The 57,671-nt window shown below is 51.1% G+C and carries 41 protein-coding genes (2 of these 41 cut by a window edge); 20 read left to right on the top strand and 21 right to left on the bottom strand.

Annotated features, from left to right (window positions below):
* Positions 1 to 1,892: the 5' portion of a molecular chaperone DnaK gene (gene dnaK, locus JT719_RS07900; protein ID WP_207432269.1), read on the bottom strand. 40 nt of this gene lie to the left of the window's left edge; the window shows 1,892 of its 1,932 coding nt (coding positions 1-1,892); the start codon lies at positions 1,890 to 1,892; the stop codon falls past the left edge of the window.
* A 347-nt stretch (positions 1,893 to 2,239) separates the two neighbouring features.
* Positions 2,240 to 2,845 (bottom strand): pseudouridine synthase, encoded by a 606-nt coding sequence (locus JT719_RS07895; protein WP_207432268.1) that lies wholly within the window; start codon positions 2,843 to 2,845, stop codon positions 2,240 to 2,242.
* Between the two features lie 667 nt (positions 2,846 to 3,512).
* Between JT719_RS07895 and JT719_RS07890 the strand changes: the two genes are divergently transcribed.
* From JT719_RS07890 to JT719_RS07870, 5 genes are all read left to right on the top strand, one after another.
* Complete coding sequence (locus tag JT719_RS07890) at positions 3,513 to 6,608, top strand: SusC/RagA family TonB-linked outer membrane protein (RefSeq protein WP_207432267.1); 3,096 nt, start codon at positions 3,513 to 3,515, stop codon at positions 6,606 to 6,608.
* Positions 6,609 to 6,638: 30 nt separating this feature from the next.
* Positions 6,639 to 8,195 carry a RagB/SusD family nutrient uptake outer membrane protein gene (locus JT719_RS07885; RefSeq protein WP_207432266.1) on the top strand — a complete coding sequence of 519 codons (1,557 nt, stop codon included), beginning with the start codon at positions 6,639 to 6,641 and terminating at the stop codon, positions 8,193 to 8,195.
* A gap of 45 nt (positions 8,196 to 8,240) precedes the next feature.
* A complete protein-coding gene (locus JT719_RS07880; protein ID WP_207432265.1) occupies positions 8,241 to 9,470 on the top strand; it encodes a hypothetical protein in 1,230 nt (409 codons plus the stop codon).
* A 351-nt stretch (positions 9,471 to 9,821) separates the two neighbouring features.
* Positions 9,822 to 11,849 (top strand): glycoside hydrolase family 97 protein, encoded by a 2,028-nt coding sequence (locus JT719_RS07875; RefSeq protein ID WP_207432264.1) that lies wholly within the window; start codon positions 9,822 to 9,824, stop codon positions 11,847 to 11,849.
* Between the two features lie 164 nt (positions 11,850 to 12,013).
* Positions 12,014 to 13,483, top strand: coding sequence for a T9SS type A sorting domain-containing protein (locus tag JT719_RS07870; RefSeq protein WP_207432263.1), 1,470 nt, complete (start codon positions 12,014 to 12,016; stop codon positions 13,481 to 13,483).
* A gap of 156 nt (positions 13,484 to 13,639) precedes the next feature.
* Here JT719_RS07870 and JT719_RS07865 read toward each other — a convergent pair whose 3' ends face one another.
* On the bottom strand, positions 13,640 to 15,262 hold the full coding sequence (locus tag JT719_RS07865) for a DUF6377 domain-containing protein (protein WP_207432262.1): 1,623 nt from the start codon (positions 15,260 to 15,262) through the stop codon (positions 13,640 to 13,642).
* 694 nt (positions 15,263 to 15,956) lie between these two features.
* Here JT719_RS07865 and JT719_RS07860 point away from each other — a divergent pair.
* Positions 15,957 to 16,181 (top strand): hypothetical protein, encoded by a 225-nt coding sequence (locus JT719_RS07860; protein ID WP_207432261.1) that lies wholly within the window; start codon positions 15,957 to 15,959, stop codon positions 16,179 to 16,181.
* A gap of 42 nt (positions 16,182 to 16,223) precedes the next feature.
* Here JT719_RS07860 and JT719_RS07855 read toward each other — a convergent pair whose 3' ends face one another.
* The 3 genes from JT719_RS07855 to JT719_RS07845 all read right to left on the bottom strand — a co-directional run bounded on the left by JT719_RS07855 (position 16,224) and on the right by JT719_RS07845 (position 20,628).
* The gene (locus tag JT719_RS07855; RefSeq protein WP_207432259.1) at positions 16,224 to 18,311 is read right to left on the bottom strand and encodes a vWA domain-containing protein; all 2,088 of its coding nucleotides are present in this window, start codon (positions 18,309 to 18,311) and stop codon (positions 16,224 to 16,226) included.
* Between the two features lie 653 nt (positions 18,312 to 18,964).
* Positions 18,965 to 19,711, bottom strand: a complete 747-nt coding sequence (gene fabG / locus JT719_RS07850) for a 3-oxoacyl-[acyl-carrier-protein] reductase (RefSeq protein ID WP_207432257.1) — start codon at positions 19,709 to 19,711, stop codon at positions 18,965 to 18,967.
* Positions 19,712 to 19,896: 185 nt separating this feature from the next.
* Entirely contained in the window at positions 19,897 to 20,628 is a 732-nt protein-coding gene (locus JT719_RS07845; RefSeq protein ID WP_207432255.1) for a tetratricopeptide repeat protein, read from the bottom strand.
* A gap of 198 nt (positions 20,629 to 20,826) precedes the next feature.
* Here JT719_RS07845 and nudK point away from each other — a divergent pair, with 198 nt between their 5' ends.
* The 3 genes from nudK to JT719_RS07830 all read left to right on the top strand — a co-directional run bounded on the left by nudK (position 20,827) and on the right by JT719_RS07830 (position 22,327).
* Positions 20,827 to 21,414 (top strand): GDP-mannose pyrophosphatase NudK, encoded by a 588-nt coding sequence (gene nudK / locus JT719_RS07840; protein ID WP_207432253.1) that lies wholly within the window; start codon positions 20,827 to 20,829, stop codon positions 21,412 to 21,414.
* A 107-nt stretch (positions 21,415 to 21,521) separates the two neighbouring features.
* A complete protein-coding gene (locus JT719_RS07835; RefSeq protein ID WP_207432251.1) occupies positions 21,522 to 22,085 on the top strand; it encodes a SixA phosphatase family protein in 564 nt (187 codons plus the stop codon).
* Between the two features lie 47 nt (positions 22,086 to 22,132).
* A complete protein-coding gene (locus JT719_RS07830; protein ID WP_207432249.1) occupies positions 22,133 to 22,327 on the top strand; it encodes a hypothetical protein in 195 nt (64 codons plus the stop codon).
* 84 nt (positions 22,328 to 22,411) lie between these two features.
* Here JT719_RS07830 and JT719_RS07825 read toward each other — a convergent pair whose 3' ends face one another.
* Positions 22,412 to 23,632, bottom strand: a complete 1,221-nt coding sequence (locus JT719_RS07825; protein ID WP_207432246.1) for an MFS transporter — start codon at positions 23,630 to 23,632, stop codon at positions 22,412 to 22,414.
* 153 nt (positions 23,633 to 23,785) lie between these two features.
* Positions 23,786 to 24,781, bottom strand: coding sequence for a phosphotransferase enzyme family protein (locus JT719_RS07820; protein ID WP_207432244.1), 996 nt, complete (start codon positions 24,779 to 24,781; stop codon positions 23,786 to 23,788).
* Between the two features lie 192 nt (positions 24,782 to 24,973).
* Here JT719_RS07820 and JT719_RS07815 point away from each other — a divergent pair, with 192 nt between their 5' ends.
* Positions 24,974 to 25,870, top strand: a complete 897-nt coding sequence (locus tag JT719_RS07815) for an SDR family oxidoreductase (protein WP_207432242.1) — start codon at positions 24,974 to 24,976, stop codon at positions 25,868 to 25,870.
* Between the two features lie 110 nt (positions 25,871 to 25,980).
* Here JT719_RS07815 and JT719_RS07810 read toward each other — a convergent pair whose 3' ends face one another.
* Complete coding sequence (locus tag JT719_RS07810) at positions 25,981 to 27,168, bottom strand: Gfo/Idh/MocA family protein (RefSeq protein WP_207432240.1); 1,188 nt, start codon at positions 27,166 to 27,168, stop codon at positions 25,981 to 25,983.
* Positions 27,169 to 27,471: 303 nt separating this feature from the next.
* Here JT719_RS07810 and lpdA point away from each other — a divergent pair, with 303 nt between their 5' ends.
* A complete protein-coding gene (gene lpdA / locus JT719_RS07805; RefSeq protein WP_207432238.1) occupies positions 27,472 to 28,866 on the top strand; it encodes a dihydrolipoyl dehydrogenase in 1,395 nt (464 codons plus the stop codon).
* 252 nt (positions 28,867 to 29,118) lie between these two features.
* A complete protein-coding gene (locus JT719_RS07800) occupies positions 29,119 to 31,587 on the top strand; it encodes a TonB-dependent receptor domain-containing protein (RefSeq protein WP_207432236.1) in 2,469 nt (822 codons plus the stop codon).
* 133 nt (positions 31,588 to 31,720) lie between these two features.
* Here the strand turns inward: JT719_RS07800 and JT719_RS07795 are convergent, their stop codons facing one another.
* Both JT719_RS07795 and JT719_RS07790 read right to left on the bottom strand, forming a co-directional pair.
* A complete protein-coding gene (locus tag JT719_RS07795; protein ID WP_207432234.1) occupies positions 31,721 to 32,023 on the bottom strand; it encodes a YMGG-like glycine zipper-containing protein in 303 nt (100 codons plus the stop codon).
* A gap of 287 nt (positions 32,024 to 32,310) precedes the next feature.
* Positions 32,311 to 33,666 (bottom strand): ammonium transporter, encoded by a 1,356-nt coding sequence (locus JT719_RS07790; RefSeq protein ID WP_207432232.1) that lies wholly within the window; start codon positions 33,664 to 33,666, stop codon positions 32,311 to 32,313.
* Positions 33,667 to 34,031: 365 nt separating this feature from the next.
* Between JT719_RS07790 and JT719_RS07785 the strand changes: the two genes are divergently transcribed.
* Positions 34,032 to 34,817: a thermonuclease family protein gene (locus tag JT719_RS07785; protein ID WP_207432229.1), complete on the top strand. Its 786-nt coding sequence runs from the start codon at positions 34,032 to 34,034 to the stop codon at positions 34,815 to 34,817.
* A 490-nt stretch (positions 34,818 to 35,307) separates the two neighbouring features.
* Here JT719_RS07785 and JT719_RS07780 read toward each other — a convergent pair whose 3' ends face one another.
* Positions 35,308 to 38,976 carry an AAA family ATPase gene (locus tag JT719_RS07780; RefSeq protein ID WP_207432228.1) on the bottom strand — a complete coding sequence of 1,223 codons (3,669 nt, stop codon included), beginning with the start codon at positions 38,974 to 38,976 and terminating at the stop codon, positions 35,308 to 35,310.
* Positions 38,977 to 39,072: 96 nt separating this feature from the next.
* Complete coding sequence (locus JT719_RS07775) at positions 39,073 to 40,263, bottom strand: hypothetical protein (protein ID WP_207432227.1); 1,191 nt, start codon at positions 40,261 to 40,263, stop codon at positions 39,073 to 39,075.
* Positions 40,264 to 40,862: 599 nt separating this feature from the next.
* Here JT719_RS07775 and JT719_RS07770 point away from each other — a divergent pair.
* From JT719_RS07770 to JT719_RS07760, 3 genes are all read left to right on the top strand, one after another.
* Entirely contained in the window at positions 40,863 to 41,402 is a 540-nt protein-coding gene (locus tag JT719_RS07770) for a YMGG-like glycine zipper-containing protein (RefSeq protein ID WP_207432226.1), read from the top strand.
* A 132-nt stretch (positions 41,403 to 41,534) separates the two neighbouring features.
* Positions 41,535 to 41,999, top strand: coding sequence for a YybH family protein (locus tag JT719_RS07765; RefSeq protein ID WP_207432225.1), 465 nt, complete (start codon positions 41,535 to 41,537; stop codon positions 41,997 to 41,999).
* Positions 42,000 to 42,259: 260 nt separating this feature from the next.
* Positions 42,260 to 43,978 carry an alpha-amylase family protein gene (locus JT719_RS07760; protein WP_242693101.1) on the top strand — a complete coding sequence of 573 codons (1,719 nt, stop codon included), beginning with the start codon at positions 42,260 to 42,262 and terminating at the stop codon, positions 43,976 to 43,978.
* 250 nt (positions 43,979 to 44,228) lie between these two features.
* Here JT719_RS07760 and JT719_RS07755 read toward each other — a convergent pair whose 3' ends face one another.
* The 4 genes from JT719_RS07755 to JT719_RS07740 all read right to left on the bottom strand — a co-directional run bounded on the left by JT719_RS07755 (position 44,229) and on the right by JT719_RS07740 (position 46,749).
* The gene (locus tag JT719_RS07755) at positions 44,229 to 44,555 is read right to left on the bottom strand and encodes a HesB/IscA family protein (protein ID WP_205499744.1); all 327 of its coding nucleotides are present in this window, start codon (positions 44,553 to 44,555) and stop codon (positions 44,229 to 44,231) included.
* An 18-nt stretch (positions 44,556 to 44,573) separates the two neighbouring features.
* Positions 44,574 to 44,978, bottom strand: coding sequence for a hypothetical protein (locus tag JT719_RS07750; RefSeq protein WP_207432224.1), 405 nt, complete (start codon positions 44,976 to 44,978; stop codon positions 44,574 to 44,576).
* Between the two features lie 21 nt (positions 44,979 to 44,999).
* Positions 45,000 to 45,413: a Fe-S cluster assembly scaffold IscU gene (iscU, locus tag JT719_RS07745; protein WP_207432223.1), complete on the bottom strand. Its 414-nt coding sequence runs from the start codon at positions 45,411 to 45,413 to the stop codon at positions 45,000 to 45,002.
* Between the two features lie 121 nt (positions 45,414 to 45,534).
* Positions 45,535 to 46,749, bottom strand: a complete 1,215-nt coding sequence (locus tag JT719_RS07740) for an IscS subfamily cysteine desulfurase (RefSeq protein ID WP_278251836.1) — start codon at positions 46,747 to 46,749, stop codon at positions 45,535 to 45,537.
* A 121-nt stretch (positions 46,750 to 46,870) separates the two neighbouring features.
* Between JT719_RS07740 and mce the strand changes: the two genes are divergently transcribed.
* From mce to JT719_RS07725, 3 genes are all read left to right on the top strand, one after another.
* On the top strand, positions 46,871 to 47,269 hold the full coding sequence (gene mce / locus JT719_RS07735; RefSeq protein ID WP_205499747.1) for a methylmalonyl-CoA epimerase: 399 nt from the start codon (positions 46,871 to 46,873) through the stop codon (positions 47,267 to 47,269).
* A gap of 397 nt (positions 47,270 to 47,666) precedes the next feature.
* Positions 47,667 to 50,525 (top strand): fibronectin type III domain-containing protein, encoded by a 2,859-nt coding sequence (locus JT719_RS07730; protein WP_207432221.1) that lies wholly within the window; start codon positions 47,667 to 47,669, stop codon positions 50,523 to 50,525.
* A 195-nt stretch (positions 50,526 to 50,720) separates the two neighbouring features.
* Positions 50,721 to 52,145 carry a CCA tRNA nucleotidyltransferase gene (locus tag JT719_RS07725; protein ID WP_207432219.1) on the top strand — a complete coding sequence of 475 codons (1,425 nt, stop codon included), beginning with the start codon at positions 50,721 to 50,723 and terminating at the stop codon, positions 52,143 to 52,145.
* A gap of 84 nt (positions 52,146 to 52,229) precedes the next feature.
* On the opposite strand, the gene JT719_RS07720 is transcribed toward JT719_RS07725, so the two are convergent.
* From JT719_RS07720 to JT719_RS07705, 4 genes are all read right to left on the bottom strand, one after another.
* Entirely contained in the window at positions 52,230 to 53,117 is an 888-nt protein-coding gene (locus JT719_RS07720) for a hypothetical protein (RefSeq protein WP_207432218.1), read from the bottom strand.
* A gap of 168 nt (positions 53,118 to 53,285) precedes the next feature.
* Positions 53,286 to 54,086 carry a nuclear transport factor 2 family protein gene (locus tag JT719_RS07715; protein ID WP_207432216.1) on the bottom strand — a complete coding sequence of 267 codons (801 nt, stop codon included), beginning with the start codon at positions 54,084 to 54,086 and terminating at the stop codon, positions 53,286 to 53,288.
* A gap of 220 nt (positions 54,087 to 54,306) precedes the next feature.
* A complete protein-coding gene (locus tag JT719_RS07710; RefSeq protein WP_207432215.1) occupies positions 54,307 to 56,787 on the bottom strand; it encodes a GIN domain-containing protein in 2,481 nt (826 codons plus the stop codon).
* A gap of 2 nt (positions 56,788 to 56,789) precedes the next feature.
* Complete coding sequence (locus JT719_RS07705) at positions 56,790 to 57,128, bottom strand: PadR family transcriptional regulator (protein WP_207432214.1); 339 nt, start codon at positions 57,126 to 57,128, stop codon at positions 56,790 to 56,792.
* Positions 57,129 to 57,416: 288 nt separating this feature from the next.
* On the opposite strand from JT719_RS07705, the gene JT719_RS07700 reads away from it, so the two are divergent.
* Positions 57,417 to 57,671 carry the 5' end (the start) of a putative type IX sorting system protein PorV2 gene (locus JT719_RS07700; protein ID WP_207432213.1) on the top strand. Its footprint extends 825 nt past the window's final position, so only the first 255 of its 1,080 coding nucleotides appear in the window; it begins with the start codon at positions 57,417 to 57,419; its stop codon lies off the right edge, out of view.

Raw genomic sequence — 57,671 nt, 5'->3', positions numbered from 1 at the left:
CCGGCTGGTTGGCCGGCTCCCTGACCGTTGCTGCCCGGCTGTCCGCCGCCGAACCCGGCGTCTGGACCTGGCTGGCCAGCACCCTGGGTGGCGTTGTACATCTCCTGAGAGGCAGCCTGCCAAGCGTTATTGATGTTTTCCATAGCGCTGTCAATCGCGGCGATGTCTTTAGACTCGTGCGCTTTCTTCAGATCAGCCAGGGCACCCTCAATGGCAGTTTTGTTGCCGGCAGAAAGTTTGTCGCCGTACTCTTTCAGCTGCTTTTCGGTCTGGAAGATCATAGAGTCAGCCTGGTTCACTTTCTCTACCTGCTCCTTGGCTACGCGGTCAGCCTCGGCGTTGGCCTCAGCCTCTTTGCGCATGCGCTCAATTTCCTGCTCAGACAGACCAGAGGAAGCCTCAATTCTGATTTTCTGCTCCTTGCCAGTTCCTTTGTCTTTGGCAGACACGTGCAGGATACCGTTGGCGTCAATATCAAAGGTTACTTCGATCTGAGGAACGCCGCGTGGTGCTGGTGGAATGTCTGACAAGTGGAAACGACCGATGGTGCGGTTGTCGCGGGCCATTGGGCGCTCACCCTGCAACACGTGGATTTCTACGCTTGGTTGGTTGTCTGAAGCGGTTGAGAAGGTCTCAGACTTTTTGGTTGGGATGGTTGTGTTGGCCTCAATCAACTTGGTCATCACACCACCCATGGTCTCGATACCCAATGAAAGCGGAGTTACGTCAAGCAACAACACGTCTTTCACTTCACCGGTCAATACACCACCTTGGATAGCGGCACCAATGGCCACCACCTCGTCTGGGTTCACCCCTTTAGATGGCTTCTTGCCGAAGAATTTCTCTACTTCTTCCTGAATTCTTGGGATACGGGTAGAACCACCCACCAGGATTACTTCGTCAATGTCAGATGGCTGCAAGCCAGCGTCTTGTAACGCCTTGCGAACCGGTTCCATTGAACGACGTACCAGGTCATCGGCTAACTGCTCAAACTTAGCTCTTGACAGTCTGCGCACTAAGTGCTTAGGACCAGTTTGGGTAGCCGTGATGTAGGGCAGGTTGATCTCCGTCTCAGAAGAAGAGGAAAGCTCAATCTTTGCTTTTTCAGCAGCTTCTTTCAGACGCTGCAATGCCATTGGGTCAGTACGTAAGTCCATACCTTCTTCGGCTTTGAACTCATCTGCCAACCAGTTAATGATTACTTGGTCGAAGTCGTCACCACCCAGGTGGGTATCACCGTTGGTAGACAATACTTCAAACACACCGTCACCTAACTCCAGAACAGAGATATCGAAGGTACCACCACCTAAGTCGTATACCGCGATTTTCTGGTCAGCGTGTTTTTTATCCAAACCGTACGCCAGGGCAGCGGCAGTAGGCTCGTTGATGATACGTTTTACATCCAACCCGGCAATCTGTCCGGCTTCTTTCGTAGCCTGACGTTGTGCGTCGTTGAAGTAAGCAGGAACTGTGATCACCGCCTCGGTTACTGTGGTACCCAGGTAGTCTTCAGCAGTTTGCTTCATTTTTTGCAAAACCATGGCAGAAATCTCCTGCGGTGTGAACTGACGGTCGCCAATTTGAACACGCACGGTATTGTTGCTGCCAGACTGCACGTTATAAGAAACGTGGCTGGTTTCGTCTTTTACTTCTGAAAAGCCGCGACCCATAAAACGCTTAATGGACGCGATGGTATTTTGTGGGTTAGTGATAGCTTGACGCTTGGCAGGATCACCTACTTTACGCTCACCGTTCCCGTTGTCCAGGAAAGCCACGATGGACGGAGTAGTCCGGCGGCCTTCGCTGTTCGGAATCACCACTGGTTCGTTACCCTCCATTACCGCAACGCAAGAGTTGGTAGTTCCTAAGTCAATGCCTATTATTTTTCCCATTGTCTATAGTTTTATTTTTGTAGTTCCTGATTCAAACTTGTTTGCTCTCTTATTAACAAGACATGTGCCAAGGCCGGATTTGCCTTCATTTGTGACACAATGTCATTTCTGGCAAAAGCAATAAGTTTTTCTATACGAACAATTGACGGACAATGTCATGCAAGTCTGCGTTTTTGACTTGTTTTTCAGAAAAAGGAAGCCAAAACGTAGCGGCGTTACACCGTAACGCCTTGCTTTTATGAAATTTAAAGGCTCACTTCTGATGTAACTTCCTGTGGCAGAGATGGCGACAGGGATATTTGGAACAAGGTAGCTTCGTAGCACCACGTCGTTACACCGTAACGACGCTACCTTTTCTTGTAGGGCCTTACAAACGTATTCACCGGCTTTGCCAAGCCTTTCAGTTGCTTCACTTCCTCTGATGTCAACTCCCGGTACTCACCCGGCTGCAGATCTCCTAGTTGCAGCGGGCCAATGGCTACCCGTACCAACCGAAGCGTTGGAAACCCTACGGCTGCGGTCATCTTGCGCACCTGCCGGTTCATACCTTGTGAGATTTTGATTTCCACCCACGTAGTAGGAATGTTGGCCCGGAACCGGATGGGTTTGGAGCGTTCCCAAAACGTGACATTCTCCAATAGTCTTGCTTTGGCGGGCGTGGTTTTCTTGCCCTGGATGAGCACGCCCCGTTCTAACTGGTCCAAGGCTTCTTCTGTTGGAACTCCCTCCACCTGCACCCAATAGGTCTTCTCCACCTTGAATTTAGGATCTGAGAGGCGGTGCTGGAGTTGCTTGTCGTCGGTGAGTAAAACCAGGCCTTCGCTGTCATAATCAAGCCTGCCTACGGGATACACATTAGGTACCTGCACAAAGTCTTTCAGGGTGCGGCGGTTGTTCTCATCTGTAAACTGGGTGAGAACTTCATAGGGTTTGTTGAGGAGCAGGTAGATCAAGGGGATAATGCTTATGGTTAGGCAAAGGTACGGCTTTGGTTTGTTTTAGGCTTTTTTTCTAGAAAGGACCTTGAAAACCGATAGGTGTAAATTAGAAAACAAATACCTGTCTGTTCATTGCCCATGCCTTTCATATCTGAGTAGTTCATTCAAGGAAAATGCTTTTGGGCACCTTACCTGTTCTGCAAACTTGGCCTGTTGAAGGTGAGTTGCTGACCTAATCTTGAAGAGTAAAAGGGAAAGCATGATATATGCTAAGCTTAGGGTTAAAGAGTGTTTTGCATGATTGCGAAATGAATAATGGTGGAGGTGGTTTAATGGTAATATTCTAAAAATTGACGTTTTAAGCTCTATGATATTGTCTAATCTATAAATAAGGAATCTATATTTTTGATTTTATTAACTCATTAACTGTCAATTTATTACCTGTCGTTTTAGTCTATATTTTCTATACTATTTATATAATTATTGAAGTTAGTATAGGTTAAAATTTTCTTTGTGTAAAAAAGGTAGCTCTGGTAGAAGAATTATTAACAGTTTGTCAATTACAGACCTGCGGCTGAGTATTAGTACACCAACGTAATGAGACAGATTATCGGTTTTCTGCCAACGGAGCATCAGCATTTCATATCAATCATCTTTAACAGACAAAAACAGAAAGAGACCAATGAAGCAATTCTATGGAGTGTGTAGTTTGGTAGTCGCGCTTTTGGTCATGGTGGGCTTTACTGCCATGGCCGACATGCGTGTACAGGTACCAACCCAAGGTTTAACAGTAACAGGAAGAGCCTCCGATGCCAACACCGGAGAGGCTCTTATTGGCGTAACGGTGTCGGTGGAAGGTGCCACCACTGCCACGGCCACAGATGCCAATGGCCTGTTCAGCATCACGGTTCCCAGTGCCACTAATTCGGTGCTGGTGGTCTCGTACATTGGGTACGCCACCCAACGGGTTCCGGTAAACGGAAGATCACAAATCAATGTAGCTCTTTCTTCTCAGGCCGATGTGCTTGATGAGGTTGTGGTAGTAGGTTACGGCGTTCAGAAGAGGTCTAACGTTACAGGCTCTATTTCTTCTGTTAAAACGGAAGCATTGGAAAACAAATCGCTCACCCGTATTGACCAGGCCTTACAAGGGCAGGCCGCAGGGGTGAATATTACCCAGAACGGGGGAGCACCGGGGCAGGCACCTACCATCCACATCAGAGGGGTTGGTTCTATAAATAATACTGAGCCGCTGTGGGTAGTAGACGGTATCAGGATGGGGCCGGGTAACCACTTCAACATCGAGGATGTGGAGTCCATTGAGATCTTGAAAGACGCTGCTTCTGCCGCCATCTATGGTGCCAAAGCGGCCCATGGGGTTATTTTGGTAACAACCAAAAGGGGGAAAGGCAAACTGCAGGCTAACTTCAAAGCATCTGTAGGAAGAAGATCTCCCATTGAATTGCCTGAGCTTCTTAGAGGCGCAGACTACGTCAAATATAAGAAGCAGGCGATGGTCAACGCCGGACAAACGCCTTACGCCATCTTAGACAACCCCAATAATCCTGATACCGATTGGATTAATGAGTACTATGGTGGTAGCGGCATGATTCAGTCTTATGATTTTTCCCTCTCCAAAGGAGATGACAATTCTAATTTCTATATGTCTTTGGGGTATGATGATGAAAATGGGCTACTTCTTAAAAATACCTACAAAAGGCTAAGCGCCAGAATCAACTCAGACTTCAAACTCACCAAATGGCTGAAACTAGGTGAAAGCGCGCTATTATCTAAAGTGATTGAAGACCCAATCAATAACTTCAACGAGAACTATTCTGGGGGTATTCCTTACCGTTCTTTGCCCATAATGCCTGTGCGGGATGAGACAAACCAGTTTGGCGGCTGGGGTAGAGGTCCGGCTTTCTTCCAAGGACCAAACCCGGTGGCTACCCAATACCAGCAACATGAAACCCGCAGTTACAATCGCCTGGATGGTAACATGTACCTGGAAGCTACTCCTTTGGCGGGGCTTACCTTAAGAGGAACCGTGGGATATGGGTATACCGGTTACATGGGAGAGCAGTTCTTTGAAGCTTTCAATTACGGGGCTTTCGCTAATCCTAATGCTGCTTTAACCTATAGCAGTGCCAAAGATGAAAGCCTTACCGGTTTCTTTTTGGGTACTTACGAAAGATCGTTTGGCAAGCATAACTTCAAGCTAATGGGCGGTTACGAGGCAACTCAATACAAAACCACCCATTTTAACGTGACAGGGAATCAGTTTCCAGTAGATGTGGCCTGGAGCTTAAATCTGGCTACCGGTACCTTTAACACCACAGACCGCCAGAACCGCTACATGGCCAGAACACTTTCCCAGTTCGGGCGCTTGAGCTACAATTTCAATGAGAAATATCTGTTTGAAGCCAATATCAGGAGAGATGCCTCTGTGCCGGCGTTCGGACCTAAGAATGCGTGGGGCGTATTCCCTTCATTCTCGGCAGGTTGGGTAATTTCAAATGAAAAATTCTTCCAGAATGTACCTTACATCACTACTTTAAAAGTAAGAGCGAGCACGGGTACCTTGGGATCTGACGCTATTCCGGCCTACGGATGGTTGAAGACCTACACCTCGCAGTTTGATTCTTACGCCTTTGATGCTGCCGGCCAGAATAGAGTAGCCGGATTCTTCATCAGCCGATTCCCGAACGAGGAAGTGAAGTGGGAAGAAGTGACCATGCATGACATAGGTTTAGACCTTACCGCTTTCCAGAACAAGCTTAGATTCTCGTTTGATTACTACATCAAAGACACCAAAGATTTGTTGTTCTCTGTGCCATTGCCAACCTCCGTGGGAGTGGCCGTGCATAATCAATACCCAGTAAACCCGCCCATCAACATCGGGACCATGCGCAACAGAGGAGTTGACCTGGAGTTAGGCTACACCACCACCTTCCGCAAGTTTGACATCAACGTGAGCGGAAACACCTCTTTCATGAAAAATGAATTGACCTACCTGGGCGAAGGCGGAGAAATCATTGGCGGTGGTGCCGGGGTAATTGGAGGAATGACCAGAACTGTGGCAGGCCTACCTGTTTCAAGCTTCTACGGCTATGAAGTGCAGCAAATGCTGAACTCTCCCGCCGATGTGTACGCTGTTAATACTTGGGCCCCAGATGGTATCTACCAGGAGGCTGGTACCGGTCCCGGCGATTTCATGTACCGTGACATCAACGGCGACGGAGAAATTACAGTAGATGACCGTGTAATCCTTGGTAATCCGTGGCCAAAAATGACATACGCCTTCAATATTGGCGTGGTCTTCAACAAATCATTAGACATTGCGCTACAGTTTCAGGGAGTTCAAGGAGTAGATGTATTCAATGCCAACAAAGCGTACGCACGCAACTTCTACGGTGACTACAACACCACTACAGATATCTTTGAGGCCTGGACTCCCGAAAACCACACCAAAAACCCCAGAAACATTGGGAGTGACCCTAACGGTAACTTCAGCAGACCCTCTTCTTATTTTATTGAAGACGGTTCTTACCTGAAACTGCGGAATATCCAGATTGGCTACAATGTTCCGGCAAGAGTCTTAACTCCAGTACGCCTGAGCGGCGTGAGAATTTTCCTGAACGCCAACAACATCCTGACTTTCACTAAATATTCTGGCCTTGATCCGGAGATTGCCGGTTCCAACATCAGTCGGGGCATTGACTATGGCATGTATCCACAGGTGCGTACCGTGACCGGCGGGTTAGAAGTGAAGTTTTAAGCAGGGCAATTCCTAAACAGAAGAATTAAAATGAAGAACATAAAAAGATTTGTATTTACGTTTCTCACGGTAGCGGCTTGCTTCAGCAGTTGTTCTGAAGATGACTTCCTGGATGTGCAGAATGAGAATGAGCTGAGTTCCGGTAATTTTTACTCCAAGGTGGAGAACTTTGATCTGGCCCTGAACTCGGTTTATTCAGCCGTGAAAAGCTTAGACTTATATGGGCAAACGTTCTACGTGGAGACCTTGCTGGCACTGCCTCATGAGTCTGATTACTGGAATGCTCAAGCCCGAAACGAAGTAACCGTGGGCGACGGGAACGTACTCGTAGCCTGGAGAGGCTGGTACAGAGTTATAGCCCGCGCCAATGACGTCCTGGAAAATGCACCCAAGTTCATTGAAGCCAACAACCCCAATGCGGCTACCCGTGAGCGGTTAGACCAGATTGTAGGACAGGCGCAGTTCCTGAGAGCATTTGCATACTTCCACCTGGTAAGGCTTTGGGGTGAGTCTACCTATGACAGAAACAAAACGGTGCTGGCTGTACCGCTGATCCTGAAAGTAGCCACCACTCGCGAGGAACTGATGCAGCCCAGAGCCACAGTAGAGCAAATATACAACCAGATTTTGGCTGATTTCAAAGCAGCTGAAGCCGCTCTGCCTCCTTCCTGGGATGCCAACAACATTGCTCGAGTAAACAAGTTTGCTGCGAAGGGTTTTCTGGGGCAAGTGTACCTGTACATGGGGGAAGACGCCTTGGCCAGACCTTATTTTGAGGAAATCATCAATAACTCCAACTACGCACTGGTGCCATTTGAGCGGTACAATGACCTGTTCCAGGGCAAAAACGAGTTTAGTTCTGAGTCTCTGTGGGAGTTAAATTACACCGTAGACATGCAGCAGAACATCTGGGAAAACGGGCTTGGCTCTGGCATTGCACTGTCATTGGCTCCTCCGGGCAGAGGCTGGAGCAACGTAACGCCGCACGCAGTGAATATTGAACGGTTCGGTACAGATCCACGCCTCAGAATTGCTACCTATGATCCGGCAGACCTGGTTGCTACTGATGATGGAAGCATGAAGCCCGCTGGAGTGAGCGAATTCAACATGACCGGTCACAGCTTCCGGAAATATGTTCCGCAGGACTACTCCGTGAACACCACTAACCGGAACAGCGGCACCAACATCATTATCATGCGCCTGGCGGATGTGTACCTGATGTATGCCGAGGTGATGAATAATTTAGGAAATGATGCCGTGGCGCTGGAATACGTGAACAAAGTACGCAGAAGAGCTTACAACCTTAATCCTAATACGCCGCAACCGTCTGTTGATTTGCAGAACCTGACTGGAACCGCCTTGCAGGGTATCATAAGGGAAGAGCGCTTTAAGGAGCTCTTTGCCGAAGGCCATCGCTGGTATGACATCGTACGCTGGGGTATTGTGGAAGAGGAGGTTCTGAAATACAACGTGCGCTACAAAACCCAGACCGGACCAGTTATCTTCCAAGCCCGCGATTACTACTATCCAATTCCTTTACAGGAGTTGAACAGTAATCCTAATATGGTCCGCAGCACCGGGTACTAATCAAAGGTTTCAAGACTAATCAGAAACATCAATAGAAAGATCTATATGTTTAAAATACAGTTGAAGCAGTTTCTTCTGCTCACGCTTCTATCTTTTACGCTCTTCTCCTGCTTTGAAGAGAACGAGATCCCGGATGGGGTGCCTCTGGAACCTAAACTGGAAGGAATGTACGTGTATGGCTCTAACACCATTGCCTCCGCGGCAACTGATCCTACTGCCCGTATGAACCGGGCCGTACTGGATCCCGGTAAAGGAGCTAAAGTCAATAACATGCCGGGCATTTACGGCCAGTTCATGTACGTAGGGGCCAACAGTACCCTTCAGTTTACTGAGGCAAAAGAAGGAGTGAGTACGGTATATGGCGCAGTAGGCGGGGGTACCCGTGGCGTAGGAACCAGTGCCGGGCACACCGGTTTCACAGATGAATTCATCTATGGCACCTTAGAGGCAAATGCTCCGGCTATTCAGGTGACCGATGAAGGCCTGTACTACGTTTTTGTGAACTCTAATGACAAGACTTTCAGAATGGTAAGAGTCCAAGGCAATATCATTGGGGATGCTACTCCTGGCCAATGGGCCACCAGTACCGCCTTGCCCATGGTGTATACTTCTAAAGATTCTACGGTATTTGAAGCCAAAAACATTCCTTTGAAAGGGGCTGCCGGTTATCGGTACAGAATTGGCAACGGATGGGAGGTGTTCAATGATAACAACATTGTCACTTTCACCAACTTTGGCGTGCCCAACTACGGGGTAGCCTGGGATACCAGAATAAATAACATTGGATATTACACAGACAACATTCCCAACCATGATAACGGCATGTTCACGGTTCGCCTAAAATACACGGCTGCTACTGGGGCCTGGAAGGAAACAAAAATCAGAACCGGCGATCTGCTTATCAACTACGCCAATACCCAGGTGGGTTTCTTCGGGAATGCGTATTACCTGCCTTCTGGGGCAGAGGGTGCCTGGAATGAGCCGTATGAGGTGAAGCTGCCAACCCTGAACGGAAACACCTACACCTGGACATGGGAGGACGTACGCTTAATTGAGGGCCGTGAGTTCGTGATTCTGGAAAACGGCACCTGGGGTGGTCTCATGTTCTTCTACAACAATAATCTGGCCCGTACCGGTGAGGCCTTCACCAGCGGTAAGATCAGCAATCCGGGAACCAACGAGAACTTCCTGGTGGCTACCGGCGGAACCTATGACATCACCCTCTCCATCAACGGCGTGACGGATGCCAAAACGCTGAACATTGTGAGTAACTAACCCACTTTCCAAACCATTTAAAAACCATCTATTTATGGAGACAGCAGCGAAGGGCTTTGCAACTGCCAAAGGACCTTCGCTGCTTTAAAAACCTACTTTTTGCCTTGCAAGCAGGGTACAGGGCACCCGTTTGCCTTGAAAATCCATTTTGGGCTTGTTTTCATGGAAACAAGCCCAAAATAAACATTGGGCAGGTGCCTCTTCGTTCTATCAAAGAGCATTTTGCCCCCATTTTCAACCCCCTTACCCACTAACAATTTAGAAGGAATGAGAATACTTCACCTTTGGAAACCCTTCATTTTACTTATTGCACTTGCCTGCGGATGGTCCTGTAGTACAAAGTCAGTTCCTATGGCAGAAAAGGGCAACACTTCTTTGTCAAAAGTTACTTCTCCCTCTGGTAACATTACGTTGGAGTTCTTTCTGACTCCTTCCAAGCAACCTGCGTACCAGGTGTCCTTCAAGAATAAAAAAGCCATTGACACTTCATTGATGGGCTTTGGTCTGAAAGATGGACCGGCTTTGAAAGAAAACTTCAAAGTGGTAAATACCCGCACCAGTTCTAAAAACGAGACCTGGGACATGCCTTGGGGCGAGCAGGCACAGGTAGTCAATAACTACAAAGAGATTGTGGTGGAATTACAGGAAGAGACCAACTTGAAGCGCCAGATCAACGTGACTTTTAGGGTGTATGACGACGGTGTGGGCTTCCGGTACTCCTTTCCGGTGCAGGAGAACCTGAAAGAGGTGATCATCGCGCAGGAAAACACTCAGTTCAAAATGACGGGAGATCACCAGTCCTGGTGGACACCCGGCGATTGGGACAGTTATGAACACGTGTATAACCACACACCAATTTCCAGGATCAATGCCCCGTCTAAAGGAGATCCTACCCTGGCGTTTACCAGCATTCCGGAAAATTCTGTGCACACGCCTTTCACCCTGAAAACCACCGATGGCCTGTACCTGAGCATTCACGAAGCCAACCTAACCGATTACGCCAGCATGACGCTATTGGCCGACACCAGCAATCTGTCTTTTTCCAGTTCCTTGGTAAAATCAGACCGATACGGGTATGCCGTGAAGCGTACGGCTCCATTTGACACCCCTTGGCGTACCATCCAGGTGGCCGATAGAGCCGGTGACCTGATCGAATCCAAACTGGTGCTGAACCTGAACGAGCCAAACAAATTGGGAGCGGTGCCATACGTGCACCCCATGAAGTACAACGGTATCTGGTGGGAGATGCACCTGGAAAAATCTGGCTGGGACATGGAAGGCGGGCGTCACGGTGCCACCACCGCCAACACCAAAAGATACATTGACTTCGCCGCTGCCAACAACCTGAAAGGTGTACTGGTGGAGGGCTGGAATACCGGCTGGGACCGCTGGACCGATAACGCCAGAAGAGAGAACGCCTTTGACTTTACCACTCCATACAAAGACTATGATTTGGCCGAAGTTACACGATATGCCAAAAGCAAAGGCGTGGAGATGATCATGCATCATGAAACGTCGGCTTCGCCGCTAAACTATGAGAAGAACCTGGACGCGGCGTATCAACTCATGAACAAGTACGGTATTAATACCGCTAAATTAGGCTACGTGGGCAAGCTTATCCCGGAAGGGGAGCACCACTTCGGGCAGTGGATGGTGAACCACCACCGTCGGGTGCTTGAGAAAGCGGCTAAGTACAACATTGCCATCAACGTGCATGAGCCCATCAAACCTACCGGCTTGCGCAGAACCTATCCTAACCTGATCTCGGGCGAAGGCGTGCGAGGTCAGGAATTCAACGCCTGGTCTGCGGATGGTGGTAACCCCACCGACCACCTGACTATTGTGCCATTCACCCGCATGCTGGCCGGACCTATTGACTATACGCCAGGTATTTTCAACCTGAAACTGGGTGGCTTGAGACCAAAGAATTCGGTGAAAACTACTTTGGCGCACCAATTGGCACTTTACGTAGTCATCTACAGCCCTGTGCAGATGGCGGCAGATTTGCCTGAGTTTTACAAAGGCATAGACGCTTTCCAGTTCATCAGAGAAGTAGGGGTAGATTGGGATAAATCTGTTGTGCTGGACGGCGAGATTGGCGATCATGTTTCCATTGCCCGTAGGGAGCGCAAAACCGGCAATTGGTTTGTAGGCGCCATCACTGATGAGAACCCACGCGAAGTAACCATTGACTTCAGTTTTCTGGAAGACGGAAAGAAATACAAAGCCCGGGTTTACCGCGATGGCCCCACTGCCCACTGGGATACAAACCCAACCGAGTACAAGATTGAGGAAATCACGGTAGACAAGCAGACCAAGCACAAATTGAAACTGGCTGCCGGCGGTGGAGCAGCCATCAGCTTACTAACCGCAAAATAAGTTCAAGGCTCACATCCTGGTTTAGGGCTGTTTTAAAGAAAACGGCCCTAAATCATCCCTGGCCGTTCTCCTGGACAATGCTTGCAAGGAGTCATTGTGGTAGATTGTCCTCCAAGAGGAGAATGAGGGAAACGTTTCTAAAGTTATAATCAACAAAAGAGTGTATGAAAGGCAGAATTCTACTCATACTGGGTCTGCTGCTAAGCGTTCACCACGGGTGGGCGCAGCGGGCGGTGACCAAAACCAATGACATGAAAGTGTACATGCACTACATGCCCTGGTTTGAAACACCTGCGTCCATTGGCCGGTGGGGCTGGCATTGGACCATGAACAATAAGAACCCCAACATTGTGGATGCCAACGGCAAACGGCAGATTGCAGCGCACTTTTACCCGCTTATTGGCCCTTACGCCAGCCGCGATAAAGACGTGATAGAGTATCACTTGCTGCTCATGAAATTGTCTGGCATTGATGGCGTGCTCATCAACTGGTACGGTACCCAGGGCTCCAACGCAGACGTGAATGACCTTTTAACCAGTTCCAACGCCATTGTTTCATATGTAGACGATTTTGGGATGCAGTTTGGGGTTATCATGGAAGACCGGTTCAGCCGGAACATTGAGGATGCTAAGGCTAACCTGCGCTATCTCAAAAACAACTACTTCAATAAACCCCAGTACATCCGTACCGGTGCCGGCCAGGACCCATTGGTTGGTATTTTCGGGCCTATTACATTCCAGCAGCCTTCTCAATGGTCACAGATCCTGGCCGAGGGCGGAGAAGACATTGAGTTCCTCACCCTTTGGCATGAATCCGGGGATGCGGGCGTGAATGCCGATGGGGAGTATGCCTGGGTGTATCAGGACAACAGAAGCCACCTGGACCATCTGGATAGTTTTTACAACAACCGGGCGCCTCAACTGAAAACAGTAATGGGCAGTGCTTACCCGGGTTTTGTGGATTTCTATGAAGAAGGAGGTTCAGGAACCGGATATTTCACCATCCCGCACAACAACGGTGCTACCTTGGACCAAACCTTGACCCGTCTGAACCAGCACAAGAGCAAACTGGACATGGTGCAGCTAGTTACCTGGAACGACTACGGCGAGGGGACCATCTTTGAGCCTACCCTGGAAACCGGATTTGAATACTTGAAAAAAGTACAAGCCTACACCGGGGTTTCATACGGCGAGAACGAGCTACGGCTGGTGCACAAGCTTTACCAATTGAGAAAGCAGCACGCCAACGATGCCGCCATTCAACAGAAACTGGCTACCGCCTCTGCCCATTTCTCCAATCTGGAGATTGACGCCGCCCGCGCCATCCTGAATGAGATTGCCCCTGTCACAGGTATTCTTGATGAAGTGGCTCCGGGCAAAAGCGGAAGGTTGTTCAAGGTTTTTCCCAACCCAGCCACGGGCAACGAAATAGAAATAGGGATAAATAGAGTGGGCAGTCTGGTTGCTCACCTTACCATTTCTAACGTGGCTGGGAAAATCCTGTACCAGAAAGAAATTGCCAAAGGTACCTCTAAGGTTACTGTGCCAATCCAGCACCTAAGCGGAGGCGTGTATTACGTAACCGTACAGTCTGATGCCGTCAGTGAAACCCAGAAACTGGTGCTACGGCCTTAATGAAAAGTATAGAAAAATTGTTTTGAGTTTGTTAGCAAAGGGGAGGCTCCAGTAGAGGCCTCCTTTTTGTTTTAGATGATTAAATGTGATTCGAGCTTTATTTTTAAGGCTGGTTTTTCAGAATCAGCCTTAAAACAGCTGTGGCGCAATAAGTAGCTAAACTGGTTTTATCTCCATCATCCGTCTCTCAAACTCCTCGTTCGGGATCACCGATTTGTTCTTTATACGGGTCTTGTACGCGTAAATGGTATTTACCGAGTACCCCAAGATCTTCGCGATTTTGTCATTCTCATGAATTCCCAGGCGGATTAACGCAAAGATTCGCAGGTCAGTGTTCAGGGTTTGGTGATCTGGCAATTTAATCCGGTCCTCGGGCTTGAAGAACGAATTGAATTCCTGAATGAAGTTAGGGAAAAGCTTCACAAATACTTTGTCAAAGCTGAGGAACAGCTCCTCGCGCTCCTTGGCCATATTGATATTATTGACAATGTACTTGAGTTGATCGTATTTCTTGGCAGTGAGGCTCTGATCAATTGCCCTTTTCACTTTCTCAATCTTCTCAATGTAATCTGAGTTGATGTTGAAGTAATAGCCAATATATTCTTCCTTGATCTTGTTCGCTTCCAGCAATTTATTGTTGGTTTCCTGCAGCTGTTGGTTGGTAGCTTGCAGAACCGTGTGGGCCGCGTCTATTTCCTTTTTTGCCAGCCGCAGTTTCTTAAGTTGCCGTAGCGTCACGAAGATGAAAAAGATGATTACAAAGGTGAGCAGGGTAGCCACCGCGGAGTAGATGATCAACACTTTCCGGTGGTTCTCTACGGTATTAAGCCTTTCGCCCTCAATGATGGGCAACACAGACCCAACCTGAATTTTGCGGTGGCGGGCCCCGTAGAAGTTGGCATCGGCTAAGGCTTTTTTGGTATAGCTGTACGCTCTGGTAAGGTCGCCCTGCTCGTGCAGTAGGTTAGCAAGGGTCAGGATGGCGGAGGTCTCTTTGGTAGAGGACTTGATATCAGAGATGGCGGCCTGGATCAGGAGCGGAATGGCTTTGGGCGTTTGGCCCAAACGCAGGTAAAGATCGCTCAGGGTGGAGGCTACCACCGCCCGTTGATGGAAAGACAGATCAGCCCTCTGGTTAAGTTTATTCAGATCCTTCAGACCTTCCTCAATATTGGCCGTTCTGGCGTGGCGTAATCCCCGGTAATACAAGTACGTGTAAGAGTTTGGGGCAGAAACCGCCAAAGCTGAGTCAATGTAGCGGTTTCCCTCCTGAGTATATCGTTGGGTATAGTGGGTGTCCTTGTTGAAATCAGACAGGTCATAGTACACCCGGGCCATCAGGGCGAAGAATTCCTGCTTATTGGCGGTGGTGAGCAATCTTGAGTTCACGGTTTCCAGGGAGTCAAAGGTTTCTTTGAACATGCCCGAGGAAAGCAAAATAAAGCCTAGCCTGATTTTCGCCTCGTTGATTTTAGAGACATCTTTAAGGGAATAAGCCAGTTTCTGCAATTGGGTGACGTAGTGAAACGCCGAGTCATAGTTGTAGGATTTGTACTCCTCATACAGCTGGGCATAGAGGGTGTATCTGCCCTCTGAGTTGCTACTCGTTTGCTTCAGTTTTGCTCGGAAACGATCAATGCGGGCAACCTTCTGGGCTTGGTAGGACTTTTCTTTTTCTAATTCCTGATCCAGTTGCTGCAGGAGGTTTTCTTGTTCATTGGCCGAAAAAGCCGAAAAACAGCTAAGGAAAAAGACAAAAAACAGGAATGGGTATTTCATGTAACGGATACTATCCTTCAACTTTAAGGCTAATGGTTTGGGTACGCGTAAAGGTTTCCCAACCAAAAAGTGCGGATGAGCGCAGTAAAAACATTCTAATAGTAAGTAGCTGGGAAATAGGTGCCGATGAAAGTAAACCAGCTAGTAAAGCTACGCACTTTTACCTTCTCTCTAAAGTGCTTCTGAGTGAGATAAGTTGTTTTTTTGAGCAGAAGTATGCAAAAAACTACTTTATATAACTATACTTTCCCAAGTTTTAGATTGAATACCCAGCTAACTAAGGCGTAGAAGTTGAAAGTAGAGGTTTTGCATTAGATTGATATCAGCCGATTCCTATATAAACTACCGCACCGTAAGCCAGAGGTGTGGGAATGCACTGGGTATGCCTTCCTTCTTATGGATTATAGGGGTTCCCCATGCCTGGTTTGTTCTGCTCTATTCTGAAGTTTTTACGTGGGTGTTTTTAAGGTTGTCCTTTGACTTTGCCTTAAAACGGAGCAAAGCTATCTCTAGTTGGTTTTTCCTTGAGTTGTTAGTTTTAAATCAACTTCTCCGATACAAGGCACCAAAGTAGCATAAATTTGTGGGTTATAGTCGCTGCTTTTAAACCGTGCCACTGAATACATTCCTTCGTATAGAAAATAGCTTTCTATTTAAAAGTTGTTTTCTATACAAGACATAAACTACTGAAACTATGAAAAAGATACTCATGTGGAGCGCAGCCTTGCAGTTGCTGATTTTGGTGAGCTGTAACTCGGGGCCTAAGCCTAAAGAAGCGGAGGTGGAGCCTACTGCCACGGAACACCGGGACCCTTCGGTACGGGCGCAAGATTTTGAAACCGGAGCCGCTGATAACCGGGCAGATACTATTGCGCCGGAAGTTAATTCCTCGGCCGCGGGAGCCACCACCGGCTCATAAGCCATAATCAAAAAGGCCGCCTGTTTGGGGCGGCCTTTTTGATTATAGAGTCCCGAAGAAACGCCGCAGTGCCCATTCACTACAGGCAAGTCCCAGCAAGAGGAAATAGAACCAGGGTTGTTCCAGCAGGTCTTTTTCTTCTTCATGGCTGCGCAGCACGGTCTTGAACTTGGCTTTAAGTAGATCCTGTTCCAGTTGGGCCAGTTGGGTAGGGTAGTACAGCCGGGTTTCGGAGCGTTGCGCAATTTGGTGGAGCAAGCCATGATCGGCCACGGCCAGCAGTGATTCCAGGTTCTGTTCCTGCACCACAAACTCACCGTTATCGGTGTAATTCTGGTTTTCTACCCTGGCCGAGGCGGTGTAGCGGTACACACCGGCCGGTAAATTGCCAAGGCGCAGGCCCTCGCCGCCTTGTTCATGCCTGAACCGGTGACGGGTTTGCTTGCCACCTTCGTGGGTGAGAGTCACGGCAATATCCTGCCCAAAGATCTCTTCCTGGACGGCATTGAAGACATCGGCCTGCAGGGCTACACCTTCTGATACCTCAAACTCATCTTTTACCGGATACACATGCAAGCGTTTCTGGTTACGGCGGTTGGCCAGCAATTGCACCACGTGCGTCATAAGCTCGTCATAGATCTGGGAGGTGCCGTGGTCCGCAGCCTCGGTGAGACGCCATTGCCAGCTGCCGTCGGTGAGCAGCACGGCTGATGGGGTGGTGGAGGTGGCTTTGTACAACAAGAGCGGTTTGGTGGTTCTTACGGAGCCTACCTGCTGAAACAAAACTACTTCAGACCCGCCGGAGACATTCCATTCTCCGAAGGTAACAGCGGTAGGGGGCCAGGATTTGATGCGGGTTTGGGCGATAGGCTCGGTGGAGAAACGCCGGAAGCGATTGTTCAGCAGCGGTTGTACTTCATCGTACTGCGGCGAAGGACGGTTCAACTGTACCCCGGCCTGTAGGGTGTTGAAGGCATTGTAATCGGTTTGGGCGCCCAGAATGTAGAAGGTGGGCACGTTGGAAGAACGCAATCGGCGCAGCCAGTCAGAACCCACGCCATTAATGTTCGGGATCTGGTGCAGCACCACCGCGTCATAGGGCGTTTTGAACGAAGGACTCTGGAACGGGCCCAGCACCACCTCCACGTCCAGGAGTGGATTGGTGAGCAAGGCACTGCGCAGGGCTTTGATGTCTGGGTGCGGAGCGGCGGCGGCCACCAGAATCTTCAGCTTGCCCTTGATGACTTCCAGGTACGCATGGCGGCGGTTGTTCAGGTTGGTGAACTCGCCGGTTAAGGGTTGTACCTGCACCTCGTAATGCTTTTTACCCGGCCGGGCGGCCGTAACCTGAAAAGTGGCTTCAAAAGAGCCGCCTCTGGGCAAGGCTACGGTTTTGCGCTGTACCGTTTTGCCGTTTTCCTGCAGCAGCACATTCACGCTGGTGCCATTGAACCCATTGTGCCGCACCCGCGCCATCACCGGGAAAGAAGTACCAGTGTAGTTGATTTTGTTGTATTGCACTTCTTCCAGTACCACATCGCGCTTGGGCACGGTATCGCCTAAGGCTATCGGATAAATGGGAGCGGCGTAGGTCTGGAAAGTAGGAGTAGGGCCCTGGTTGTGGATTCCGTCCGAGATCAGGACGGTGGCGGCCAGGTTCTGGTTGCGGTAAGATCGGTCGCCTTTTTCCAGCAGGCCGTGCAGATTGGTGACAGGTGCTCGGAAGGATGCCGCCGCCAACGAGTTGAGCACGGTATCGCCCTCCTGAAAGGATTGCCGCACCACCTCAATGCCTTCCTCTGAGAGGCGCTCGGCCAGGGCATCCAGGCCTTGCAGGGTACGCGTCAGGTTTTCTTTAGACGTGAACAGCCCCACCGATTGGGAATTGTCCAGCGCCAGTACCACTTTGGGTTTCACTTCTTCCTGCCGGATGCGGCGGGTATACGGCTCCAGCAGCAGAAAACAAACCAGCGCTACCAACAGAGCCCGCAACGAAGCCAGAAGCCAGCGCAGCCCCGTGGGCCAGGGTCCGCCTTTGCGGTACATAAACCAGGAAACGCCAATTCCCGCCGCTAGGCAAAGCAATGCAAACCAGGGGGAGTACGTAGTATGAAGTTGGAGTGATTGCACAAACGGTGAGTTAAGTCACAGGATCAAGAAGCAAGATAAAAAGAAGTACGGCATATTTACGCGGACTTCCCTGGGTTAACTTCTTTATTTCTAAACTGAACAGCCGCAGGGATATTGTTTAAGGTACGTTTTTGGGGTGTTTTCCTTGAAAGAAGCCTGAAAGGAGAGAAGGTTGTGCCGGTAGTTCTCATTGGCTCACGAAGCTTTCAAGTTTTGATGATTTGGGCAAGTTCAGGATTTCTGATTGTCTGTAGAAAAAGGCTTATGTTTTAGTAAATCCTCGCTCGCCTCTGGCGAGTGTGAGTTACCGGGCGGCCTCTGGCCGCGTTGCGGGAATAGTAGATTATAACGTGTACCTAGCGGCGGGACGCCGCAACATAACTCACTCTCGCCAGAGGCGAGCGAGGGATAAAATCAGGGCCTGAGCGCACTTAGGAGGAGATGCCAAAGGAAAAATCAGCAGCACTGCAGGGGGAAACAGCCACAGATTTGCTGTTTATGGGCTGTTTTGACCAAACTACCCTAAAAACAAACCAAGCACCTGCAGCTACAGCTTCTACTTGAAAGAACTAAAAGGAAATGCCTGTGCAGAATAAAAAAAGCCGATGTCAGTTTTACCTAACATCGGCTTTCTATCAAGAGGCTATTCCAAATTAAGTTAACATTCCGCCGTCTACCTGCAGGGTTTGGCCGGTTACGTAGGTAGACAGGTCAGAGGCCAGGAAAACGGCGGCGTTGGCTACGTCTTCCGGCTGACCGCCGCGCTTCAACGGAATGGCTTTCCGCCACTCGGCTACCACGTTGGCGTCCAGTTCATCGGTCATGTCGGTTTCAATGAAGCCCGGGGCAATGGCGTTGCTGCGGATGTTACGGGAACCTAACTCCAATGCCACTGATTTGGTGAACCCGATGATACCCGCTTTAGAGGCGGCGTAGTTGGCCTGTCCGGCGTTACCTTTGATGCCTACTACACTGGTCATGTTGATGATGGAGCCGCTCTTGGCGCGCATCATGTGTTTGGTGGCCGCTTTGGTGAGGTTGAACACCGATTTCAGGTTGGTGTTGATCACGGCATCCCACTGCTCTTCAGACATGCGCATCAGCAGACCGTCTTTAGTGATACCGGCGTTGTTCACCAGCACATCCAGCTTCCCGAAATCTTTTACTACGGCTTCTACCAAGGCTTCGGCTTGGGCGAAATCAGAAGCATCTGAGCGGTAGCCTTTGGCCTGGATGCCGTACTCGGCTAATTCCTGCTCCAGGGCTTGGCCTTTCTCCACGCTGGAGAGATAGGTGAAGGCTACGTTGGCGCCCATTTCGGCATATTTCTTCGCGATGGCCCGGCCAATGCCCTTAGAGGCGCCGGTAACTAAGGCAATCTTTCCTTCCAGTAATTTCATATTGGTTCATTAAAGGGCTGCCGCACAGATAAGAGGTCTGCCCCGGTTTCTGGGGGCCAAATATACTAATTGCGCCCGTGCCCCAAAGAAACCACCGTAGGAAATAGAACAGAAAGGCCGTTTCTGCGCTGTTTTCAGAAAAAGGGCGCAGAAACGGCCGTATGGTTCAACTAACGTGGGATGTTTTACTTGCAGTAGCGCTTAATGAGGGCATTGGCCTCGGCGGAGCCCAGTTCAAAGGCTTTCTGCCAATCGGCGCAGGCGGCTTTGCGGTTTCTAAGGGTGTGGTTGAGCACGCCGCGGTTGTAGTAGGCCTGCACCATGCTGGGGTCTAAGGCTATGACTTTGTCATAGTCTTCTTTGGCCAGGCTGTACTGTTTCTGCCGCATCCGTAGGTTGGCGCGGTTCAAGTACGCCACGGTGTAATCTTCCTGCAGGGCAATGGCCTGGCTGAAATCCTGTACGGCGCCTTTGTTGTCTTTTAGGCGGGCTTTGTTCAGGCCCCGGTTGTTGAACGCCTTGGCGTAGTTGGGCTGGTGCTGGATGGCCTGGTTGTAATCGGCGATGGACTCTCGGTACTGGCCCCGGTTCTGCTTGATGTCGCCCCTGAACTTGTAGGACTCGGCATCATTGGGCACTAGGTTAATGGCTTGGGTGAAATCGGCGTAGGCGCCGTCAAAGTCTTCCATCTCGTACTTGGCCACGCCGCGGAGGCGGTAAAGGCTGCCATCATCGGGGCGTTTGGCAATGGCGGCATCGTACTCGCGCACGGCTCCGGAATAATCGTTTTTGCTGGCGCGCTCCAGGCCCTCGCGGTAGTGGGTTTTGGCGGATTTACAGCCGGCGGCAGCCACCAGGCACAGCAGGACAAACAGGTAGACGCGGGCCAAAGGTTGGGTAGAGATAACAGGTTGCATAAGTAAATCTAACTTCTGCTACATACTGTTTTTATTAAATATAGTTATAGTTAAATATTTTCGCGGATTGTTCGTTATGCTCCCAAAATAGGGTAGAAGTCTGAAAAACAAGCCCAAAACCCACGGCGCTACCTGTAAAAGAAAGTAGCATTCGGCTAATTTTAGCCGCTTCATCTGATAAGAGAAAATTCACGTGTTATGGCTGAGCCCCGAGTAAAGAATATCAAAACCGAACTGCTGTCTGACAACTGGTACACCCTCAACAAAGTCACGTTTGAGTACCGCAAACCCGATGGCGACTGGGAAACCCAAACCCGCGAAGCCTATGACCGGGGCAACGGCGCCACCATACTTCTCTATAACCGCCAAAGCAACTCGGTTATTTTAACCCGCCAGTTCAGGATGCCTACCTTCCTCAACGGCAACCCAGACGGCATGCTCATAGAAACCTGCGCCGGCCTGCTGGACAACGACAACCCCACCGACTGCATCCGCCGCGAAACCGAAGAAGAAACCGGGTACAAAGTGACCGAGGTGCGGAAAGTGATGGAAGCATACATGTCGCCGGGCTCCGTGACCGAGAAGCTGTACTTTTTTGTGGCCGAGTACAGCAAAGACATGAAAGTAACCGAAGGCGGCGGCCACGCCGAGGAACAGGAAAACATTGAGGTACTGGAGTTGCCTTTCCCCCAGGCGTTGCAACTCATGGAAACCGGCCAGATCCAAGACGCCAAGACCATCATGCTGCTGCAATATGCGCAGTTGCACCAACTGCTGGCGGTTTAGGTGGTTTTGCTGCCGGTTTTCTGAAAACAGGGAAGAAACCGCCGCCGCCTGGTGCTGTTTTAATTAGCGGAATTATGCTACCTTGATTCCGCTAATGCTCTTTCCTTATGAAACAAATCAAGTCTCTCTTCCTGTTAGGGTTGTGTTTCCTGGCGGTCTTCAGTTTGTTTGACTGCTTGGCCCAGAAGGCCTCTTCGGGCAAAGCAACCGTGGTTTACGTGGTTCGGCACGCCGAGAAAGCCGCCTCTAACGGCACCATGACCGATGACCCTGCCTTGTCAGAGGCCGGCCGTAAACGTGCCGAAGTCTTGCGTGATAAACTGGCGAAATCCCCAATAGCCGCACTCCTGGCCACCAAATACCAGCGCACCCAACAAACCCTGCAGCCCCTGGCCCAAGCCAAAAACCTTACCGTGCAGACGTACAACCCCACCGATTTCCTGGGGCTGGCGCAGAACATCCGGGAAAATTATAAAGGCAAAACCGTGGTGATAGCCGGGCACTCCAATACGGTGCTCTCGGTGGTGGAAGCCCTGGGCGGCAAAAGGCCCTTCAACGAGGTAGCCGATTACCAATATGACCAGCTGTTCAAAGTAACCCTCCGCGACGGCAAAGACACCCAGGTAGAAGTGCAGCAGTACGGTGAGCCATCGGTAGCCCCAGCCAAGTGATTCTGTTGTAGGAAAAGGACGTCAGAACGTATTTAAACTGTCAGAATATGGAGTTCGTGATTTTTGCGGGATGTTGTCTTTTTTTCATCGCCCTCATTTTGTTGCTGAAAAAGGCCAGCCACTTACCTGCCTCGGATTCCCCCGAGATGGGATACATCAGCCTGGGGGAAGGCAGTGATTCCGATGCTGGAGATAGTGATTGCGGCGGAGATGGAGGTGGTGACTGCGGCGGCGGAGACTAGCACCTGCGCTCAGTTTCCTCAGTGGTTTCGAAGATATGTTTAGGGCCTGTTTTCTGCAAAACAGGCCCTAAACAGAAATACTTTCTAGGAGGGCTTCACCGCCTGCGATGCGTTGCTTTCTGAGCGCATGAACAGCAGGTGCAGCAGGAGCGCTAACCCCGAGAACAAAAGGCCCATGGCTACCACACCGTTCCACTTCCAGAGGTGCCAGGCATGGCTGGCGAGGAAAGTGCCCGATGCACCCCCGATGAAGTAAGTCACCATGTAGACGGTGTTGAGCCGGTTGCGGGCCTCCGGCAGGATAGAGAAGATAAAGGCCTGGTTGGAGATGTGCGTAGCCTGTACGCCTAAGTCCATTAAAATCACGCCAATAACCAGTCCAATAATGCTGCGGCTGGAGAACCCGAACACCACGTAAGAAAGCACCAGCAACCCAATGGTGATGGTGGTAACGGTAAAGGCATTTCCTTTGTCGCTTAGGCGGCCCATGTAACCGGCGGCCAGTGCCCCGGCGGCTCCAATCAACCCGAAGAGTCCGGCCACGTCACTGCCAGCGTTGAACGGCGGTTCTTCCAGCAGGAACACCAGCGTAGTCCAGAACGCCCCAAAGCAGGCGTAACACAAAGCGCCTCGTAAGGAAACCAGCCGCAGCATTGGCTGGTCCCGGATCAAATGCACCAGAGATTTCATCAGGTTCTTGTAGGTGCCTTTGAAATTAGGGTGTACCTCGGGGAGCAGGAAATAAAGGATGAGCCACAGCAGGAGCATCATGCCCGCCGCAATAAAGAACATGGCCCGCCAACCCAGGTGTGCGCCCACAAATCCGCTCACGGTGCGGGACAGCAAGATGCCAATCAGCAAGCCGCTCATCACAAAGCCCACAGTGCGGCCCCGTTCCTCGGGTTTGGCCAGGTGCGCGGCCATAGGCACCAGCAACTGCGGTACCACCGAGGTAGCCCCAATCAGGAAACTGGCCACCATCAAGGATTGAATGTTCACCGCGAAACCGGCCAGTAGCAGCGCAATAATAATGGCGGCAAAATCTATCATAATAAGCCTTTTGCGGCGCAGCATATCGCCCAGCGGAATAATGAACAACATGCCCACGGCATAGCCAATCTGGGTGAGCATGGCCAGACTGCCCGCCGAGGCCTCGGAGACCTGGAACGTAGCGGCAATCCTACCCAAAAGCGGCTGGTTATAATAAAGATTGGCTACCACCATACCGGTGGCAATGGTCATCACCCAAAGATTGAGCTTGGTTAATTCTGGTTGTGCGGGGGAGGAAGAAACAGGAGTTGTCATACGCAAAGGTACGGTCGCCCCTCTAAAAGCTTTCAGACGGAGGCTTCTGAGGCGGCCAATTCAGGTGCGAGTATACGTTTCTTCTTTTCGTTTGTCTACTCTTGGCGGGTACTTTCTCCTTTCCAGGAGTAAACCTGATAGGTTTCAGCGCCTCTATTTATTCCAGAATTTCTCGTTCAGGCGCCTGAATAAACTCATGCGTTGCTGAAGGCGGGCGGGTTGCAGGTGGGGCGTGAACTGGTCATGGGTGGCGTAGAAGCCTAAGTAGAAAAACCAGAATCCCACGCTAAGGGACGAAACGGCGGCTACCTCTTCGTCGCTGAGCGAACGGTGTTCCCGGTAGGCTTCTACTACCGTGGCAAAAGCGATTTCTGCGGCATTTTGCGTCATTCTCCCCGAAAGTACATCCAGGCAGAGCTGTTCCCGGAAAGTCATCAGATCATTCACCAGCCAGCCCTGGCCAAAAAAGTCAAAGTCAAAGAAGGTGAGCTTTTCATTTCCCTCAAAGTGGAAGTTCTTGGGCATGAAATCAAAGTGGCAGTAGCCGCTGGAGAAGGAAGAAGTGTTAAGGCTGGCCAGACGGTCCTGCGTTTCCCGGCTGATTTCCTGAAGCCAGGCATAATCCTCGGGGAAATCATTAAAAGCCTCTTTGACCATCTCCAAAGGCTGTACCAGCATGGTCTCTACATCAAAGGTCCAGCGGGAATCATTGAGTTGAGTACTGGAAGATATGGTATGGAACCTGGCCATTTGGCTGCCCAGCAGTTGCAATTGCCGGTGGTTCAGAATCGCTACGGACTGGCCGGGGGCAAAGGTGAACAGCACCGCATGGCGAGTGCCTTCCGCCGCTGGTAAGGCCTGAATTTCTTGCCCAGCCAGGTCAAATATGGGGTAAGAAACCAACACCCCGGCCTTTTTCAGAGCCAGAAGCAGGGTGGTCTCGGCTTGTATCTGCGGGAGCGAGCGGTGGGTGGCGCGGTACACCCGCAGGATAAACCAATCTGCATCCGTCTTGATCAAATAGGTGTCGCCCACGCCGCGCAGCAGCAACTGGCAGGTTGCCGGGCCAAGCCCGTACGTCTCTGAGATATACGAGGCCAGCGCGGAGGTACAAAACGTGGAGTAGGAGGTAGGAAAAAGAGGCTGCATGGAAGCAAGGTAGGCAATCCAAGCGAAAAGCGTTAACCGTTGGGTGAAAACCAATTTGGGAGTGAGTTTTCGCCCAGCGCCCGGTTTTCTGGTGCCAGCCGCAAGAAGTTGCAGAATTGTTTTTAACCCTTTGCGCATCTTCTCGTTTCAAAATGAATGTAACTGATCCTTAACTACAAGCAATTTGAAACTATGAATTCAACCTCAGATCCAAACAAGCAGCAGGACCCCCAGGAAAAATTTGATCAGCCGCCGTTCAACGAGTCCACGCAGAGTGAGCCCGGCGAAGAATCAGAAATGAACATAAAGCCAGACCATGGCGAAGAGAGCTACAAGGGCTCTGGAAAACTGACGGGCCGCAAAGCCATCATCACCGGCGGCGACTCAGGCATTGGGAAAGCGGCGGCCATTGCGTTTGCGCGCGAAGGGGCCGATGTGCTGATCTCTTACCTCAACGAAGAGGAAGACGCCCGCGACACCGCCAAATGGATTGAGCAGGCCGGACGCAAAGCCGTGCTGGTACCCGGCGACATCACCGATGAGGCCCACTGCAAAGCCATTGTGCAACGCGCCGTAGACGAGTTCGGGCAGATTGATATTCTGGTGAACAACGCGGCGTTCCAGATGGCGCGGGAGTCAATGCAGGAGATTTCCAGCGAGGAGTTTGACAAGACTTTCAAAACCAACGTGTACGCCATGTTCTACCTGTGCAAAGCCGCCGAGCCGCACATGAAACCGGGCAGCACCATCATCAACACCACCTCGGTGAACGCCTACAAGCCTTCGCCTATGCTGTTGCCTTACGCCGCCACCAAAGGCGCCATCCAGAACTTTACCGCCAACTTGGGGCAGATCCTGGCCGATAAAGGCATTCGGGTGAACTGCGTGGCTCCGGGCCCGATCTGGACCCCGCTCATTCCCGCCACCATGAAAGAGGAAGCCGTGAAAACCTTCGGGAAAGACACGCCCATGAAACGCCCCGGCCAACCGGTAGAACTTTCGGCGATCTACGTGCTGCTAGCCTCGGAAGACTCCAGCTATATGACCGGTTCCACGGTGCAGGTAACCGGTGGTACGCCTACCATTTAACCTGATTAACCCTGATAAAAATTGAATCGGGCCTGTTTTACAGAAAACAGGCCCGATTCAATTTTTATACGTTTTAATATCTTAAAGGCACTTCTGGAGCAAACGGTTACTTAAGCATAGGAAATGGGTACCCGCTTGCCGTTGTTACGCGCCGATTCATAGATAGCCATCAGGATTCTCACGTCGCGGAGGCCCATCTCGCCGGGTACAATGGTCTTTTGGTTGTTCTTAAAGCTGAGGGCTTGCGCATCCATCTGCAGGGCCTGCTCAAACACATCGGGGTAGTCCATTTTGCCTTTGCTGGTTTCGCCGCTTTTGCCGGAGTACGCGTAAGCCGGCTCCACGCGCCACCAGCCTTTCTCGGCTTTGCCGGCTAAAAGGCTTTGCCCTTCGGCGTAACTGGTGCTGCAATCGGCTATGGTGCCGTCGTCAAACTCCATTTTCCAGGAAATTGACTGCTCCACTTCATCAAAATAGTCTTTGTGGGTTACTTCGCCAAAACGGGCTGTTACCGCCACCGGGGCTTTTCCCAAGGTATAGCAGGCGCCCTGCACGCAGTAAATGCCCATGTCCATGAGCGGTCCGCCCCCGGCCAGTTTTTTGTCCAGTCGCCAGACGTTGGGGTTTGAGCGGGTGATGTTGAACCCGTTTCTGGCCTCAATGCTCTGGACTTTGCCAAAAAGCTGTTTCTGGCCCAGTTCCATCACGCGTTTGTTGTAGGGCTCAAAATGCAACCGGTACCCGATGGACAACTGCACGTTGTTTTGGCGGCAGGCCTCCAGCATGCGCACCGCATCTTCCACGCTGGTAGCCATGGGCTTCTCGCAGATGACGTGTTTTTTCGCTTTGGCCGCCCTGATGGTGTACTCAGCATGCAGTCCGTTGGGCAGCACAATGTACACCACATCAATGTCTGGGTTGTTGGCGATCTGGTCGAAGTTCTGGTAGTTGTAGATGTTCTTGTCGGGGATGTTGTACTCGGCTTTCCAGCGGTCTATCTTGGAAGGGGTGCCGGTCACAATGCCCGCCAGGTAGCAGTGCTGGGTTTCCTTGAGGGCCGGGCCCAGCTGGTGCTCAGAGTAGCCGCCCAGGCCCACCAGGGCGATGCCCAGTTTTTTGGTGTTGCCCTGGGTTTGCGGGTCTGCCTGGTTTTCAGTACCCGAATCAGAATTGCCGCCCGACTGGCAGGAACCAAACGAGAAAAAAGGGAAACCAAGTGCCGTGGAGCCAAGGACCAGGGAAAAGCCTTTCAGGAAAGTCCTTCGGTCTGGGAGAAAGCGTGGTCGGTTTTTCTTCATGGAGGATAAGTGCTAGTTGATGCACCTGTATATGTATTTGATCTGATTATAGTTACAAGGTTCACCTGAAAGAGGCCACTGGAAAACGGAAAAGGCGGAAAGATAGAGAAACCGCTCGGTGGAGAAAAAGGCCTGCCCCAGGCAGTTTGGACGAAGGAAGACGAGGCAGGAGGTAATAAAAAATCAGAAGTGATTTAAGGCTATTTCGGCCAAAACTGCGTAAAAACGGCTTATTTCTTATACGCTTGGCAAAAGCCCGATTATGATGTAGCTTTGCCTGTACATAACCTTACATCCAGACACATGGCATCAAAATATGATTTGATAGTGGTTGGTAGCGGCCCGGGAGGGTACGTAGCCGCCATCCGCGCATCGCAATTGGGTATGAAAGTTGGCGTGGTAGAGAAAGCTGAGTTAGGCGGTATCTGTCTTAACTGGGGCTGTATCCCTACCAAAGCGCTGCTTAAGAGCGCTCAAGTGTTTGAGTACATTCAGCATGCCAAAGATTACGGCATTAACGTAGCCGATGCCAGCGCTGATTTTGGAGCAGTGGTAGCCCGCAGCCGGGGCGTGGCCCAGGGCATGAGCAAAGGCATCCAGTTCCTGTTCCGCAAAAACAAAATTGACCATATCGCCGGTTACGGCAAACTGAAGGCCCCAGGCCAGCTGGAAGTGACTTCTGCCGACGGCAAAGCCGAGATTTACGAAGCCGCCCACATCATCCTGGCCACTGGAGCGCGTTCCCGCGAGTTGCCGAACCTGCCTATTGATGGCAAAAAGATCATCGGGTACCGTCAGGCCATGGTATTGGAGCAGCAGCCCAAGAAAATGGTAGTAGTAGGTTCCGGCGCCATAGGCATTGAGTTCGCGTATTTCTACAACGCCATGGGTACCGAGGTAACCGTGGTAGAGTACCTGCCTAACATTGTGCCGGTAGAAGACGAAGAAGTTTCCAAGCAACTGGAGAAATCGTTCAAGAAAGCCGGCGTGAACATCATGACCAGCTCAGAAGTATTGAGCGTGGATACTTCCGGCGAAGGTTGCGTGGTGAAAATCAAAACCGCCAAAGGCGAAGAAACCATTCAGGCCGACATCGTACTGTCTGCGGTAGGTATCCAGACCAACCTGGAGAACCTGGGTCTTGAGGAGCTGGGGGTTGCCGTAGAGCGCGGACGTGTGATTACCGATGATTTCTACCGCACCAACGTACCGGGCATTTACGCCATCGGGGACATCGTGAAAGGTCCAGCTTTGGCGCACGTGGCTTCTGCCGAGGGTATCATCTGCGTAGAGGCCATCACCGGTCACAACCCAGAGCCATTGGATTACAAAAACATCCCGGGCTGTACGTACTGCATCCCAGAGATCGCTTCTGTGGGCTACACTGAGAAAGAGTGCCGTGAACTGGGCCGCGAGATCAAAGTGGGTAAATTCCCATTCTCTGCGTCTGGTAAGGCCAGCGCCGGTGGTAATAAAGACGGTTTCGTGAAAGTGATCTTTGACGCCAAGTACGGTGAGTTCCTGGGTGCCCACATGATTGGTGCCGGCGTAACCGATATGATTGCCGAGGTAGTAGTTGCCCGTAAACTGGAGACTACCGGCCACGAGATCATCAAATCCGTGCACCCGCACCCTACCATGTCTGAAGCCGTGATGGAAGCTGCCGCTGCCGCTTATGGTGAGGTAATCCACTTGTAGTAGCTACCTGCTTATAACTTTCAAAGGCCTGGGCTCTGCCCGGGCCTTTTTGTTTTGGGTAGCTTATGCCAGAAACAGGCTCAAAACAGAACCCCGGTTAGGTTGTTTTAAGAAAAAATTACGGCAAGTTTAAACCTTTGTAAAGATGCAGGCTCTAATAAACAGGAACTTCTGTACACGTTCGTGTTTTTAGGCCGTTTTAACTAAAAGAGCACGTTTTTAATACGCATACCCCCTTAATTTTTCTCCTGCATGAAACATTTCCTCCTGTTTTTTCTTACCTGTGTCTTTTCGTTCAGCTATACTACTGCCCAGGCCCAGGGTAAAATCACGGGCAAACTGCAAGATGCCACCACCAAGCAGCCGGTAGGCTACGCCACGGCCGCGTTGCTGGCCGGAGCAGATTCTTCCATTGTAGCCAGTGCCCTGGTAGACGGAGACGGCTCTTTTGAGATTGCTCCCGTTTCTGCCGGCCGGTATCACCTGAAGGTTTCGTTTGTGGGGTATGCTACCCGCGTGGTGCCTAACATTCAGGTGACGGCGGCAAAGCCGAATGTAGACCTGGGCGTGGTGGCTTTCCGGTCGGCGAGCCAGCAGTTGCGGGCCGTGGAAGTGGTAGGTCAGCGGGCGCAGGTAGAGTACGGGCTGGATAGAAGAGTGTACAACGTAGGGCAGGACCTTTCCACCGTGGGCGGAACGGCGGTAGACGTGATGCAGAACGTGCCCTCCGTCACCGTGGACCAGGAAGGCACCGTGAGCATGCGCGGTACCTCCAACATCACCATTCTCATTGACGGTAAACCTTCGGCCCTGAGCGGCCTGGGGCTGGACCAGATTCCGGCCAGCACCATTGAGCGGGTAGAGGTTATCACCAATCCGTCGTCTAAATATGACCCCAGCGGAACGGGCGGCGTGCTGAACATCATCCTGAAAAAGGAGAAACAGCGCGGCCTCAACGGCATGGCCTCGGCCAATGCCAGCTGGGGCGGGCGCTACAACACCTCGCTCAACCTCAACTACCGTTTTGGCAAGCTGAACCTGTTCTCTAATTATGATTTCAGGCAGGATGTACGGAAAGGCACCGGAAACCAGTTCCGCACCAACTACTTTACCACCCAAGCCGGCCGAGACACCACCACCTACCAGGAGCAGGTATCTGAGAACACCAACCACCGCGGCAACCACAACATACGTTTCGGGGCCGATTACCAGCTCACCGACAACCAAAGCATTACGGGGTCTGTGCTGTACCGCTACGGCTACCGCGATAACGAGGGCTTCACCAATTACCGGTTCCTGGAAGAAAACAAAGACCTGAACAGCACCTCTACCAGAACCACCGTAGGCGATGAAACCAGCAACCTCTTTGAATACACCCTGGGTTACCGCAAGACCTTTGACCGTCCGGGCCGGGAACTGACCGCTGATGCCGTGTTCAACCTGGAAGAGGAAAACGGAGCCGATGATTTCCGCCAGTCTTACTTCAATCCCGAGGGAGTGGCTTTGGCCGGCCGAAATTCCTGGCAGAAAAATAATGTGCTGGAGAAAGAGCGTGAGTTCTCTCTGCAGGCAGATTACGTGCATCCGTTCAGTGAGAAAGGCAAATGGGAGGCGGGTTACCGCAGCACCTTTGAGCGGAACGATGCCGATGTGCAAGCCCTTGATTTTGACAACACCGCCGGCCGCTTTGTGAACAGCATTGGCAGAACCAACCACTTTGTCTATGATGAATGGGTGCACGCCGTGTACGGGAACTATGGCAACGCCCTGAACAAATTCAGCTACCAGCTGGGCGCACGGCTGGAACAAACCAATCTGGTCATTAACCAGGTGACGCAGAACCAGCGCAACAAACCCAGTTACCTAAACCTTTTCCCCAGTTTGTTCCTGACCTATGAATTCTCCGAGGAACAGAAAATCCAGACCTCGTACAGCCGTCGCATTGACCGGCCCGGTACCCGGCAACTGAACCCGTTCCTTGATATCTCAGATTCCCTGAACTTAAGACAGGGAAATCCGGCCCTTACTCCTGAATTCATTGATTCCTATGAGGCCAACTACCTGCGTTTCTGGGACCATGCCACCATTACGGCCGGGGTTTTCTACCGCAAAATGACCGACGTGGTACAGACCATCAGGACACCGTTTGTGAACGAAGAGGGGCAGAACGCCACGCTGTCTACCTTCGCTAACATTGCCTCGGGAGAGTCCTACGGTCTGGAGTTGACCGGCTCGGCTGATTTGACTTCCTGGTGGCGCCTTAATGCCAATGCCTCGGGGTTCAACTACAAAATAGACGCCTCTGAGCAGGGGCTGGCCACCAACAGCCGGTTCAGCTGGACCAGCCGCCTGAACTCCAACTTCACCTTGCCGCATAAAACGGAGGTGCAGCTTTCATTGAATTACAGATCGCCAATGGTGACCTTGCAGGGAGAGCGTTCATCGTTCTTTGTCACCAGCCTGAGCGCCCGCAAGGAGATCATGGGCGGCCGGGGCAACATCATTCTGCGGGTGCAGGACTTGTTCAACACCATGCGCTTCAACTCCTACACTTTTATTGAGGGCGAGCTGGAGGAACGGAGCCGCTACAAGCCACAAAGCCAGTTGGTGTTCCTGGGCTTCAGTTTCCGGTTTGGTAAAACCAATGCCCAACGCGAGGAAAGAAACCAGAACGAGGGAGAACTACCTGCCGGACCAGAACGCGAAGGCGGCCAGAATTAAGGCTTCCGTTTCGGGTTCCTTTTCAGAAAAGCAGCCTTAAAACTGTTTATTTATTTTATTTTATGACCTATTAAAAAAGGCCACCTTCTCACAGGAGAGGTGGCCTTTTTACTAGACTAGAAGCCTAAAAGGGTTAGTTGTTATATTTGTTGGCGTATTGTCTGAAGCGTTTAGGATCTTTCTTTTTATCCTTTTTTCTACCAATGGCCCCGCCGGCTACGGTACCGGCCGCCGCACCAATCACGGCACCTTTCCCGCCGCCAATAATGGCTCCCGCGGCCGCTCCACCGGTTCCGCCAATCACGGCTCCTTTGGCTTTTTTACTCCAGCCTTTCTTTTCTTTCTTTACTTCCTGGGCTTGTGCCTCATGAGTCATGCTGCCGCCCAATATAACTACCGAGCAAAGCATGGTAAAAGCTATCTTCAGATTTTTCATAGTCTTACCTTGTTGGTCTTAGTTGTATTTTACGGGGCGTTGATGCAGGTGTTTTGTATGAAAAGCAGGAAGATGATTGTAATAAATTAAGTTTGTTAGGCCTGTGATTTCTGAATTTCCGCCTTTCTGCTTATCCGGCTTCTGCTGGTTGCCTCAACCCTGAGGTGGAGAGAGCAGCGCTTTCTACTGAGTAGATTCTGCAGAACCTGCCTAAATGAAACGGGCCAGAAACAAACCACTTTTGGCTGTTTCTGGCCCGATTTCAGGAAACCAGTTCTAAAATAGAGTTACATCTTTTCGTCGTGCTGTGAAAGGTCAAGGCCAAGTTGCTCTTCCTCGCCAGACACGCGTAATGGTGAGATCAGGTCGGTTACTTTCAACAGAAGCCAGGAACCAACAAACGCGAAGATAGACACGCCAATGAGGGCGCCAAATTGGGCGATGAACAGTTTGGTTTCGCCAAAGAGCAAGCCTTGGTCCGCAATGGCGGGGTTCACGCTTTTGTTCGCAAACACACCGGTCAGCAGCATGCCCACCATTCCGCCCACGCCGTGGCAGGGGAACACATCCAGGGTATCGTCAATGCTGGTGCGCGAACGCAGGTCTACCAATAGGTTGCTGATGACCGCAGAGATCACGCCAATAGCAATGGAGTGCGGCATGGTTACAAACCCGGCGGCCGGAGTAATAGCTACCAGGCCTACCACTGCGCCAATGCAGGTACCCATTGCCGATGGCTTGCGGCCTTTCACGGCATCAAAGAAAATCCAGGCCAGCGCCGCCGCTGCCGAGGCGGTCATGGTGGTAGCCAGAGCCGTTGCGGCCAGAGAGTTGGCTCCCATGGCAGAACCGGCGTTGAAACCAAACCACCCAAACCACAGCAGACCGGTGCCCAGCAGCACAAACGTGATCATAGCCGGGGAGTGCGTGGCTTCGTTTCTTCTTTTCAGGAAAATGGCCGAGGCCAGTGCCGCCCAACCCGCCGACATGTGCACCACCGTACCGCCCGCAAAATCAAGAACACCCAGTTTGAACAAGATACCTTCTGGGTGCCAGGTGGCGTGCGCCAAAGGGGCGTAAATGAAAATGAAGAAAAGCAGGATGAAAACAGTGTAAGACGTAAACCGGATGCGCTCGGCAAATGCCCCGGTAATGAGGGCGGGCGTGATAATGGCGAATTTCAGCTGGAACATGGCAAACAAAGCCAGCGGAATGGTGGGAGCCAGTTCCCAGGGAGCGCCATCCAACACGTTCTGCATCATGAAAAACGTAGCCGGGTTCCCGAAAACGCCTCCTACAGAATCGCCGAAGGCCAGGCTAAACCCAAAAACCACCCAGATAACCGTGAGCATGGCCATACAGATAAAGCTCTGCAGCATGGTGGAGATCACGTTCTTGCGGTTCACCATGCCGCCGTAGAAAAAGGCCAGTCCCGGAGTCATGAGCAACACAAACGCCGTGGCGGTGAGCATCCAGGCCATATCCGCGGAACTCAGTTCGGCAGGCGAGGCTGCCTTGGGGATAGACGGGAAAACGAAGGTCAGTCCCACCACAATCACCAGCAAGATGAAAGGAATCTTGGACAGCTTAGTGACCGGTGGCGCTTTGGCAGGCTTAGAGGCCGTAGCAGTAGAAGTGATCATAAGGTACCTGAAATAATGTTTGTAAAAGTTTGGCAGTCTAATATGGTAAAGAATTTTCAATAATAAAACGGTAACATTGCAAAATGGATAACCAAACATGTTTGATGTTGAGAAATTTAAATCTTGCATTTTAATGAATCCTCAACCAGTGTTGTTGGCTGTATCCTTAGTCTGCCACTTTCATAAAAGGACCTAGGCTCATTTTAGAAATTCACAATTTTAAGATTTTAAGGGAAGGGTTAAAGTTTTTGAGAACATCTGGAGAACTTTAATAGTCAGAAAGGGCAGATTTCCTACCTTGGGTCTAAAGTCAATTGTTCGCTTTCTTCGTATCATCATCTAAACAACATATTTGCACTTACACTATGCGCTCACCCATCGCCTTCTCAAAAGCCTTGGTCTGGCTTCTTTGCCTCGGAATTCTGCTTGGCTGCCAACAAAGTAAGGATTATAGCCAAGAACAGAACCCAGCCAAAACGGAGGAACAAGCCACCGAGAACGGATACAAGGTCATTGCCATCAAAGACGGCGATACCGTAGAATTGTTGAAAGACGGAAAGCCCTTACGGGTAAGGCTGCAAGGCGTAGACTGCCCCGAAAAGAACCAGGATTACGGTACCCGGGCCCGTCAGTTTACCTCTGATCTGGTGTTCGGGAAGTTTGTGGAGCTGGTGGTGCAGGATGTGGACCGCTACGGCCGCACCGTGGGCGAGATCATTTTGCCCGATGGCCGGAGCCTGAACCAGGAACTGGTGAAAAACGGATTTGCCTGGCACTACACTGCTTACTCCAAAGACCAGGAACTGGCCCGCCTGGAAGCCGAAGCCCGCGCAGAGAAACGCGGACTCTGGGCCGGACCATCGCCACAGGCCCCTTGGGAGTTCCGCCAAAGCCGCCGCGGCAAGGGAGCCGCCTCTGAAGATGCAGACACTGAGAACGCCAGCAGTGCCTCCAAACAGACGTCTTCCCCTAAACCTTCTGCCATTACCAAAGGCGGAAAAGTGATGATCTGCCAAAGCAAAGGCTCCAAAACCTTTCACGTAGACAAAAACTGCCATCTGCTGGAGCAATGCAAAAGCACCATCACCTCTATCACTTTAACCCAGGCCCAAAAGGAAAGACGCACCCCCTGCAAAGTCTGCGCTGATTAAGCTAACCTTTGTTTTCAAGCTGATTTCTGAAAATGGGGTGAGAAACAGAGAGCCCCGTTGCTAGAAGAATTAGCCGAGATAAGAATACGAGCAGATACTGGCGCGAGTCTCCAGACTCGTGCTTACAGATAACGGGGAGTCTCTGACTCCCCTCGCTGCTGCCGCAGCGAAGCCAGTTTTGCTGAGGAACTATAGACCAGATGTACACCTGTACCTTCGTTTTCGGCTTACCTTTGGCGCCTTCTGAACCACATTTCCAGGTTGTGGTTCCCGGCGAGTCTGGAGACTCGCTTTATCCGGAGGCACGAGACTGAAGTCTCGCGCCAGTGAACTGGTTTGGTCTGATTTTAAGTAAAGCAGGTCTTAAATAGCTAACCAAACTGATGGGCGCTTCGGGGGAGAAGGAGCCATTACCGCTTAGTTGGAAGTAGGAAGCAGGCCATGAACCTGCATTTTAAGAGCTGCTGAAACTTACATAAACCTTTACAGATTACAGAGCCAGCACATTCCCGCTCACTACCCTGATCTCGCTGCGGCCGCCGGCCTGTTTCTCTACCACAATCTGCGTGCTGATGCGTTCTTTCAGTGCTTCTACGTGCGAGATAATACCAATCATCTTACCGCTGGCTTGCAGGCTTTCCAGGGCATCCATGGCAACATCCAGCGTGTCGGCGTCCAGCGTCCCGAAGCCTTCGTCAATGAACAGGGAATGAATCTGGGCTTTGTGGCTGGCCAGATCAGACAATCCGAGGGCCAGCGCCAGACTCACCAAAAAGCTTTCACCCCCGGAAAGGGAGTTAACTGACCGCACGGCATCGCCCTGGTAGGTGTCCAGAATCTGCAGCTCCAGTTCATTGTCGTTGCTTTTCAGGATGCGGTAGCGGTCATTGAGGTGGTGCAGGTGGCGGTTGCCCAGTTCTACCAACCTCGCCAGGGTGAGGCTTTGGGCGTATTTACTGAACTTCTTGCCATCGGCAGACCCGATGAGGTTGGCCAGCCGGGCCCAACGGGCTGCCTCGCCTTTCTGCACATCCAGTTGATGGGTGAGTTGGCGGTGTTTCTCCCGCAGATCAGTGTCTTGCTGCAACTGCATCTCCAATCGCCCTATCTGGGCCAGGTGCTGGTTCTTCTCTTCCTCCAGGGTTTGGATGAGCGGTTGCAGTTCTCCCAGCGTCAGCTCGGTGAGGTGCCGTTCTTTCTCGGTCTGGTACTCCGTGCGGCATTGTTGCAGGCTGTGCTCCAGCTGGGTCAGCGTTTTTTCCAGCCTATCCTGTTCTGTTCGTAGACGGCGGAATTCTTCTTCAGAAAGGAGCAAGGCCTGCAGCTCTGCGATGGACAAGTAGCCCAGCGGTTTGATTTTTTGCAACAGGGCCGTTTCCAATTCAGACTGGGCTTGGTTGTTAGTATGCTGCTCCTGCTGCTTGGTGGAGAGCTGGTGCGCCAGTAAGTTCAGTTGTTCCTGCTCCCGCTGCAAAGCGGTTTCGGTGGTTTGCAGCGTCTGAGCAGCCTGTTGCAAGGCTTGCTGTAAGCGATGCTTCTCGGTTTGCGGCTGTAAGCCCTCTGATAAAAGTACATAGCGTTGCCGCCAAAGTTCCTGCAAATGTGCCTTTGAGGCTTCTAGTTGTTCCTGGCGCTGCTGTAGTTCCTGCTGCTTCTCGCTCAGGGCTTTTTGGGTGTTTTCGGCTTCGGCTTTGGCTTCAGAATACTTGACCCGCAGCTCCGGCAATTGGGCCTTTTTCAACTCATAGGTTTGCCGCCGGTTCTCTAACTGGGCAATCAGGTCAGAGCCGTTGGTGCCGGAATAGGAGAGGCCGTAAGTAAGAAAGAAGGAGCCCAACGTTTCTGCAATGACTTTCTCCTGCTCCACTAAGTCGTCCAGTTCGGTTTGCAGGCGCTGCAGCTGGGCTTCGGTTTGGTGGCGTTTTTCGGCTGATTTTTCTAGTTCGTGCCGGAAACGCTGCTGCTCAGACAGCAGTTTCTGCTCGGCTTGCCGGGCATCATCGGTGCGGGTACGTAATCCGCGCAATGTTTCCAGCGTGGTGGTGGCTTGGTGCAGCTCGGTTTTACGGGCGTTCCAGTACAAGTCAATGGTGTCAGAAACGGCAATCTCGTGGGCAAGCGCAAGGGCCGTGTTCAGGTGGGCAAACTGGGTTTGCAGTTCCTTCGTCTGGCCTGTTATTTCCTGGATCTGCTCCTTTGTATGTTGCTCCGCCAGTTCCAGCCGATGCACGGCCGCCGCTTGTTCACGTTCCTGCCCGTCAATCTGTTGCACGCGTTGCTGCTGGTGCATAAGGTTCTGCTCGGCCTCAGACAAGGTCTGCGCCTGGTGGGTTTCCACGTAGGGGTGATGCGTGGAGCCGCAAAGCGGGCAGGGCTGCTCTGGTTGAAGTTGCAGGCGGGCTTCCTCGTACTTCTGGATCTGGCGCTGCAAATCAACAATCTGTTGCAAATCCTTCAGCTTATCCAGAGCCTGTTCCCGTTGGGTTTTCGTCTGCGTGAGCGCCGTGCGCTGCTGGTGCAGGTCTTGTGAGGTCTGCGCCAGTTGGCCTTGCAAAGCTTGCCGACGAGCCTCCAGTTGCAAATAACTTTTGCTCAAGCCCAGCTGCTTTTCCAGTTGGCTACACACCTGCGGTAACCGATGGCACAGCTGTTCCAGGGCCGCGGGTTCCTGGCCTTGCAGCGCCGCTCTGGCTTGTTCCTGCAGTTGCGTAAGCTCAGCTTGTTTTTCTTGTAGGCTTTTTTCCGTGGTCGCTAATTGGGTACGCCAGGTGGAAGCGTTCTTGGCTTCGTTTTCCAGAATCAAGCGGAAATCAACCTGTTCTTTTCTGAATTTGGTAAGTTGTTTCTGGGTCTCTTCCAGGTTCCGGAGTTCTGATTTGCCTTCGGGCAGGGTTTGGGACAGTTCCTCGTCTAAGGCGTATTGGCTCAGCCATTGTTTAAGTTGTTTGCCTTGTTCCTCAATTCCCCTGAACTCGGTCTGCTTTTGTTCCACCGTTCCCAGCAGTTGACGTACCTGGGCCTGAAGTTGGGCGGTGACCTGTTCGTCTTTGGCGAACTGGGTTTGTTGCGCAGCCAGGTGGGTGTCTTGCTGAAGCACCTGGTCTAAGCGGGGCTCGGCTTCTGTTAAGGTTTGTTGCGCCTGGGCGTGGGCGGCACGGGCAGACGTGGCAGCGGCGTTTTGGGTAGCTACCTGTTGTTCCTGCGCCGGAACCAGTTGCTTCAACTGCGAGACGGTTTTCGCTACGGTCTGGCCTTGGCGCTGGACCTCCGCCAAGCGCACCAGATCGGTCTGGAACGGTTGAGTCTGCTCATGGCGCTGTAGTTTCTCCTGCTGTGGTTTCCAGGCCTGTTGCTCTGCTTTGGCTGCGGTGAGCTGGGCTGCGAGTTGGTCTTCTTTCTTCGTTAGTTTCTGTAGATTCTCCAGCCACGCCTGCTGCAATAAGTGCTGCTGCACGTACTGGTGCGCCTGTTGGGCTTCGGCTTTCAGCCGATTTACTTCCTGCGCCAGGGCAGCCCTGTCTTCCTCAGTTAGCAATTGGTCCAGTTGCAGGCGCTGTTCAATATCCTGTAGTTTCTGGCGCTCGGCTTTGGCTTTCTCGTAAGCCGCCATGGAAATCTGGGAGTAGATGCGGGTATCGGTGAGTTTCTCCAGAAGTTCGCTGCGCTCGCTTTCGCTGGCCTTGAGGAAACGGGTGAAATCGCCTTGCGAGAGCATGACGGAGCGAAGGAACTGCTGAAAATCCAGTCCGCACAGGTCAATGATGCGCTGCTTGGTCTCAGAGAGGCGCGATTCCAGTATTTGCTGGGTGGCGGCATCCATCAGTTCCATCACAGGACTCTGCAGCTTACCGTCTGGTTTGCTACGGCTGCGGCGCAGGCTCCACTTGGCCCGGTAGCGTTTGTCCTGAGCCTCAAACTCCACCTCAGACCAGCACTCGCCGGTGTGGCGGGTCATGATCTCGGCCACATCGCGGCCGTGGCGCGGCACCTGCCCGTACAGCGCCACCGTAATGGCATCCAGGATGGTGGTTTTGCCCGCGCCGGTTGGTCCGGTAATGGCAAACAGCCCCGAGTCGCTCAGCGGCGATTCATCGAAACGGATAAGGTGCTCGCCCTGCAGCGAGTTCAGGTTAAAGAAACGAACAGAAGTTATCTTCACGGGAGTGGAAACAATGCGAGATAGTAAAGATAACAGTTTCTGAGGAAGGGGAGGTAGGCCAGGCCAGCGCTTTTCTTACGCCGCCAGCTTAAAATCTTACTCCAGTTCCAGTTGCGGGGCAAGCCGTATCTTCTTAACTGAGCCGATCAGTTCTGTGAGCAAACCAAAGTTTTCGTCTGTAGAGAGAATATCTTCCAGAATGATGCCGCTCCAGACCAGTTTTCTGTTGCAGTGGTCTACCCGGTTGAGCATGGGCACAATACTGCCCATGTACCTTTTGTAGAAACCTATGATATCGTCTAACCTATCGGGGAGTTTATAACCAGATTTTCCCTGGATGCTGGTGATGATCACGCCCAAATCCCGCAGATTTTGGATAGACTGCCGGAAAGCCCTTTCGTTGAACGATGGGTATTGTATCTGAACCCGCTCAATGATTTCATAAGTGCCTACCAGCCTGGAAGGGGCACTGCGGTGCACCATGTACAGATACTCCAGTACCGCTTTCGATTCTGGCGTCAAAGCTTTACGGCGGCTTCTGAGGACTTCAATGGCCGAGGCTTCGGCCAGTCTCTTCACCGTAGTATCCCGCTCTTTGTTCTCCTTGATATGGGCCAGGGAAAACTCGGTTTTCTCAAACGGCGCGAAATCAACGCTAAGGCGTTTGTACAGCAAATCAAAGAGTTCTTTTGACCGCGGATGCGAATGGCTGTTGCAGTAAATAAGGCCCAGGCACCCCGCCAGGAAGTTTGCCAGTTCCAGAAGCGGCTCTTCGGCTGGGTTATCTACAATAGTGTAGTACCTGTCTGGGTTGAAGAGGTCACGCTGGGTGGCCGTGGTGTTCAGGAAGGATTTTAGATCGGCCTGAAACTCAGGTTGCCCCAGCTGGTTGGCATAAATGGAAAACGAAGTAAAAACGGTTGGAAACTGCTTGATGAGGAGTTTAGAGAAAAACTTATAGAGAACTTCTTTGCGCTTCAGCCCCGGCCCGGCAAATTCTTTTTTGTTCACTACCAAGGCAAGCACATCAAAGTTCAGGGCCACCAACTCCTCCAGAACCTGCAACCGTTTTTTGAACCCTTTGGTATTATTGGGCAGACCGTTTGATGGAACGGGTTGCCCATTAAAGTATTTCTGGCTGATCAGATTTCTTACCTGGTACGCCTTTTCCAGATGGGCCTCATCCAGAATAAGAGTGGTGTACACAAAATGTGAGAACGAACTCTGCGGAGTTAACTCCGAATGTGTATTCCCAAACTCGTCAATGTAGATTCTCTTGTTTTGCATGGCTTACCAGATAAAACTTTTGCCTGAAGTCTGTTTTAAGCTCCTTTTTCCAAAATCAGCCAGAAAACGGAAGCGCTCCTTTTCTAATGCGTAATTCAATATACCAACTCATTTTTCTTTATGGGACCAATGTAAGAAGCTGGTAGAATAAGTTGCTTAAACAAGGTAAGCATTCAGCCAGGAAGCTGCAATAAGGCTTTCCCTCCCAGTTTAAACACCAAGCCGTTTTCAACCTTATTTTTTTGAACGGCTCTTATACTAGCAAATCATTAGAGCTGTTTTGCAACAAGTTCATTCTGGGTTGATGATTTCTTTTCTTCGCTTTCCTTAGGCAATCAAAATTTGGTACGCTTATTGTCTTTCAACTGGCAAGGCTCTCAGAAGGGAACGGATTTAAATATTAATGTATCTAAATATTGCAAAATCCGTTTGAGCACCTGAAGAGCGCCCGAAGTCTTTGAGAAGCAAGGCTTCAGTTTTTATTAAGTTCAAATTCTGTTCTGTGCCATGATTTTCAAAGTGTTTTTGGTTTTGGCACGGTAGTTGAATTAAAGGAAAACACAAGAGAAAAATTCAGAAGAACTCTAAAAAGTACTGTTATGAAAAAGCTAAGTTTGATATTCAGCCTGTTGTTCTTAGTGTCTGTTGCTTTCAATAGTGCCCAGGCCCAGGAGAGAAAAAAATGGAGCCCTCAAGCAAAAGGTGCGGTGATTGGAGCCGGTACTGGTGCTGCGGCAGGTGCTATCATCAATAAGAAAAACCGTGTGGTAGGCGGTGTTGTGGGAGGTGTTGTAGGTGGTGCCGCCGGATACGGTGTGGGTAAAATCATTGACAACAAGCGTAAGAGACAAGCCGCTGAAAGAGAGGCTGAGTTCAACAGAAACGTAGCCGCTAACAGAGCTTATGCCTATAGCTCTTCTTCTACCAACCGTTCATCTGGCTCAACCGCCAGAAAATCAAGCACTGCTGCTAAAACAGCTGCGGTTGCTGCTCCGGCGGCTGCTATGGCCTACACCGGATATACTGCCGGTCAGCCGCAGATCATGACAATGTCTAACCTTTCCTTCTTGCCTAACGAGCACTACGGTGACTATTCTAAGCCGTACGCAGATTCTGAATACAGAAGAAAAAGCTGGTAAGCTGGGCAGGAGCCAAAAATATAGAAGCCCAAGCCCTGAGCTTGGGCTTTTTTTATAAGAGGTTTAAAATATTTGAAACACCTAATATTCAAACTGAGTATGTGGGGTATTGATTCACTTAAATCAGAATGTATGAAATCGTCACTCGTCATGTTTGTGTTGGCTTTATTCCTGTTCTCGTGCTCTAAAACCGAGCAGAAAAAGGAAACCGTCAACGTGCAGCAACTGAACCAACAATTCATAGGTGCCTGGAACAGCAGAAACTCGGCTCAATTAGATACGCTTTTAGCAGAGGATGCCCACTTTGTGCAAGGCGAAGTACACTACAGCGGCCGTTCTGAAGTGTCGCAGAAATGGGTGCGGGAAACCATGGGAACCATTGAAAACCTGAAAATTTTCCCGGTAAGCTCCGCCTCTGATGAAAACATTGCCTTTGAAGGCGGAACCTTCACCGTTGACGTGATCCCCGCGGACCGTCAGTTGCCCCGGGGCGAGGGAGAAGGAAACTTCCTGCTCCTTTGGAAAAAGAACGACAAAGGCCTCTGGAAACTACACTACGCCCAACTGGAAGACCATCCGGTGCAGGTGAAGCAATAAAGATTTTTTAAGTTGGTTTTAGCAATGGTTACGGCTTGGGAATAATTTCCAAGCCGTTTTTTTATGTAGGCGAAAGTAGCCCAAAAACAAGCTCCCGTTTAAGACACAATTCTGGGAAAACAGACCTAAAACCCAGATTCTATGCGAGTCTGCCGTGGGAGTTGGGACGTGTGTACTTGTTTGAGGACCCGATGAAAAGAGACCAAAGCCCAACCTTCCCTTATTTAACTTGCGTTTAACGGCACGAAAGCAATTCAACCATGAAGAAATTCTACCGTTACTGCCCCCTTCTCTCATTACTCGTATTCGTTTCCTCCGCCTTTGCCCAGAACACCGCCCCTGACATCAATGAGGAACTATGGTATAAGAACAGCATCATCTATAGCCTGGAAGTAGGCACGTTCAAAGATAGCGACGGCAACGGCACCGGCGACTTTGAAGGACTGACCGGCCAGTTGGATTACCTCAAATCTTTAGGCATTGATGCCATCTGGCTCGCGCCGTTCCATACCTCGCCCAAGCTGGACGATGGCTATGACGTAGCCAATTACTATGACGTAGACCCGCAGTACGGCAGCCCCGGCGATTTTGCTGAGTTCATGTACCAGGCCAGCAAACACGGCATCAGGGTCATCATGGATTTGGTGCTGAACCACACCTCAGACCAACACCCGTGGTTTCAGCAGGCCCGCGCAGACAAAAACTCCAGGTACCGAAACTGGTATGTTTGGTCAAAAGAACGGCCAAAAGACTGGAACAAAGGCATGGCTTTCCCCGGGGTGCAGAAAGAAACCTGGACCTATGATAAGAAAGCCGGCGAATACTACTTCCACCGCTTCTATGATTTCCAGCCCGATCTGAATTTTGAGAACCCCGATGTGCGCAACGAGGCCCAGCGCATTCTGGGCTTCTGGATGAACCAGGGGGTGAGTGGTTTCCGGTTGGATGCCGTGCCGTTTATCATCGATTTACCCAAAACCAGCGCTGAAAAGCCCGAGCACATGTTTGAGCTGATCTCGGAGTTTCGGCGGTTTGTGCAGTGGCGCAAAGGCGATGCCTTGCTATTGGGCGAGGCCAACGTACTTCCCGACGAGAACAAAGAATACTTCGGCCAGAACGGTGACCGCCTGCACACCATGTTCAACTTCTACGCCAACCAGTATCTTTTTTACGTCATGGCGTCCGGTGATCTGGAGCCGTTCAGGAAAGCCCTGGTTGATACCAAGAAAATACCCGGTACCGCGCAATGGGCTTATTTCCTGCGCAACCATGATGAGATAGATTTGGGTCGACTCACCGAAGAGCAGCGTAACAAAGTCTACCAGGCCTTTGGTCCCGAGAAGAACATGCAGCTCTATGACCGCGGTATCCGCCGCAGATTGGCTCCCATGCTGAACAACGACCGCAAACGGATGGAACTGGCTTACAGTCTGGTTTTTTCTCTGCCCGGCACCCCCGTGATCCGGTACGGCGATGAGCTAGGCATGGGAGACGATTTGCGCCTGAAAGAACGCATTGCCGTGCGCACGCCCATGCAGTGGACAAACCAGAAAAATGCTGGCTTTACTTCCGCTGATAAACCCTTCCGGCCCATTATTGATAAAGAGCCTTTCAGTTACAAACAAATAAACGTTGCCACGGAGCGGCAAGACCCCAATTCCCTGCTCAACTGGACCGCCAAGCTCATCCGCATCCGCAAGGAATGCCCGGAGATTGGCCTTGGTAATTGGCAGTTAGTGGAGGTGGGTTCGCCTGAGGTGCTTGCCATTCGGTACAACTATCAAGGCAAATCGGTGATGATGGTGCACAACTTCAGCAAAGACCCGAAGCAGATTCGTATTCCCGCCCAGGCAGAAGGAGATAAAGAGCTCTTTAGCCTGACCAGGAACAACAAGCTAACATCTGCAAATGGTGGGTTTACTGTAGACTTGGAGGGTTACGGGTATAATTGGTTTAGGGTAGGAAGTGCTATTCGGTAAGATTTTCCTGCAGGTCTGGTGCGAGGGGTGATTGGTTTAGGGCATGGCGGCCAGAGGCCGCCCTGTTACTCACACTCGCCAGAGGCGAGCGAGGGATTGTTAACAAGTCGGTTCAAGCGTTTGCCTTCTTGGGAAGAAGAATCTGTAGGAGGTACTGGGAACCTAGTCAGCAAAGAAGATTCAGTTTATGCCGTATAAAGCAAAAAGGCACCGTTTTCGGTGCCTTTTTGCTTTATGATATTTTTGGTAATTACACAGAGAAGCTGTCGCCGCAGCCGCAGGTACGGCTGGCGTTGGGGTTGTTGAAGAAGAAGCCTTTGCCGTTCAACCCGTCAGAGAAGTCCAGCTCGGTGCCGGCCAGATAGAGGAAGCTTTTCATGTCTACCACTACCTTCACGCCTTTGTCTTCAAACTCCTGGTCCATGGGCTTCACCTCGTCATCGAAGTCAAGCTTGTAAGACAAACCGGAGCAACCGCCGCCGGCCACAGAAGCTCTCAAGCGGAAGCTATCGTCCAGGTTGGCGTCTTGCTTCAGCTTTACAACTTTTTCTTTTGCTTTATCAGAAACGGTAATCATACGCGTGTCCTTTCTTTTTTAGGAGACCGGGTTCAAAACCACACTGAAAACAGTAATAGTGTTGATATCGCGGCCATAATATAGTTTATCCAGGGCATCATACATGTTGGAAGCCCGGAAATAAGAGGTGTTCAACTCGCGCTCGCCCCGGGCCATCCACTGGATGGTGTAAGAGCTTTCCTGATCGCGGAACTGCCGCACGTAGTCCAGCATCTTCCGAAGGGCATCCACCCGATCATATCCCGTTACGGTATGGAACAGGAAAGACTGGTGGTGGCGAGGGTTCACCGTGATCAGATCCAAGCGCATCCGGTCTTCCATGGGGCGGAAGTCAAACAAAAGCTGACTTCCTTCCATGCCCAAATGGTCTTCAATCTGTTTCTGAATCCGCGCGCTCTCTACGTGCACGTTGGTTACATCCATGCGGGTAGCGCAGCGTTTGGATTAGTGGTGTGACTTAGCTTCTACCAATGGCTCCAGACCGTTTTTCACGCGGTAGTCATTGATAGCGGCTTTGATAGCATCCTCGGCTAATACAGAGCAGTGGATTTTCACCGGCGGCAAAGCCAGCTCTTCCACAATCTCCATGTTGTCAATAGACAAAGCCTCGTCTACGGTTTTGCCTTTCAACCACTCAGTAGCCAGGGAAGAAGAAGCGATAGCGGAACCACAGCCGAAGGTTTTGAACTTGGCATCAGTGATTACCTGGTTCTCATCCACTTCAATCTGCAGACGCATTACGTCACCACACTCAGGGGCACCTACCAGACCGGTACCCACGTTTGCTTTTGATTTGTCCAGCGTACCTACGTTGCGTGGGTTGCTGTAATGATCGATTACTTTATCTGAATAAGCCATAGCTCTTTTTAATTACGAATGAATAAGTATGAATTAAGAATTGGGGTTAAGTAACTAGTATATACGCTTTTAAGGCAAAGCTGATAATCCTTAATTACTAATTCCCAATTCCTAATTGATTTTAGTGTTCTGTCCACTCAACGGTGTTCAGGTCAATTCCTTCTTTGAACATTTCCCACAGCGGAGAGAGTTCACGCAGTTTGGCAACGGCCTCTTTCACGTGGCTGATGGCGAAGTCTACTTCCTCCTCGGTAGTGAAGCGGCTCAAGCCGAAACGCAGGGAAGAGTGGGCCAGGTCATCGTTCAAGCCCAGGGCTTTCAGCACGTAAGATGGCTCCAGGGAAGCAGAAGTACAAGCTGAGCCAGAAGAAACAGCGATGTCTTTCACACCCATCATCAGACCTTCGCCTTCTACATATTTGAAGGAGATGTTGCTTACGTGGGGCAGACGGTGCTCTTTGGAACCGTTCAGGTAAGACTCTTCAATCTGCAGCAACTCGTTCTCTAAACGGTCGCGCATGGCTTTGATGCGGGCAGTATCAGATTCCATGTCGGTACGGCAGATCTCGGCAGCTTTGCCAAGGCCTACAATACCAGGAACGTTCAAGGTGCCAGAACGCATGCCGCGCTCGTGTCCGCCACCGTCCATCTGGGCAGTTACTTTCACCCGTGGGTTCTTGCGGCGTACGTACAGGGCACCAACGCCTTTAGGACCGTACATTTTGTGACCAGAGAAGGCCATCAGGTCAATGCCGTCGGCTTCTACGTCAACCGGAATTTTACCTACTGCCTGGGTACCGTCTGTGAAGAACAGAACACCGTGCTTCTTGGCAATTCTTCCAATTTCTTTGATGGGCTGAATCACGCCTACCTCGTTGTTACCATACATGATGGAAATCAGGATGGTCTTGTCGGTGATGGCGGCTTCCAGTTCTTCTAAGTTAATCAAGCCTTCTGAGTTCACTTGCAGATAAGTTACCTGTCCGCCCAGTTTCTCAATGTGCTTGCAGGTATCCAGAACGGCTTTGTGCTCAGTAGTGGCGGTGATGATATGGTTTCCTTTGGAAGCATACATCTCAAATACCCCTTTGATAGCCAGGTTATCTGATTCTGTTGCGCCAGAGGTAAAAATCAATTCTTTTGGGTTGCAGTTGATAAGGGCCGCGATTTGCTCACGTGCATAGTCAACTGCCTCTTCGGCTGCCCAGCCAAATGGGTGGTTACGGGACGCGGCGTTCCCGAAGTGGTTGGTGAAATACGGCAGCATGGCCTCCAACACGCGCGGATCCATGGGCGTGGTGGCATTGTTATCTAAATAAATCGGAAATTTCAGCATCTTCGTCAGTAGTTTTCCTATGGTGTTGCTTATCAAAAAAACAGAATTTGTGTCCAGTTAGTTTGATTTGCACGCAAAAATACACAAAAATCGTCACTTAGAATAAGTTTAAATAGACCGTATGCATGTAGAACATATTGGCATTGCCGTGAAAAATTGCCAAGACGCCAACCAGTTGTTTGAAAAATTGTTAGGCGCAGCCCCTTACAAGAGCGAAAAAGTGGAAAGCGAAGCCGTGAATACCTCGTTTTTTCACGTGGGAAACACTAAAATTGAGCTTCTGGAGGCCACCGCTGAGCACAGCGCCATTGCCAAGTTCATTGAGAAGAAAGGGGAAGGCATTCACCACATCGCGTTTGAAGTAGAAGACATCGAAGCCGAGATGAAGCGCCTGCGAGAACAAGGTTTCCAGCTCCTGAACGAGGTTCCCAAACGTGGCGCTGATAATAAACTGGTGTGTTTTGTGCACCCAAAAACCGCTAACGGCGTGCTGGTAGAACTGTGCCAGGAGATCAAATAAATACCTTTTTAGGCGTTTTAAGGCTGTTTTTCAGAAACCCGCTTTAAAACAGGAACCAGCTTGCCAAGCTAAAAGGCTTCTGAAGTAAACCTCAAGCAGGTTGCCAGGAAGGGTAGAAGGAACTGGGTTAGGTATCCACTGAGAAGTAGCATGGGCAGCCTTTCCTGCTTTCCTGGAGGATACCAGGTGAGAATTAGGTAAATGGTCTCTGTTGAGCCTTCCGGAAAAGCCCATGCTTCTAAGTTCACCCGGTTTTAGGGCTGTTTTTACAGAAACAGTCCTAAAACCGGAAAAAGCAACCTACTCTTCTACAGCCTGAACCTGAATATTCATCCCTTGCTTCATAGGGGAAGGCGGCTCCATTTCAGTCCTATCTATATTGATAGAATTGAATGTTATGCCGCTCCTACTTTCTTCCCCTAACCCAGCCGCTAAGTATGACCTGTTGTGTCTTGCTACGGCGTTTTTCCTGCTCATTTTTTCGTTCGCGGCCAAAGCCCAGGTAATAGACCAATCTTTCCAGTTACCCCAGATCCTCACCAACAGCACCGTGTCTTCCATGACCAAGCTACCCGATGGCAAAGTGCTGCTTCAGGGGAATTTCACGGTAGTCAACGGGAGCCCTAAAATAAGGATAGCTCGCCTGCACGCAGACGGCAGCCTGGACCATAGCTTCTCCGCCGATATCAGCAAGTTCAGGGTAGACGCCGTGGCCGGACAGCCCGACGGTAAATTATTGCTGGGTGGCGCTTTAGAGAAGGAAGATGGGCAGGTGAAGTATGTCATTATGCGCCTGGAGGAAGACGGAAGCCCAGAACAGGGGTTCCAGATTGAACTGGAAGCGGCAGATAATGGGTACTTTCTCACCACCATTCTGGTGCAGGAGGACGGCAAGATTCTGGTAGGAGGCTCTGTAAAGGCAAAAGGAGCAGCGCGCAAAGGAATCATCCGCTACCATAGCAACGGCTCGCTGGATACCTCTTTCAACTTTGGGCTGCCCGAAGTGCCGAGGTTAGACCCTGAGTATTACGTGATGACGCTTGCCGAGCAAAAAGGGAAGGGCATTCTGGTATCGGGTACTTTTGTGAAGTATGACGATCCGGGGCTAATCCGGATAAAGACCAATGGTGATCTGGACCAAACCTTTTCTTCCAACGTGATGAGTGGGGTGGTGAAATCCATTACCGTTCAGCCCGACGGGAAGTTTTTGCTGAGGCCTTTGCTCCTGGATGACTCAGAGTACGATTATATTCTGGGCAGGCTCAATGTTAACGGAAGTGTAGACGCCAGTTTCCCGTTGATCAGGGAATACAGCAATTTTCATCACAATTATTTGTACGCCATGTCCCTGCTGCCAGATGGCAATATCCTGGTAGGGGGTACTTTCAAATATATCAATGACCAGGCCGTAAGTAACCCGGTTTTAAAGCTGACCTCCACCGGCCAGGTAGACCAAAGTTTTACCTTCAATAAGGCGGCTACCGGTATCACTTCTCTGGTGAATTTAGCTGATCAGAAATTCCTGCTGGCTGGTAACCTGACCAAATCACAGACAGGAGAATATGTTCATCTGCTGCGGTTTACCGGCAATGGAGCAGAAGATGTTTCGTTCCAGACGGAGGTTCACCACGAGGCCAGCACCAATTTTCTCAGGCAGGCAGACGGAAGTTTGTTGCTGTACGGGACCTTCAGCAAGGTGGCTGGGATAAAACGCGATGGCTTAGCCCGCATCCTGCCCAGCGGAGCTTTGGACCAGGAATTTGCTCCCACGTTTGGTGGCTCCCCTAACACGGTCATCAGTGCGGTGGCCCTGCAGGCCAATCAGAGCATCTTAGTTGCCGGTAACTTCACTACCGTAAACGGGGCTAGTCATAAAGGCCTGGTCCGCTTGAAGCCAGACGGAACGGTTGATCCTTCTTTCAACGCTGGTATCAACCAGAACCTTGAGAAAGCTCCCACTATTGGCGCAGTGGTGGTGTTGCCTTCCCAAAAGATTGTCATGTACGGGTTCTTTGAAAACATACGTGGGGTGAGCAGGCCGGCTTACGTAAGGTTGAATGCAAATGGCACCGTAGACGAAGAGTTTGAATTCAACGCAGGCGAAGCCAGAAGTGTAGTCCAGATGTTGCCCGCTCCCGGCACAGAAGGAAAGCTCCTTATTCGGGGTTTGATTGTGTTCAAGGATGAAATGAACAAGCCCATAGCCAGTAAGAACATCTTCCGGTTGAACGCAGATGGTTCCTTAGACCAAACCTTTCAGTTAGATGACCAGGTGTATGACGCCCATACCAACCTGGCTATCCAGCCCGACGCGAAAATTCTGGTAACAGGTAAATTCAGGAATTCGGGGGGCTATCGGTTGTACCGGTATTCTTCTGAAGGCGTGCTGGAGGCAAACTACCAGGTAGGGGTAGCCAACTCCTCTCAGGCGCTCACCAGCATTGCCCCTTTGCCTGACAACTCGGTGCTGCTAGGCGGTTATTTCACCGCGGTGAACGGGGTGAATAGAAACCACTTGATCAAACTGGACCCGCAGGGAGCCGTAGTGCCAGACTTTGACGCGCACCTGTCACCAGAAGCGTTTGTGAACGGCATTGTGTACACGCCCAACCAGGAGATCCTTCTGAAGAAAACGAATGTGTCTTATGTGACCCCAACGCTGCAGCAGGTACAAAAACTGATCTTTGGAGCATCGCCGGCCCCGGTATTGCCTGCCTCACCGGTAAATCTTACTGCCTCGGCCAGTGCTTCTACACAAGTGACCTTGAGCTGGACCGATGTAGCCTCCGATGAAACAGGCTATGAAGTGGAAGTGGCTGCTTCTGAGAACGGTCCTTTCAAATTACTGACCACCACGCCCCTGAATGCGACTTCCTACAGCCATGCGGGCCTGCAAAAAGCGGCTACGTATGTGTACCGGGTAAGGGCAAAGAAAGGCTCCCTTTTCTCTAAGTACAGCAACAAGGCCACCGTCACGGTTACTTCCATCCCTGGAGAGACGCCGGTGGCAGAGGTGAACCTGTATCCTAATCCCAATGCCGGGGAGTTCTTCCTCACGGCACCTGACCTGGAAGGTACCTCGGTGCGGGTGCAGATTTTTGCCAGTTCTGGGAAACAGGTGTGGAATCAGGAATTGCCTGTCAGGGGCAAACGGTTGCAGGAGCGTATGGCGCTGCCAAAACTGGGGGCGGGTTTATACATTCTGCAGCTTCACACCTCTAAGGGTTTAACCAAGCACCGGCTGGTGATCCAATAACGAGAGCAAGCCATCCACCAGGTGAACCGGAAAGCACTTTCCTGTTTTAAGGCAGTTTTGGGTAAATCGGCTTTAAAACAGGAAAGACTTGGGTTTGCCAAAGGCTTGAGGTTCCGTTACCTTTGCAGCCCGGTTTCTGCTGTAGTCCTTCTCAAGAAGGTATTGCGTATAGAAACTGTTGATGCGCTGTAGCTTATGACCACTGATATCATCCTTCCAGACCGTAAAGTTTTCTCCCTGGTAGCCGAATCGGCCCGTGAACTGAATACGCAAGCCTACGTGATTGGCGGTTTTGTGCGGGATCTGGTTTTAAAACGGCCCAGCAAAGACATTGACGTGGTCTGCATTGGCAACGGCATTGAACTGGCGCAACGTGTGGCCAGCAAACTGCCCAACAAGCCCAAAGTGGCCGTGTTTAAGAACTTCGGAACGGCCATGTTGAAGACCGATGATGGCTGGGAAGTGGAATTTGTGGGCGCCCGCAAGGAATCATACCGCTCAGACTCGCGCAAGCCCGAGGTGGAGCAGGGTACGCTGGAAGATGACCTCAACCGCCGCGATTTCACCATCAACGCCATGGGCATCAGCCTCAATGAGGACACCTACGGGCAGCTCATTGACCGGTTCGATGGCATGAAAGACCTGCGCCGCAAGAACATCAAAACGCCGCTGGAGCCGGGCATCACGTTCTCAGATGACCCTTTGCGCATGATGCGGGCCGTGCGCTTTGCCTCGCAGCTGAACTTTGATATTGACCCCGATACCTTTGATGCTATTGCCGAGAACAAGGAGCGCATTAAGATTGTGTCGCAGGAGCGGATCACGGACGAGCTAAACAAAATCATCCTGTCTAAAAAGCCTTCTTACGGGTTCAAGTTGTTGTTCCAGTGCGGGCTGCTGCACCTCATTTTCCCCAAGATGGTGAAGCTGCACGGCGTGGAGACCATTAACAAGAATTCGCACAAAGACAATTTTTACCACACGCTGCAGGTGCTGGATAATGTGGCCGAAGTCTCGGATGACCTCTGGCTCCGCTGGGCCGCCATTCTGCACGACATCGCCAAACCCGAAACCAAACGCTACAACGATAAAGTGGGCTGGACTTTTCACGGCCACGAGGACCGCGGTGCCCGCCAGGTGCCCAAAATCTTCGCCGATCTGCGCCTGCCCCTCAACGAGCACATGAAACAGGTGCAGAAACTGGTGAAGCTGCACTTGCGCCCCATTGCGCTGGTGAAGGAAACAGTGACAGATTCTGCGGTGCGCAGGCTCCTGTTTGAGGCCGGCGATGACATTGATTTGCTCATGCAACTCTGCAAAGCCGATATCACCTCCAAGAACCACGACAAGGTGAAGCGGTATCTGCAGAATTTTGAAAAAGTAGAGCAGAAACTGCGCGAGGTAGAGGAGAAGGACCAACTGCGTAACTTCCAGCCGGTCATCTCCGGCGACCTGATCATGCAGACCTTCGGGATTTCACCATCCAAGGAAGTGGGCATCCTGAAGAACGCCATCACCGAGGCCATCCTGGAAGGTGAGATCCGGAACGAGTACGACGAGGCCTTTGCGTTCCTGCTGGCGCAGGGGAAAAAGCTGGGATTGCAGCCGGTAGAATCCTGACGTTCAGATTAGATAAGATAAAAACTGAGAGCGCCGTTTTGGAGTCCTTTTCAAGAAAGAAGGCCCAAAACGGCGCTCTCAGTTTTACTTTTTCGCTACGGCGTTGACGGCGCATTTGATGGCTTCGGCTTGCATGGGCACGTGGTTTCTGCCTACTACGGCCAGCACCCGCTCGCCTCTGAGTACCGCCTCAGACAGCAGCCGGTACATGTGGGCGTTTCGGTTCTCACTGCTCTGGCGGTTGATGTCGTTGGTGAATTTGCCGCCGGTTTTCTGGCTGTCTCCTAGTGGGTCAAACCAGGCGGTAGGGGCTTCCCACCAGTTGGCCGGGGCGGTCCAGTGTTTCTGGTAGGCCACCTGCAAAGCGGCAATGTCTGGTATCACTTCGTCAAAACCTTTGATCATGGTGTTGGCTTTCTGCAGCAACTGGTCGATGGCGGTTTTCAGCTGTTCCTCGTTCAGGCCCTTGCGTTCGCGCAACCGGCTGGCTTCGCGCAGCACAAAGAACAGCTTGATCTGCTCCTTGCTGAACTTTCCAGATTGTACAAGTTTGTCTATCTCTTCCTGCGGTGACATTTCCAGCGTCATGGTTTTGACTCCGTCGGCCTGAGCCAGGAAACGCACGTAGCCAGATTCTCCTAATTGTTTGATGGTTTCTTCCTCGGTGGCGGCAACGCCTCGGTTGGGACCTTCAAAAAAGGCGAGGGTGGGTTTCAGTGTGTTCCAGGACTGTTTGATCTGGGCGAACTGTACGTGGGTAGGGTCTGTGCTGTGGCTGGCGCCGATGTACTGGAGGCTTCCGCCCGATGGACCTTGCAAAGTCAGGCTCCACTGCGTTTTTGGGGTTTCTTTCCAGTTTTTGTAGGAAAGCAATTTGGTGTCGCAGGAGGACTGGTTTACGGTTTGGCTGAAGCCCAGGAAAGGCATTGATGCAAAAAATAAGACAATGGATTTCTGGATGAAAGTTTTCATAGTTTTATGGAAGGTTCTTACTGATTCAAAGGACAGATTGGGCATGCGCCTGCCGTTCTGTTTAAAGACAGTTTTGGTGAAAACAGCCCCTAAACGGTTATTGAAAGTTTAGCTTAGAATAGATTGATGATGCTGCCTGAGCTGAGGCGAACATCTTATAAAGCTGGGCTATTTTTTCTGGTGCAGAACCGCTTCCTCTACCACGTTGCCGTTCTCCCTTACTACCATTTTGGAAGCAGCTTTTCCGTTGCCTGAGATGAACTCGAAGGTTAGATCACGCTCCCTGGCGAAGAACCGGTTTTGAGTTTCAGGGTGAAGGGCTATTTTCTGGTGGTTGGTGAGCAAAATCAGCGCGGAGTCTTCCTGTTGGATGGTCAGCCTGCCGGCGGTAGGACCGTCGTATTCCCCAATAAACTGACTTAACATGCCCACCGGCAAACTGATGGCTTTTCTGCTGTTCTGGTACGGAGCGGGGCCGTGATCATAACTGAAAACCCGGGCCATTTTCCAGGTGTTGTCTTGCAGCAGCCACAGGTTAGCGAATTTGGCAACTCCGGCCAGAAACTCTTGCTCGCCTTTTTGCTGGTTGTAGAACAGGTGATCGCCAGAGATGATAACGCCGTACAGTTCGCCCGCTTTGTACATGGGAAACACCTTGATGGTTTCTGCAACGGCTTCTCTTCTTACTTTGAAGTTCTCATTACCGCACAGGTTGTTCGCCACGCTGGAGATGAAGTTGGCTTTGCCCAGAGTGATGCCGCCTTTGTCATGGAAAAACTCCAGGTCATCGGCTACAAAGTTTTCCATGGTGGCAAGGTCGCAGAGGTTGTAGGTAGACCAGAAAATGCTGTCCAGGTGGAGGAGGGTTGTGGTGCTGGGGTCTTGTTGCGGTTGGGCTTTGGTTTGGGAAAAAGAGCCCAGAAACAGGAGCAGCGCCAGGCTGGCCACGGTGGTAAAGGTTGTTTTCATGGGAAAAGGGATTGAGAGGAAAACAATAAACAACTCTCAGGAAGGGACGGCCGAACGGAAGGAGGGAATTCAGCGCTAGAAGGGGAGGGGAAAGAAAGGAGGACTTTGCCAGCAGCGCGTCCTCCCTGAACAAAAGCATCTCTCAGAAATCCAACAAAGAGAGCGCTTTGGCATCGTTTGTTTCGGGCCTGTTTTACCAAAAACAGGCCCGAAACCGTTTTTATTGGCGGCGGCTGATGTGGGAACCGCCAGATTGGTTCATGTCTACATCCTGCACCTCGCCTAAGTACTCAATGGTGCTGGCTCCGCTGGCCTCGGCCCGAAGGTGTTCTTTCACGTTCACCACGCTTTCGCTGGCCCCGCTCACGTCTACTTGGGCGCGTTGGGAAGTCAGGCGAGAGGCGTCAACGTCGCTGGCTCCGCTTCCGCTTACCGAGAGGTCATCGGCGTGGCCTTTCAGCACGGCTTTGGCGGCTCCGCTCAGGCTAAGTTCCAGACGACCGGTGCTGATGTTGATGGCCACTTCGCTGGCGCCGGACTGCTTCAGGGTGAAGTTGTCTGGGGCAAACCCCATGATCTCGGCTTTGGCGGCTCCGCTCAGGTCAACCAGAGACAGATCAGGCATTTCCACTTCAATAAGCACCGGCTTGCTGTTAGAATCCCACCAGCTCATGAACTCGCGGTCGCGGGTAATTTTAAGCACACCGTTCTGTACGCGTATCTGCAGTTTGTCCAATTCCTTGTTGCTGCCGGTAACCCGCACGTGGTGCCGGAACGACTGCCGAATTCTGAGGTGGTACCCGCCTCCGGCCTCTACCTCGGTGAAGTCACGCACGTTGTAGATTTTGGAGGTGCCTCGGTAATCATCGTCCAGGATGGCAAGCTCATCGTCTAAGCCGCCGGCTGGGCGTCTGGTTCTGTTAGCACCGGCGGTGGTATCCACCACGCTGCAGGTAAGGCACACCAGGCGGCCTTCTCTCATTTCCCAGGTGTTGTTTGCCACGTCCTCTGAGTAGTAGCTGCCGTTGGTAACCTGGTATGAGTAGTGGTCGGCAAAGCCTTCTGAGAAGCGCAGTTTTTTCCCGTTTGGTACCATGATCTTGAGGTCCATGTACTGGTCCCGGAAAACGGCGCTCGGTTTAAAGGTAAAGGCATCGTCAAACCTGATGACAGAGTCTTGCTGCACCATTTTGTAGGAAATCATGCGGGCGTTTCTGATCGCGTCTTCTTCGGTGATACCTTTTGATTTGTAGGTCTGGATAACCCTGATATCGGTACCGTTATAGCCTTCCAGCGAGACGTTCATGCGGCCATGGGCGTATCTGTGCGAGGTATCTCTGATGTTGAACACCATGGTGTCATAGTTGGCCGGGAAGTTCTGCTCAGCCGCGTACTCACCAGACTCCTGGAAATAGCGGGTGGTGAGCGTGATGCCGGTGATCAAAGCGGCCACTGAGAGCAACCAAATCCCCAGCATTGACCAACCTACCGCTGGTCTCAGGAAGAACTTTTTTGCCAGCAAGCCAACGCCTAACAGGAAGAGAAGCAAGGTAGGGATGATGCCGGTGAAGAAACCTGCCCACACCAACCAGGAAGGAACCGCATTGAAGAACGCTGAGGCGGGGATGTCGCCCATCTGGAAGTACTCAGGCTGCTCAAAGACGCCTAACCCAATCATCAGGGAAACCAACAAGGCAATCATAAAGGCTCCTGACACTACCATCATGAGCAGGCCGGCAAACACCCGCACCAGCACCACTACGGCACCAAGCACTGGACGCAGCACCCTGGACAAGGTCTGGATGATCTGGGAAGCCAAACGCACCGGGAACAACAGGACTTTGGCTAAGGTGCTCTCCTGCCCGTTAGCGTCCTGCATGTTCAAGCTGTTTTTAACCGATTCTTCTATACTGGAGAGCGTGACGGGGTTTCCCTGCATTTGCACCCGCTCTGTTATGGTTTTGGCCTCAGGAACGGCAATCCAGAGAATGATATAGGCAAACAAGCCTACCCCACCCATAAAGAACGACACCAGAAAAAGTAACCGAATGATGGCCACATCGGTGCCAAAGTAGAGGCCTATCCCGCTGGCTACGCCCCCCAGTTTCTTGTCTACCGGGTCTCTGAACAGCTTTCTGACCGGTATCTCAGGCATGCCCTCATTTTTGGGCAAGGCAATCCAGCAGATGACGTACAGGATAACCCCAAACAAGGTGATACCGCCCGTAAAAGGAACCCCAATCACCAGGAACACAAACGCCAGTCTGATCCAGAGTGGGTCTATCTGCAGATAGTTCGCGATACCGGCGGCTACCCCTGCTATCACTTTGCGGTTTACATCACGGTACAGGCGTTTCTGGGTACCGGTTGTGGCCTCAAAAGGAGGAGGTGTAGTGCTGTGGCTATGGGCAGAAGCGGGTTCTTCTTCTGGTTCCACCGTGGTTTCAAAGTCGGTGATGGTACCCATCTGGGTGATGAGCGCCTGCACGTCTTCGCGGGTGATGACCTGTTTGCCTGGGTTCAGGCGAGAAAAGAAGATCTCCGCTATGCGGGATTCAATGTCTGCCACAATCTCTTCGTGCCCCTCATACGTGGAGAAGTACGTCTTTATGGCGGCAAGGTACTGGCTCAACATCTCGTAGCCGTCTTCCTCCACGTGGAAGATCATGCCTTGCAGGTTGACACTTATGTTCTTTTTCATGGCTAGTTGGATTTCTTGCGGTTGATGATGAAGGTGGTGGAGTCTACCAGTTCTTGCCAGGTTTGGCGGAGCTGTTCTAAAAACTCAGTGCCTCCGGCAGTGAGTTTATAGTATTTGCGGGGTGGCCCTGAGGTTGATTCAACCCAGGAGTAATCTAGGAGCCCGGCGTTCTTCAGTCTGGTCAGTAATGGGTAGAGCGTCCCCTCCACTACAATCATTTTGGCGGCGGTCAATTCCTCCAGCATGTCAGAGGCGTAGACCTCGCCGCGGGCGATGATCTCCAGAATGCAGTACTCCAGAATCCCTTTCCGCATCTGCACTTGTGTGTTTTCTACTTTCATGGTCTGTGAGTCTGAATTATTGAGACAAATATATAAGAAGGTACTATGTAAAACAAGGTACTGTTGAAATTTATTTTTGGTTGCGGGTTTTCGGGATAAAATAAGTTTGCGGGAAATACGTAAAAGCCTAAAACAGACCCCTATAGAGCAGAAGAGGAAGAAATAGGGTTTATTTTGGAACAGATGAACAGAAATGGTTGTAATAGGCCATATTGGATGTGTTAAATTCTAGCCCGGTCCCTCTATATTTACATGTTTTTTGCGTATATGACGTATTAAATAGTTTTTATGATAAATAGATTTTTACCTATTCTTTTTCTTCTTACCGTTTTCTTGTTGCCTGATAAATCGCAGGCCCAGGATATCTCTGCCCCAAAGTACAGCAACGAGTTCCTTAATATAGGAGTAGGCGCCAGGGCTTTGGGAATGGGAGGGGTGCAGTCGGCCATAGTACGAGACGCAACCGCCGGTTTCTGGAACCCGGCTGGTTTGGTGGGTTTGCCCAAGCGCCACAATGCAGTGTACATGCACTCAGAGCTTTTT

Origin of the sequence: Sabulibacter ruber (genome assembly GCF_017355955.1) — a bacterium.
In the GTDB taxonomy this organism is placed as follows: Bacteria; Bacteroidota; Bacteroidia; order Cytophagales; family Hymenobacteraceae; genus Nibribacter; species Nibribacter ruber_A.
This window is presented reverse-complemented; position numbering and strand designations above follow the sequence as displayed.

Bases quoted from the DNA above. Each gene is read 5' to 3' on its own strand.
- JT719_RS07890 (WP_207432267.1), top strand. From the start codon at position 3,513: ATGAAGCAATTCTATGGAGTGTGTAGTTTGGTAGTCGCGCTTTTGGTC.
- JT719_RS07885 (WP_207432266.1), top strand. From the start codon at position 6,639: ATGAAGAACATAAAAAGATTTGTATTTACGTTTCTCACGGTAGCGGCT.
- JT719_RS07880 (WP_207432265.1), top strand. From the start codon at position 8,241: ATGTTTAAAATACAGTTGAAGCAGTTTCTTCTGCTCACGCTTCTATCT.
- JT719_RS07875 (WP_207432264.1), top strand. From the start codon at position 9,822: ATGGCAGAAAAGGGCAACACTTCTTTGTCAAAAGTTACTTCTCCCTCT.
- JT719_RS07870 (WP_207432263.1), top strand. From the start codon at position 12,014: ATGAAAGGCAGAATTCTACTCATACTGGGTCTGCTGCTAAGCGTTCAC.
- JT719_RS07865 (WP_207432262.1), bottom strand. From the start codon at position 15,262: ATGAAATACCCATTCCTGTTTTTTGTCTTTTTCCTTAGCTGTTTTTCG.
- JT719_RS07860 (WP_207432261.1), top strand. From the start codon at position 15,957: ATGAAAAAGATACTCATGTGGAGCGCAGCCTTGCAGTTGCTGATTTTG.
- fabG (WP_207432257.1), bottom strand. From the start codon at position 19,711: ATGAAATTACTGGAAGGAAAGATTGCCTTAGTTACCGGCGCCTCTAAG.
- JT719_RS07845 (WP_207432255.1), bottom strand. From the start codon at position 20,628: ATGCAACCTGTTATCTCTACCCAACCTTTGGCCCGCGTCTACCTGTTT.
- nudK (WP_207432253.1), top strand. From the start codon at position 20,827: ATGGCTGAGCCCCGAGTAAAGAATATCAAAACCGAACTGCTGTCTGAC.
- JT719_RS07835 (WP_207432251.1), top strand. From the start codon at position 21,522: ATGAAACAAATCAAGTCTCTCTTCCTGTTAGGGTTGTGTTTCCTGGCG.
- JT719_RS07830 (WP_207432249.1), top strand. From the start codon at position 22,133: ATGGAGTTCGTGATTTTTGCGGGATGTTGTCTTTTTTTCATCGCCCTC.
- JT719_RS07825 (WP_207432246.1), bottom strand. From the start codon at position 23,632: ATGACAACTCCTGTTTCTTCCTCCCCCGCACAACCAGAATTAACCAAG.
- JT719_RS07820 (WP_207432244.1), bottom strand. From the start codon at position 24,781: ATGCAGCCTCTTTTTCCTACCTCCTACTCCACGTTTTGTACCTCCGCG.
- JT719_RS07815 (WP_207432242.1), top strand. From the start codon at position 24,974: ATGAATTCAACCTCAGATCCAAACAAGCAGCAGGACCCCCAGGAAAAA.
- JT719_RS07810 (WP_207432240.1), bottom strand. From the start codon at position 27,168: ATGAAGAAAAACCGACCACGCTTTCTCCCAGACCGAAGGACTTTCCTG.
- lpdA (WP_207432238.1), top strand. From the start codon at position 27,472: ATGGCATCAAAATATGATTTGATAGTGGTTGGTAGCGGCCCGGGAGGG.
- JT719_RS07800 (WP_207432236.1), top strand. From the start codon at position 29,119: ATGAAACATTTCCTCCTGTTTTTTCTTACCTGTGTCTTTTCGTTCAGC.
- JT719_RS07795 (WP_207432234.1), bottom strand. From the start codon at position 32,023: ATGAAAAATCTGAAGATAGCTTTTACCATGCTTTGCTCGGTAGTTATA.
- JT719_RS07790 (WP_207432232.1), bottom strand. From the start codon at position 33,666: ATGATCACTTCTACTGCTACGGCCTCTAAGCCTGCCAAAGCGCCACCG.
- JT719_RS07785 (WP_207432229.1), top strand. From the start codon at position 34,032: ATGCGCTCACCCATCGCCTTCTCAAAAGCCTTGGTCTGGCTTCTTTGC.
- JT719_RS07775 (WP_207432227.1), bottom strand. From the start codon at position 40,263: ATGCAAAACAAGAGAATCTACATTGACGAGTTTGGGAATACACATTCG.
- JT719_RS07770 (WP_207432226.1), top strand. From the start codon at position 40,863: ATGAAAAAGCTAAGTTTGATATTCAGCCTGTTGTTCTTAGTGTCTGTT.
- JT719_RS07765 (WP_207432225.1), top strand. From the start codon at position 41,535: ATGAAATCGTCACTCGTCATGTTTGTGTTGGCTTTATTCCTGTTCTCG.
- JT719_RS07760 (WP_242693101.1), top strand. From the start codon at position 42,260: ATGAAGAAATTCTACCGTTACTGCCCCCTTCTCTCATTACTCGTATTC.
- JT719_RS07755 (WP_205499744.1), bottom strand. From the start codon at position 44,555: ATGATTACCGTTTCTGATAAAGCAAAAGAAAAAGTTGTAAAGCTGAAG.
- JT719_RS07750 (WP_207432224.1), bottom strand. From the start codon at position 44,978: ATGGATGTAACCAACGTGCACGTAGAGAGCGCGCGGATTCAGAAACAG.
- iscU (WP_207432223.1), bottom strand. From the start codon at position 45,413: ATGGCTTATTCAGATAAAGTAATCGATCATTACAGCAACCCACGCAAC.
- JT719_RS07740 (WP_278251836.1), bottom strand. From the start codon at position 46,749: ATGCTGAAATTTCCGATTTATTTAGATAACAATGCCACCACGCCCATG.
- mce (WP_205499747.1), top strand. From the start codon at position 46,871: ATGCATGTAGAACATATTGGCATTGCCGTGAAAAATTGCCAAGACGCC.
- JT719_RS07730 (WP_207432221.1), top strand. From the start codon at position 47,667: ATGCCGCTCCTACTTTCTTCCCCTAACCCAGCCGCTAAGTATGACCTG.
- JT719_RS07725 (WP_207432219.1), top strand. From the start codon at position 50,721: ATGACCACTGATATCATCCTTCCAGACCGTAAAGTTTTCTCCCTGGTA.
- JT719_RS07720 (WP_207432218.1), bottom strand. From the start codon at position 53,117: ATGAAAACTTTCATCCAGAAATCCATTGTCTTATTTTTTGCATCAATG.
- JT719_RS07715 (WP_207432216.1), bottom strand. From the start codon at position 54,086: ATGAAAACAACCTTTACCACCGTGGCCAGCCTGGCGCTGCTCCTGTTT.
- JT719_RS07710 (WP_207432215.1), bottom strand. From the start codon at position 56,787: ATGAAAAAGAACATAAGTGTCAACCTGCAAGGCATGATCTTCCACGTG.
- JT719_RS07705 (WP_207432214.1), bottom strand. From the start codon at position 57,128: ATGAAAGTAGAAAACACACAAGTGCAGATGCGGAAAGGGATTCTGGAG.